Below are 57671 nucleotides of genomic sequence, written 5' to 3' on the forward strand. Positions count from 1 at the left end.
TTTGACTGATTACGCTACGCTAATTAACATCGGTTTAGAAAAGGGTAAAATAGAATCAGGTGCAGAAACTTTATTATTGCAATGGCGGAAAGATCCGGCTAATTGGAAGGGAGTTTAATCTTTTGAATTAAATCCAAGTCTTACAGCTGGTCACGTCCCTTCATCTGAACTGTCAAACAGAAAAATTAAAAATATAGTATGAAAAAACTCTTCCTTTTAGCCCTGATCCTTGTTGGATTTTGTGCTGCAACTTTCGCTCAAAACCGCAAGCCGGAATGGGCCACTATCAAAACCCCTAACCTTAGATGTTGGGAGTGTAAAAAAAGATTAGAAGACTATATGGCCCGCGAAATCGCACAGACCGAAAGCGGCATTATAAAAACACAAATCAATTTATTAAGCGGTACGACGCGTGTGCAATACTGGCCTGACCGGGTTAATCTCAATTATATTCAGACAGCTTTTGCAAACGCAGGCTTTGATGCAGACGATATTAAAGCAGAACCTGACAGTTATAAAAAACTTCCTCCTGCTTGTAAAAGAGTAGAAGAAGGTGGCGGACCTCAAAAAGGAAAGCCTTGCCATATGCAACCTATGTAACGCTAAAAAGCAATTAGCAAGATCTCACCCGGCCATAACAATAGCCGGGTTTTTTATTGAAGGCTAAAAATTTTTAAGATCTACGGATACTTTACCAGCACTTTTTTCGTTCGATAAATACTTTAGGGTAAATCGTGCCAACAATGAAAAAGTATTTAATGAATTTCGAATACGCAGGATTTTTGTTTTCAGCAAAAGTCTTTGTGAAACGTGAAAATAGAAAGATGCTTATTTCTACTCAAATCGTAGATAACCAATTGACGTATTTACTAGGGCAGGGGAGGTTACTGTTTTTGGAAGACAGAAACGGATTTCAGTTGTTACTTTGTAACCGCGACAGAACCTTCGAAATATTAAAGTGGGAAATAGCGCGGGAGTACGTTGATCAAATTGAGCGGGTGGAGGAAGAAGCTTTTAGTCTGTCTTAGCTTTTGGGGTATTTAATCTTCAAACCTTACAGGCCCGAATCGCTTAACTCCTTCTACTTTGCCAGGTAACACTTATATCTGCAACACGCTCAAACCTATAAACTCGCACCCGTAACCGCCAACATTGGAAACAGTCTTTTCTTTTCTTCATCGTTAGGTTGCGCGCCATACTCGCAAATTTCAAAAGCCTCGGCATTCTGTATTGTTCCGGCTTTATCTTTTCCATACCATTTTTCAAGAGACTGTCTTACTGATGGTATAATCTCTACCGCTCTTCTCTTGGCGAGCCAATCTTCCCTTTCTTGTTTTTTTGCAGGCACTTGGTCAAGAAAATGTCCTATCCATGGAAGCCACTCATACATCTGCGATTCGTGCGCATCCATTGCATGAATTTTTTGAAGATATACAGGAGTTATATCTATCGCAATATCAGGTCTGAAAGGATTAGGCTTTTGAAAGCGGTCCTGGAAGTAAAGAAAGACTGGGTTCTTTTTTAATGCCGGTGTTCCCGGTGCTACATTTGGTACTGCCACCATATACGCTGCGTCCTGCACAAGCACTCCCGTGTATCTATGGTCAGGATGATAGTCGTTTGGGCGCGGAGCAATCACTATATCTGCGTTCCATTCCCTTATCTTCTTTATAATCTGCAGCCGTACTGCCAGCGTTGGCAATAATTCGCCATCATGATTGTTAAGTACATCGTAGGTAACTCCAAATCGTTTACCTGCTTCCTGTGCTTCTGCAAACCTGCGGGTTGCTAGTGGTACGCCTTTCATTGTTTGGTGACCAGCATCTCCGTTTGTTACAGAAACAAATTTTACTGCGTATCCCATTTTTGCAAAAAGAATCGCCGTACCTCCTCCGCCCATGTCGCAGTCATCGGGGTGCGCACCAATCATAATAATTCTTAGTTTGCTTTTATCCTGTCCAAAAACATTGTAGACATTACAAATTAATAGAAGGCAAAGAGACACATATTGAGTGAAGGTTCTCATAAACAAGCTTTTGATGAAGATAAAAAATAAAAGATAGAAAAAAGGCCTTAAACAATCTCGCTTAAAGTCCATAAGAAGGCGCAGAACAATTTCGATTGCAGGAAAGCCTCTTTGGTTAGCAAGAAAAAGTGATAATAAGATAAGTCAGCCAGTCCTACCAAACATGATTAGGCCCTTTCAAAACATCTGCGATTTGTTTTCCTTTTAAAATCTTGTAAATTCAAACTAAAGTTTTTATTTTAAAAACATGATGAAGATTTTTTTAATGTTTGCAGCTAGATTGAAATACGGAGCAATATGGGTTCTTTTTACTTTAGCATTTGTTGGAGCTCGTGCGCAGATATCAGAAGCAAAAAACGACAGTGTTTTAGTAGCAATTGCACCAGCATACGACCAGGTTGGTAAGTTTCATCGTTTTTGGTTGGGAGAGAGCTACAGAAAATTATGGGCAGTGCCAGTAAAAATGCGGGTCTTTCATCTGTCGAAAGAAAAAGGAGGACTTACCATACTACAAAGAGGTGGGGGATTGCAAACTAAATCTCTGCGGCTTAAAGATCCGCGGGGAAGACAATGGGTACTTCGAACCATTCAAAAATATCCTGAAAGAGGTTTGCCCGAGAAACTAAGAAAAACAGTTGCTAAAGATATTTTGCAGGACCAGGTAGTTACAGGACATCCTTATTCGGCTTTAACGGTGCCGCCTTTTGCCAGCGCACTTGGTATACCTCATTCAAACCCTGAGATTATTTACGTAGCCGATGATCCGGGTTTGGGAGAGTATCGTGCCGATTTTGCTAACTCCGTATTGCTGTTTGAGGAAAGGGAAGCGGTAGATACCATCAGGTCTGATAATTCTGAACGCGCCCAACAGGAACTGCAAGACGATAACGATACAAGAGTTGATCAAAAATTAGTTCTGAGGGCAAGACTACTAGATATCTTAATGGGTGACTGGGACAGGCATGAAGATCAATGGAGATGGGAGAGAATAAAAGATAAAAATGGCCTTCTATATACACCCGTTCCTCGGGATCGCGATAAGGTTTATTACAATACCTCGGGTGTACTTCCGTGGTTTTTGAGTCATCAATGGTTGAAGTCGAATTTGCAGGGATTTAAAAAGGAGATCAGGGATATTGGCGGATATAATTACAACAACCGGTACTTTGATCGGTACTTTTTAAATAGTCTAAATGAAGAAGATTGGAAAGAACAGATCAAATATGTTCAAAGTAAGATCACCGACAGCCTAATAAAAAAATCAATCAGGTTACTACCCGATACCGTGTATGCGCTTTCAGGTGAAAAAATTGTAGAGACATTAATTGCCCGAAGAAACCTGCTTGAGAAAGAGGCGCTGAAATATTATAAGTTCTTATCTAAGTATGTTGATATTCCGACTTCTGATAAGCATGAAATTTTCGAATTAGAGAACAAAAGTAATGGCGAGCTTGGTGTAACGATTTACAAAACAAAGAAGGATGGAGCAAAGGAAAAAGTGATTTTTGAAAGAACCTTCAGTCCAGACGTAACGAAAGAAGTGAGGCTGTATGGTTTTGCCGGAAGGAATACTTTCGCAGTGAAAGGAACAGGTAAATCTCCAATAAAAGTAAGGTTGCTGGGAGGAGCAGATAAAGACAGCTTTTACGTGAGTAACGAGGTTCGAAACAAAAACAAGGTATTTGTCTATGATGGCATAAACAGTGAGAATGTGTTGCCAAATAGCCGTGATGCTAAAATTCGTATTTCAGCCGACACCTCTATATACAATTTCGATAAACGAGCTTTTAAGTATGATCAGTTTGGCCCTATCGTCTCCGCTATGTACAACCTTGACCAGGGAGTGCAACTTAGAGCAGGAATAATTTATGAGAAACACGGGTTTAGGAAAGATCCTTTTGCTGCGCGTCATGAACTATTTGCCAATTATTCTACTGGTCGCAAGGCCTTTATGTTTAGTTACTTTGGAGATATTAGGAGGGTTTTTGGTAAAACAGATTTATTGATTAATGTGTTGTCCAGGGGGCCGCACAACATTAGTAATTTTTATGGAGTTGGTAATGAAACACAATTTATAAAGACTGGTAATAAGGGAATTGCTTTTTATCGCAATCAATACGATTATATAAATGCCGACATAAGATTGAAACAAAACATACAACGTCATCTTAGGGTAAGTGTGGGAGTGGCGGGACAGTTTTATAATAGCAATCAGTTAAAAAATGAAAATCGTTTTTTAGAGACTTACAGCGCTACCCATCCTAACGAAAACGTTTTTAGTAAGCGCTACTATGCCGGACTTGTTGGCGGCGCTACGCTTGATACAAGAAACCGTTATATACTTCCTTTTAAAGGCGTCTACTGGTCGTCAGAAATAAGAGGAATGCAGGAGATAAAAGGGGATAAAAAAACTTATGGACGCGTTACTACTGACCTCAGCTTTTATATGCCTGTTTTAAGAGATTCTAATTTGGTAATTGTTAATCGACTGGCGGCGGGCTCAACAGTGGGCCAGCCTGCTTTCTTTCAACAGATGCAGCTAGGAGGTATACAAAATTTAAGAGGCTATCATTTTAACCGGTTTACAGGTCATTCAATGTTTTATCATAGTATACAGGCGCAGTTAAAGTTGTTTGACTTTACGTCTTACCTCGCGCCCGGAAGCGTTGGTCTTATTGGCTTCAACGACGTGGGAAGGGTATGGGCTCGTGGAGAGAAATCTAATAAATGGCATGACGGCTACGGCGGAGGATTGTATGTTGTACCGGCAGATCTTGTCTTGATACAAGTAGTAGTCGGGCATTCCATTGAAGGAACGCAACCGTACGTAACTGTCGGTATTAACTTTTAAGAAAAAAGTGCTATTTAAGTTTGATACTACCTAAGAAAAGTCGCAATAGAATTTGGGGTACAAGTGAGTGACACAACACTGTTGAAGTGAAATAATAAGTACGTTAACTTCTGGTTACATTACAATTTGTAGGGAAGAATTAAATTTGGGTGGGAGGAAGTAAATGCAATGAAAATTTATAAACAAAAGTCAAGACCGTGGATCACTGAACAACACTTTCAGTTTAATCCTTCTTTCGGGCCGTATGTTCGTTTTCTACAAAAGAAAATGGATCATTCACAGGATATCAGGGTTAAATTCTATCGATATCTCATAAAAAAATTTAACCAAACGCCTGAGCTCATCGTCCCTTTTACAGATGTAAAGATGTTGGAGCAACACGAGGAACTTATCCAACTGCTGGTAATGTCTTTGGTGCCGCTTTCTTCAAGTGTGGAGAGCCATCCTTTTGCACTTGCTTTTTTACAACCTAGTTGTTTGTTTCATTATTCAGACACCTTCAAAACAACCTTCATTGACGAACACATCGAGTTCAACACACAGGAGGATGAAGAAAGCAACCTGAGATATTTTGTGAGGCTAATATTGGAACGTTGCTACAATATTAAAACCGATGATAACCATAAGATAATTAAACAGGTTAAAAATAAAGAGGGGGATATCATCAAGCATCTCCAGATGACAGTCGAAAGTAGTTTCATTGAGGTGCATGTTAATGGAACCTTACCTCCCTATAATCCTAAGTGGGTCAAGATTATTAACTCTACCGGCAATGATTTTTTCGCTGCGTTCAAAAAGTTTCCTTCCGAGAAATTCACGGTTGAAGGTTTTTGCATGATATCGATTGAAGATGTAAGTAAAGAAATGGCAATTGCTGAGCTAAAAAATGCCATTATAAATATGCCGATGGTTTCTATTGACGAAACGGTGAACCAGGTAGAAATGGCCATAGGTGAACTGGTAAACGACTCGATGATCAGGATAGGTATTACGCCATTTTTTAAGTTAAACGGACGAATTGTTTATGATAGTTTCCTGATAACAAAAGGTGTGGGTATTTCGTCGATAGAACGGAGCATAAAAAAAGGAATCGACATAAATGAGACATATTCGAGGCTATCGGAAAATCCGGAACCTTATATATTTTCTAATATAGATAAGGACTTTGTCATAAGCAGGGCTTCGATAAATGACCTCGGCAAGCAGCAAATTAAAAATTATCTCGTGCTGCCTATTTTCACGAAGAAGGACGGACTGCTCGGTTTGTTTGAGTTAGAAAAGGAAAACATTTCTACAAAGGTCATCGACATTTTGCAACCTGCTGTTCCGCTAATACGAGATCTCTTGTACTATATGATTGAGACTTTGGACAATAATATCAATAGAATTGTAAAAGAGAAATATACTCCTTTGCAACCTTCTGTTGAGTGGAAGTTTCATGAGGCCGCATGGAATACCTTACGCAATCATGGAGATAACAAAAAAGAAGATGTTGTTGAAGATATTGTCTTCCCTGAAGTTCATCCTCTATATGGCGCTATCGATATCCGCGACTCTTCTGTTGAAAGAAATATTGCTTTAAAAAACGATTATGTAAACCAGTTGGAAGCTACCGTTCAATTGCTTGACAAAACATCGAAAGACATTTCTTTACCACTGCTGGATAGCATCAAATTTAAGTGTGAGCGTTTTATTGATTCGATTGATGATTTTATTACTACCGAAAACGAAATAGAAATCATTGAGTTTTTTGAGAATGAAGTGTTCGTCTTCTTTCGATACCTGTCGGAGCGAAACCTCGGTTATGAGAAAGAGATCGCAAACTATTTTGCAAAAACTGATAAACGTCATGGTGTTTTTAACTCCAACCTGAATGCTTATGAAATTAGTATTGAAAAAATCAATAAAAGTATAGTTGAGTACCTCGAGGAGGAAGTAAAGAAACAACAAGCGATTTATAATTTTTATTTTGAAAAGTATCGCACCGACGGAGTTGAATACAACATTTATATAGGTAAGTCGATTGTTTCAACAAAAACTTTTGATCCTATTTACTTGAAGAATTTGAAGCTGTGGCAGCTTACTACCATGGCGCATATTGCAAAGCTGAATTACGAGATGCAGGATACCTTGCCACTTTCACTTTTAACTACTCAATTAATTTTGGTTCAAACGCATCCTATAGACATTTGTTTCCGAAAAGACGAACGTCGTTTTGATGTAGAAGGTTCGAGCAATATCAGGTATGAAGTTCTTAAGAAGAGAATAGACAAATCGCGCATAAAGGGAAGTTCGGAGCGGCTTACTCAACCACATACAATTGCAATTATTTACTCAAACTCTTCTGAGGTAACTGTGTATTTGCAGCACATAAATTATTTACAAAGCAAAAAGCTGCTAACGGAAAAAGTAGAAAAATTTGAGTTGGAAGATTTGCAAGGAGTTAGCGGACTCAAAGCGCTACGTGTAGGTGTGAAATATGATTAGTTTTTATTGAATTAGTAGTAAAAATAAAAGCCCCAAAAGAATTGAACTTTGGGGCTGGTTGTTTAAAGCGAATTTGAATTTCGGCTCTTACCGTAGATTGAATGTTTTTGAATAGTATTTTCAGGACGGAAGAATATTATTATTCAACCTGAAAAAGTTGCTTGGGTCGTACTTGCGCTTAATCTGCCTCAATTTTTCGTAATTAACTCCATAAGCATTTTTGACCCTTTCGTTGTCATCACTGTCGAGGTGGTTAACATATACTCCTTTGCTAAAAGGCTCAATCTCCTTCCAAAAACTCCGAGTCCAGTTGATGTTTATCTCATCTTCTTCAGCTTCAATCCATTGGCTTATAATGTCTACATCCCATTGATCACCTCGGTGAACAAAAGCAGTTTCTTCTGCAGGAGTTATTGCTGCGGCACCTCTCATATGAAAAAATAGTACTGGTGAATAAGGTGAAGGGCGTTTCGCTACATTCCTGATAAAAATGTCGATAAGCTCATCAGAGATTTCTGTGAAATAACCCGATTTCCAATATCTCCTCATGCCAGTTGGTGTCGCAGAGTCAAAAAGGGATTGCAATTGAGTATAAGGAATCTCACTAACAAGGTCAACTATAGGAGTTCCAAACGAACGGAGCCTGGCGAGTTGTTCTTCACCTTCTTCCAATGGCCCTAACCATGTAGGTAAAATAAAGCATACAGGAAGACCATCGGGTGTAACCAGAAAACCGGTATAAGTAATGATCTCGCTTGATGTGTGACGGATATTATCCCGGTAGTATTGCAGCATTTCTTTCGCCTGGTCCATGGGGTATAATATCAAACCCGCGAGAATATTCGGACCAACAGAATGCAAACTAAACTCAAACACAGTGACAATACCGAAGTTGCCACCGCCGCCGCGAATCGCCCAAAACAAATCGGCATTATTGTCTTTATCCACTTTTAAGAGTTCACCTGAAGCAATTACAATTTCCGCTGACAAAAGATTATCGCAACTTAGGCCGTGCTTACCCATTAGGTATCCCATGCCTCCACCCAATGTTAGCCCCGCTATGCCCGTATCTGACACGGTACCACCAGTTGTTGCCAGGCCATATACCTGGGTTGCTTTATCAAGCTCCTGCCACAAAACTCCTCCCTGTGCCCGTATTTTTTTATTTTGCGAATCTACCTCGATTTCCTTCATTGCCGACAGGTCGATCATTAGTCCTCCATTGCAAACCGCGTTTCCTGCAACATTATGTCCGCCACATTTTACCGATACAAGCATGCCTTGTTTACCTGCAAATTCCACGGCAAGTTTTACGTCATCACTATTTTTACATTCGACAATTATAGCTGGTTTTCTGTCTATCATACCGTTCCATATAGTACGGGCCATATCGTATTCAACATCTCCTTCAATAAAAATTTTCCCTGCTATAAAAGGCTGTAATTCTTTTCCGACAACTTCTGCAGAGGTGCCTGCAAGAGCAACATTTTCAAAGCTCATAAAAGATTGTTTTAGGTTGAATAAATGATTATTTCCAAAATGCTTTGAGCAATATTTGTTGTAACTCTTAATTGAACTGGGGCATCTGGCTATCCTCCATGTATTTTCTTACTTGCAGTCCCATGTTTTGTTCCATAAAGCTTATCCACGTTTCATCGGTTATATCCACTGAACTTATCCAGTCTTCATCTGATGCAGACCCTCTCCAAGACAATAAAGGACTGGCATCAGGACCGGCCGGATTTCTAAAACTCTTTGTTTTACCAGCTACTATATCATTAATGACATCGGCAACGACTGATGGAGGAACGTGATTTTCGAGAGACGCCGCAAACAAAGACATAAATCTTTTTAGGTTAGGATAAAGCATCTTTTCCGGGTAAGCATTTGCTTTTCTGAAAATTGGGGTCTCGATAACTCCCGGTTCAACAACAGCGACTTTTACATTGAATGGTTTGGTTTCCTGGGCCAATGATTCGCTAAAAGCTTCCACTGCAGCTTTTGATGCGCAGTAGGCACCATGAAAATTGGAATACACTTTACCGGCAACTGAGGTTACATTTATGATAGTGCCACTTCTGCGTTCCCGCATTTTGCGCAAGACGGCTTTGATACAGCGCACTGTTCCAAAGTAATTTGTCTCCATGTCTTTTCTTATGATTTCCATAGATAGTTCTTCGACTGACCCAAAAGACCCCACTCCAGCGTTATTAATTAGCACATCAATCACGCCTTCATCAGATATCACCTTATTAACCGCAGTTTGAACAGATTCGTCATCTAAAACGTCTAATGGCAATATTCTGATTGGTAGTTTTTCTCCATCCGCAAGCTCCTGTATTTGCGGACAGTTTGCTGGTGTGCGCATTGTAGCGTATACAATGTTTCCGTTTCGAGCGAGTGTTTCGGCTGTTGCGAAACCAATGCCCGTACTACATCCCGTAATTAAAATGACTGCCATTGTTATAGATTTTAAATGAATAAGATGATTAACCGCAGCTCTAAAGGATGTATTTCGAGGGTAAGCTTACAATAGGTGGAGAGTAACAGGAATTAAGATAATTTAAATAAATGAAGTTTCATAACGACGAGCTTCTTTTGCTTGCGTCGCCTGTACTTTAAAACTTCACTTAAATTTTGATAGACTATTGTAAGCGCATGATTCTAATTTTAGGCGTAGACAAAAACTTTTTTATAGAAATTCTAGATTCTTCTCATGACTAAATGTATCCTGACAACTCTTTTGATTTCATTACTATTAGGAAAAGGTTCAATAATGGCTCAAAGTATAAGGCCTAGTGTAAAACGAATCCTTTTTCTTGGTAACAGTATTACATGGGCGGGCAACTACGTGAATGATGTGGAAGCTTACCTGAGGCTACAATTTCCCGGCAGGCAACTGGAGTTTATGAATGTTGGATTGCCAAGCGAAACAGTGTCTGGGTTGTCGGAGCCGGGACATGCTGGAGGTGCTTTCCCGAGGCCTGATCTTCATGAAAGACTTGCTCGCGTACTTGAACAGACAAAACCCGACCTGGTGTTTGCTTGTTATGGAATGAACGACGGTATCTCTATGCCATTTGATAAGGGCCGCTTTGAAAAGTTTAAGGACGGTATCAACTGGCTACATGATGAGATAGAGAAAACAGGGGCGAAAATTATTCATCTTACTCCGCCTGTTTATGATGAAGTGAGGGGTAAAAGTATCGGGTACGCTGCCGTGCTTGACCGATACTCTGATTGGCTACTTTCGATGAAGCAACAAAAAAAGTGGGAGGTTATCGACATTCATTACCCGATGAAAAAGTACCTGGTGGCACATCGACAAGTGGATAGACAATTCGGTTTAGACGGCTTTGCATTAGCACCGGATGGGGTACATCCGGGTGAAACAGGGCATTGGATCATGGCGAGAGCAATCTTGTTGTTCCTGGGATATAAGGAGGTCGCTCGTTCGCCTAGCGTAATTGAAAGTTTAAAACGCATCGAAAATGCATCGCAATATTTAAAACTGGTAGCGGAACGCCAAAACCTGATGCGTGATGCATGGCTTTCAGCAACGAAACATAAACGACCTGGCTTACCCGTTGGGCTGCCGCTAAACGAAGCGCTAACGAAATCAAACGAGTTACAAGTAAGGATAGATTCAACGGTTCGTGCAAGTGTAGGAGCTTTGAAAGGTGTACGAGGCACAAGTGCTCAATAACTTCCTTCTTGTCGGTTTAATTTAGCGTGGGGTCTTACAAATAAAGGCTGAAGCCGATTGAAAATAAACTGCACAAGGGTGTGACACAACCAAAGATGAAGCGAGAAAATTTGCTGGCAGCCAAAGAAAATAAAGCCATCCTTCGCCTTGACCATTGTATTTTTACCTCATAGAAAACAACTTAGAAAATCAAGTAAAATTTAAAAGAAAAGAATCATTCTCTTATGGAAAAAATCGAAAGCGCTAACTATGTTCAAAAGCTTTTCCTCTTTGTACTAACCATCTTTACAACGGGATTCGTTATTGCGCAGCAAAAGGCTCCTGCTTATCCCCTGATTACTCATGATCCCTATTTTAGTATTTGGTCAGTTACCGATACACTCAATGCTTCTGCTACCAGGCATTGGACTGGTACAGAACATTCTCTGCTTGGAATGCTGAAAGTGGATGGAAAAATTTATCGTTTTCTTGGTAGGGAAGACAAACCGTACAACAACTTAATTGCTACCACTGACATAGCTGACTACACAGTTAAATACACCGAGACTATCTCTGATAGTAGCTGGATGAATGTTACCTATGACGACGCTTCGTGGAAGACGGGCGCTGCCCCTTTTGGCAATAGCAACGCGGCGCAAACGAAATGGCGCAGCAAAGATTTATGGATTCGCAGAACTTTCTCTATAAATGATTTGAAGCTTAACAAGCTGTTTTTGAAAATCAATCATGATGATAATACAGAGGTGTATTTGAACGGCGATAAAATTTATAACAAGCGCGGGTGGCTGAATAAGTTTCAGTATTTCCCAATTGATGACAACGTGAAATCGAAGTTGAAAAAAGAGAATAATGTATTGGCAATTCATGTGGCGAACACAGCAGGAGGACAATGGCTGGACGCAGGTATTGTAGAAGAGCCGGAGTCGAAATCAAGTGACCTGGTACAGGAGGCTGTCCAGAAAAGTGTAGCGCTGAATGCAACTCAAACTATCTATGAATTTGTTTGTGGTAAAGCCAACCTTACCGTTACGTTTACTTCGCCTTTGTTGATGAGTAACCTTGATCTCCTATCAAGACCTATTTCTTACATTTCATACAAAGTCAAGTCGAACGATGCGAAGCCGCATGATGTAAAATTGTTTTTTAGCGCATCTACAGATATTGCCACAAATCTTCAAAACCAGGAAGTCGTTGCTCAAAACGTAAGTACCAATACTTTGTCTGTTTTAAAAGCAGGCACAGTTGAGCAACCTGTTCTTGCAAAAAAAGGCGATGATTTAAGGATCGATTGGGGATACATGTACGTTGCCACTCCTAAGACGGCAAAAGCAATCCAGTACACGTCTTCGGCTATTGCTGCCCTAAATCAACTCATTGCCAACACAACTGACGTTCCTAATACTGAGCTAACGGGCAAACACTTGTCTCTAAATACCATTATCCCTTTTGGAAAAGTTACTGCTGTCCCTAAAGAGCAATTTGTGATGTTGGGTTACGACGACATCTATTCGGTACAATATTTCAAACAGAATTTAAGACCGTGGTGGAACCGTGATTCATCAAAAAACATCATGGGCGAACTGCAGGCAGCTGCAACCGATTATAATAAGATCATAACCGCGTGCACTACGTTTAATAAGAAAATGTATAGCGATGCTGTGGCTGCAGGTGGCGACACTTATGCCCGGCTTTGTGAAATTGCTTACCGGCAGGCTATTGCCGCGCATAAACTGGTGAGAAGCCAGGACGGAGAGTTGTTGTTCTTATCAAAAGAGAACTACAGCAACGGATGCATCAATACTGTTGACGTTACTTATCCGTCTGCGCCTTTGTTTCTGTTATACAATCCTGAATTGTTGAAAGGAATGTTGAACGGAATTTTTTACTACACCGAAAGTGGACAGTATGACAAGCCGTATGCAGCCCATGACCTGGGAACTTACCCGCTGGCGAATGGTGTGGTATATGGCGAACCTATGCCGGTTGAAGAAGGTGGTAACATGCTTATACTAACTACGGCAATTGCTAAGGCAGAGGGAAATGCAGACTATGCGAAGAAACATTGGGCAACTTTAACGAGATGGGCCAATTATCTTTTAGAGGCTGGCTTCGATCCTGCTAACCAACTTTGTACCGACGACTTTGCAGGTCACCTTGCAAGGAACACCAACCTTTCAGTGAAAGCGATTGTAGGCATTGCGGGCTATGCAAACCTTGCGAAACAACTGGGCTATAATGATATTGCGAAAACGATTGGGGATAGTGCAAAATACATGGCGAGAAGATGGACCGAGTTAGCCGATGCGGGCGACCATTACAAGCTGACCTTCGATAGTGCTTTTAGCTGGAGCCAGAAGTATAATCTTGTTTGGGACAAAGTGTTGAACCTGGGAGTATTTCCCTCGGATGTGTACAACAAGGAAGTAAAGTATTACCTCACAAAGCAGAACAATTACGGCTTGCCTCTAGACAGCAGGAAAACTTATACAAAGTCCGATTGGATCGTATGGACAGCTACTCTCGCAAACAATCAGAACGATTTCAATTCTTTTATAAATCCTGTTTACCAATACGCTATAAAGACTGATACCCGGGTGCCTCTAAGCGACTGGCACGAAACAACAAACGGCCGGATGGTTGGTTTCCAGGCGCGGAGCGTGGTGGGAGGATTTTTTATAAAAATGTTGGATAGGAAATGGCAGAATAAATAGAGAGGTAAGTAAGTCGCCAAATAAAAACGATTACAATTTTCTGGAAGCCGCCTTAAAAAAAGGGCGGCTTTTTGTTTGTACCTGCCGCGTGTTTCTCCAGAAATAAGATAACCTTCGTTAAATTAGGCTCAACTACTTATATAAGGCTTAGAAGCGAGGTATGAATGTTTTAAAGAGTGATTTTCTCAAACTTAAAACTTAGTGGAGTGTCTTTTAAACTTAATCTGCTAAAGGCTTCTTTGGCTAACGGCACTTCCACTCTTTTAAAGATGACTTCTGTAGATTCCTTTTTTGTGTAGGGTTGATTTACTTTATCAAGACCAAATTTGAAGCCTGTTACTTCTTCAACAAAGTCTATACGAACCTGGTAGGGCTCGCCGGTTTTGAAGTTTTGAAAAAAGTCATTAACGGGAATTTCTCGCGCTACAGTAAAGCCTTTGATGTCCTGCTTTTTATCCACTACAAAATTGTATTTACGCAGAATGTTTTCCTGGCTCATGATGAAAGCAACCGTTGTGAGGAGATTAGCACGGTTTCTATAGACAACAATTTTAAAGAAATGACAAGGAATCTGTAGCGGCTTTCCATCAATCAGATCAATGTAAAATGGATCGCTCGTTAATAGTATCGGACCTGCAAATACAGTCACCTTTCTGCCATCCTCGCCCTCTTGCTTGGTAAACCCCTTTACAATATAATCCTCCAAACTTTTCCAGGCACCCCTGTTAAGTGTATGATGTTGGGGAAGGCAATTCGAAAATTTCATCGTTTCTTCCGCAGCCTTTTTTACTGTTGCCGTATCGCCCCATTGCGGATCCTGGAATTTGGCGATATGGCCTTTATCGAAGTCGTTGGCTGATTTGCCTTTAAAAAACTCGTACAACTCGTCACCAACCTGGCACTCTTCGTCGATGTTTGTGTCTTTCGCAAAAGTTACCCGTTCTTTAATTTGTGCATTCCACTGTGTGCCATCAATATTGGTGGCTGCGTAAAATGCGAACTTCCGGCTCTTGTTCATTACAATACTAAAATGAGTGTACTGCAGTTCGAACTCTTTTGGGTTGCTTTTTAATGGAGTTCTTAATTTTTTTTGTTGAATTGTTAGAGTTGGTAAACGAAGGTTAATGCCGGAAAGAAAATCTGTTTGATAACCATTCATAAGTGGAGGAGTTGTAACGCGTTCATTAACAATGTAAAAAATTAAAAGCAGAAGAAATAGCTTTTGGGAAAATCATTTAAAGTGCCGGCTCAACACATTTAATGTTCTACAAAAGGAACAAAGCTTTTTTAGCCATTTTTGGCTAGATGCAATAAAAGAAATAAGCGAAACAGTGGAGGCAAGGAAATAAAAAATACAAGCGCCTAACCTTATAAATTCCACCAGTAGGTCCACTTCAGTACCATCGCACGATTTCTCACAGAGAAAGGAGCAGGCAGGTAGTTATCGGTATAAACAAAGAAGATGTCAGAGGCAGGTTTGTATCTCCACTGAAAGCGTGTATTAAGGTTGATGTTGTTTTGTTGATTGTTGTACTGAACAAATGTTGTGAAGAATAATTTATTCGTCATCGTTACATCTACCCTTGGACCCACTAACCAGAAAGTATGTTGATTCCACGGCTTGGGTAAATCAATATTATTGTAGCTGGTGCTTAACGCAAGGCTTACGTACGGTTGAAACCTGTAACCTATATCTGCAGTAAGATTTAATCTTGTACCCTTTGCATAATACCCGCCATACCTGCTTGAAAACGCGTAGGTGAAAACACTTTGCGGCTTCGAGACAAAGCTTGTACCCCATGCATTCCATCGGTGTGTACTTCCACGAGCGAGGGTGTCTTTGGTAAAATTTGTAGGGTCAAAGGCCTGTAACAATTCTACATAGTCGTAAGATAGAAAAGTGGAAAACGTGCTTTGCTTTCTTGTAGTGAACGAATAATTGATGAAAGCCTCGTCATCTGTTTTTTTCAATGAAGTATTGAAGTACGAAAGATAAACGAGCTGTGGACCGTGACTTAAAATCTTACCGCCCTTTGGGAAGAAGAAATAACCTGCTGATGGGTTGATCTTCACGTAGCCTCGCCTCGGCACATAACCAACCTCAGGATTGTAATTTTTTCCTACATACTCATGCTGCCATGAGACCAGCATCTTTCTGCCCGAGTATTGTATGTTTCCGGCTTGCACAAAGTCACCACCTGAAGTGCCGGGTGTGAAAGATTTTAGAACCAGGGCTTTACCGGTGATCTTGTTATCAGATGATGCGAGGTTATATTCTAAACCAATATTGCGGTTGTAGTTCGAATAGGTAGGCTTTGTAGGATCTGCACCGGGGTGATAATTAACAGACTCCTTATTGATGAAAATAACACCAATATTAGATCTTGAAAAAACGCGTCGTTGCACAGAAGCTACAGTAAAATTTTGAGCAGGCAACCCTGTGTTATCTACTCCGCCCGTTTGCATATTCATCGCGCCAATTCTCCAGTTCTTATCAGGCTTGCCGCTTATGCGGGCACCGAAACGAATAGGCACGCCTAACCCAATTCTTCGGGAGAAAAACGGGCGAATACTTGCATAACCAAAGTTGGCAAAAAGATCGCCGTTTTCTAAAAAGAACTGCCGTCTTTCGGGAAAGAATAGTTCGAAGCGATCGAGGTTAGTAACCTGCCTGTCTACTTCTACTTGTGAAAAGTCAGGGTTAACAGTAAGGTCCAAATTCAGTGACGAAGTCAAAGCGATCTTTGCATCAACACCAACATCTTTGCGATAGGTTGAAGGAGAATTATTATCATGATTTTTTGTAGTGGCACCAAGCGCATAAGGGATTAGTGAGATGTTAGACCCGGCAGAAGGCGGTGGTTGGTCCCAAGCCAGAATGCCGGAATAGGCGAGGGAAGCAGTTGGAAATTGTCTCGGAACGGGAGCCCATGAACTTTTTTCCGACGTCTTTAAATCAAGCCTGCTAAAATTAATTCCCCACTTGCTGATGTCTTTTTTATACCGGATACTCTTGAAGGGGATAGCCAGCTCAAGAACCCATTTGTCTTTATAGTTTTTAACCGCAGACTTCCATTTATTATCCCAGTTTAAATCGACGGCGCTGCCGCCATACATCATCCCATCCCACTGCGCACCCGCTGCGTTAGTACCGAAAGCGAACCCGTTTGTCTGGTCATCAAAAGGGTCCATAAACATGAGAAAATTATCGTTCTTACCAAAGTTCCAATCATTCCTCAACGACTCTACATAGTTTGGTCCTGCAACTCCCTGGAAACATTCGGCCAGCAGGTACAAATTGTGTTCATCGTAGGCCATCCGTACCTGTGTAAGTGTTTTAGCAAAACTGGTGTCCATTGGTTGCACCATAAAAAAGTCCTTCGCGACCGCCGCATCCTGCCATGCCCGGTCATCAATCACTCCGTCAATTTTTATGGCCGAAGTAGCCTTTCGTATATCGTATTGGTAAGAGCTGTTTTTTTTCTGCCCGCTCGTGGTTGCATAAATAGTGGAGAGAAAAAGTATTACAAAAGCAGTTTTAATATTGGGCCAGGCATAGCAGTTTTTCAAAGCAAGCATATTTGATGCAAAGTACTTATTAAGTGTATTACAGGATTTAGAATGCAAAAAGTTTTTGGTGCCCTTGCGTCGAATGTTTTTGCAACATCGTTGTGTCACTCACTTGTACTAATTGTTTTTTACTCAACCTGATAGACTATATCAAGTTCCATCAATCAACAAATTGTAGAGCTACAATATGTTGCAAAAGTAGTAGTCGCTTATTAACTTTAAAACGGTCGAAATCACTTCTTATAACAATAACTGCTTACGCAAATGCTAACTGCAAACGGAACAGACAAAATGCCGAAGAAATTTTCGAGGTTGGTAAGCCTCGTTGAAAAGCAATATCAATCTATTACACCCGGAACTGGTAACATACCTTTTGGCCTAAGGATGAATGGAAGCCTGCACACGTTTGGAGACAAAGCGCCAGCCTTTACAATAAAATTAAACGATGAACAGGCAGTGGCCGCCCTTAGCACTTTGGATCAAAACACCATCGCAGAAGCTTACCTCGAAGGTAAGATAGACCTGGAAGGTGACATCATGAGAGTGCTGGCACTACGCGAGCTTTTTAATGATAAAAGAGGAATGCAATTTCTCTGGCGCTTTGTTCAGCCGATGCTCTTTGGCCAGGTTAAAAGTGACAAAAAATGGATCTCGAACCATTACGATACTGAAGAAGATTTCTTTCTTCTTTTTCTTGATAAACGACATCGGGCATATTCACAGGCAGTTTTCTTAAAGGACGAAGAGCAGCTGGAAGATGCAGTAACCCGGAAGCTTGACTTTGCTTTGGAAGCAGTAAATGCTAAACCCGGAGACAGGATACTTGACATCGGAAGCGGGTGGGGAGCTTTCGTAGAATATGCAGGCAAAAAGGGAATTAAGGTCACGTCGCTCACCATCTCGAAACGGTCCAAAGTGTATGTGCAGAAAATAATAGATCAACACAACTTGCCGTGCGAGGTTTTGCTGGAGCATTTTCTTGAACACAACCCCGGTGAACAATACGACGCCATTGTAAATTGTGGCGTTACAGAACATTTGCCTGATTATGCTTCATCGCTAAAACACTATCAAAAACTATTAAAGCCCGGAGGCCGCCTGTATTTAGATGCAAGTGCCGATAGGGTAAAACACGGGCAGGGAACGTTTATGTCAAAATATGTTTTTGAAGGAAACGCTTCACTACTTTGCCTGCACGAATATCTTTGTGAAGTTGCCAAGAGCAATTTTGAAGTTACAGGCGTATGGAACGATCGCCATAACTATTACCTCACCACAAAAGCATGGGCAGAAAGGTTAGACAGCCATCGCGAAGAAATCGAACGTCGATGGGGAAAGAAGCTCTATCGAATTTTCCAGCTTTATTTATGGGGCAGTGCCGAAGGCTTTCACTCTGGAATGATTGATGCGTACCGGGTTGTTCTTACCTTAATTTAAGTTGCAAAGCATGTAGTTTGAAATGAATTCTTTGTGGCTAATCATCTTTCTTGCGTTGCTACTACTTAGCCTTCAGACTGTATTTTTTCATCACCTTTTTACTGTTGAAATACTGGTTCAACTCTTCCTCGCTAAGGTCGTTTGTAATTTCTATTGGCACATCTATCAGCTGCATCTGGCTTTGCTTTAATTCTTCTTTAATTTTCGCTGACTTCTGCGCAAGGTTTGGATCTTTTTCTCCCACTAATGCGTTGTCTTGCAAAATGTATTCAAGCCGTTTGATCGAAGATCGCAGCAACGTTGCCTGGTTTTGCTCAGCAGGTCTGTTAGGTGCCGTAGCTTCTTTTATCGGTGACAGAACCACTCCAATGCTCGGCATAATAAGACCGGTGCGTTTTGTTTGATCATCTTTAGAGGTAGCCAAAACAGTTCCGGTAAGAGCGGCAGATGCGGCAGTAAGGTCGAAACCTGTTCGCGTACCCTTTGTTTTTTTGATTGTTTTATCCAATTGTAAAAATGTGAATTTCAACTTAAGAATGTATGAGTTCATATCGTGCACCAACATGTGGTACTGTTCTAATGCCAGTGGGTAGTTCAGTCCATTTTTCACAATGATCTTTAGTTGTGCTGTATCCTTCAGCTTAAACTTTGTCGTACCAATAAATGATACAATTACGGATTTTATTTTGCCTGTGTCAGTTTCTTTTACAAAATCATATGACGGTCCCCACTTAAATTCATCGTTGCAGTTGAAGATGGGATTAAATTCCCCTATAGGTATACTAGTTTGAGTAAGTATACTTTCAATAGGAAAATTTCCTGTCTCGCATAAGACTTTAAAACGAAGGGTATCGCCTTCATCTATCCAGATTGTTCCACTTACTGTCGGTTTTAATTTCGAAGGGATAATATCGGTATTATAAAAGACGATGGTAAAAGTAGAGTCTATTCTTTCCTTCGGATTTAAGAGGTTCTGAACGCCAAGTGTCAGCTTGTAGTTAAAATCGTATTTAAGCCTTCCGGAAAGGAAATAAGACTTATCGGCTTTGAAATATAAAATGCCGTTGTCCTTATTAATACGAACTCCGATAGGTGCGTTTCTTAAGAACCAGAAGTAGTTCGAGGGAGTTTTATTAATCTGGAACTGGTAACTCAATGTAGAGTCTACATGAATAGAAAATACAGGGTTTAAGTTGATGATGCGCAGAGAAGTATCCGGAGTTGCCAGTTCCAATGAATCTAAATTGCCGAATCGAGTAGTATCTGTTTGCCCAGAGGAAGAAAACCACGTAAATAAAAACAATAAACTAAAGCAGAAGTTTTTCATATTAACCTAATAAAAGCTGCAATGTTAAACAATAAAACAGCATCGCAACCAGCAAATCAAAATGGAAAACATGATGGGCAAAAAATTGTAAAAGGGATATAAAAGGTTTAAACTAACGCAGCCATTCATGGGCCTTTCGGACCGTCTATCTATTTTGGAACGATTTTTTAACCAGATGAGAATAAACTAAAGAGAACTAAAAATCGTTAATAGATAAAACCGATAAACTTAAGTATGGATACAACATTCAAAAATACAAAGACAAAAAAGGCATTGATTATAGAAGATGAAAGCGATATGTGTTTGCTTCTAAATATTATGCTGAGTGCAGATGAAGTTGAACTTGATCATGTAAAGAATCTTTCCTCGGCGCGGGAATATCTTAAAAGTGAAAATCCTTCCGTGGTTATACTTGATAATAAATTACCCGATGGTTTTGGAGTTGATTTTATCAGCTTTATTAAAAATAATTATCCGGCTATAAAGATTATTATGATTTCCGGGTATGATCCATCGGCAGAAGATGTTGCTCTTGACAATGGTGCTGATGTATTTCTACAAAAACCTTTTACAAAAGATCAATTGTATAAATCAATGATGGGCTTAATGAACTAAGCATCGAAGAGCGAGCTTTTTATTAAGTCCTAAATTTTGAAGAGCCCAACTGTTTTTAGCAGTTGGGCTCTTATATTTTATTTAAAACTTGCGATTACCGACTTGCGACTAGAGTCTATCCCCTTACAAATTTCGCATCTCTACTTGCGACTTATAACTTAAAACTTACGACTTACCACCACACTTACGAGCTGCAACTCAACATCGAACATCCCGCTTTTTGAGTTGCCCATTCTGGTCGTTTGGCAAAAAACTCATCAAAACGTTTAGAGTAAGGATCTTTCATTGCTTCCTGAAGTTTGACAAATAAGGTGTCATCTCCTCCTTCTAATTGTTCGATGGATTGGTGAAGCAAATAGTTTCTTAGTATAAAACGCGGGTTGTTTTTCCTCATTCTTTCAAGAGCCTCGTTCTGGGTTATGGTATTGGTTTTAATCCTTTCGACGTAAGTTTTCATAGTTGACATAAACTCATCCATTTCGTTTTGCTTTAACTCTTTATAGAAGCTTTCTTTGAAATGACCTAAATAGTCGTCGTTATCAGGATTCTCGAAAAGATCGATTAGCAATTGAAAAAAGATGGTCATATCAGGTTTGACTGTTTTTAGCATCTTTTCAAAATCCTGGATAAAAGTTGTGTCTGCCGGTCTTACTTCATCGAGCCCCATTTTATTCGCCATTATTTGGAAATACTTATTCCAGTAAAAACTATCATAGCTTTCAAGGGCTTCACGTAGTTTTTCTTCATCTTCAATCAGCGGAGCAATTGCTCCTGCGAGACATGCAAGGTTCCACTTTGCCACTGCTGCCTGTTTCCCAAAAGCATATCTTCTTCCCGGCAGGTCGGTAGTGTTAGGTGTAAAGTTTGGATCGTAATCATCCACAAAAGAATAAGGACCGTAGTCGATCGTAAGGCCAAGAATTGACATGTTATCTGTATTCATTACTCCATGCACAAACCCGACACGCAGCCATTCAACAATCATTGCCGCGGTTCTTTCGACAACTTCTTTATACCAAGTCATCACCCTGTCTTCACCTTGTATGTGTGGAAAATGACGATCAATCGTCCAGTCAACAAGTTTTGTAAGGTTGTCTACTTCTTGCCGGGCGGTTAAGATTTCGTAATTGCCAAAACGTAAAAAAGTTGGAGCAACCCGCATTACAATTGCGCCCGGTTCGTACTCTGCATTTCCATCATAAAACATATCACGCATTACCCTTTCGCCGGTAGATACAAGGCTTAACGCTCTTGTTGTAGGTACGCCCAGGTAATACATTGCCTCGCTCATCAGGTATTCTCGAACTGACGACCTCAGAACTGCTCTTCCGTCAGCCCTTCTACTATAAGGAGTAAGGCCAGGGCCCTTCAGTTGAAGCTCCCATGTCTTACCTGATGAAATTTGTCGCTCGCCTAAAGTAATAGCACGACCGTCACCTAACTGGCCGGCCCAATTACCAAATTGATGGCCGGCATAACAGGCGGCATAAGGTTGCATTGAAGGCGTTACAAGATTGCCTCCCAGGATATCTATGTCATGTTGATCAACTGGTCTTTCTATCTCCAGCTCTTTCGCCAAATCATCGCTCCACGCAAGAAGGGTTACTTTTTTAACCGGAGTAGGTTCGGCTTTACCATAGAACTTCCCCGGCGTTTGCCTGGGCCGTTTATCACCACTCTGATCTCCTTCAAAATTGTTTACAAATTCGTTCTTGAATTGTATTTCGCTTAAGTTCTGCATACGCTCGTTTTTAATTTCTATTGGCCATGGTCAATACCCGTTTAGTGCCTCAGAGGAAAAAGAGCCAAAAACTAAGCCATGGTAATCTATGTTTGAAATGGCAGCAAGCTTGTTATTTAAGGAAGGAGAATAAAAGGCAAAAAGTACAAGTGAGTGACACAACGATGCTGAATGGAACCAAAATGCCCAAAAACTAAAATACCGGGAAAGAAAAAAAGCAGCTGAAAAGATTGAAACTGCTTCTGGTTAGCCTGCTTGTTTTACGTTCTTTATCTCTGATCCATCTCTGATCTCATCCGTAGCGGTTTTGATGATTTGATCGCCTTCTTTCAGATCGCCATAAACTTCTACTTTGTCGTTTGCTTCGCGACCTTTTTTTACATCAACCCACTCGGCTTTTTGATTAGCAACCCGAACCACAAAAATCTTTTCAGCCGAAGAAACAAGCGCAGTTTTGGGTATTACAAACGTGCTGTCTTTTGCAGGGAGAGGAATATTTACCTCGGCGTACATGCCGGGTAAAAGACTTTTATCATTGTTCTCGACATCCATTTCGAGCCGTTCAGACCTGAGCTTATCGTCAAGTGCACCCGCCATACGTTTTACTTTGGCCGTAAACTTTCTTGACGGTAGCGATTTAACTGTGAAGGTTACTACATCCTGTTGGTTAAGAAGCCCGGTATAAATTTCGGGAACCGAGATAACCAACCTCAATTTTCTTTGTTGCTGCAAAACAAATAGCGGCATTTCAGAACCTTTACCGGATGGGCCCACATAGGCGCCGGGATTAACGTTACGCGCTGAAATAACACCTCCAAAAGGTGCCCTGATATCGAGGTAGCCACGAGTAGCGGCAACGGCACGAATAGCAGCTTGCGCCCCTTCCAAACGGGCCTTTTCGGAATTGACGCGGGCAAGTGCCTGGTCAAGATCGTTGGGGGAAATGGTGCCGGGGGTTTTACTTGTTTCCAACAGCCTGTTGTATGTTGCCTTGCTCGAAATATAAATTGCCTGCAGCGATTTTAGATTAGATTGAGCCTCTGACATCCGCGAATTAATTTCAGGTGCTTCCATGCTAACCAGCAATTGTCCTTGTTTTACCTCTGAACCAACATCTACATAAATCTTTTTTACAAAGCTGTTTTCTTTTGCGTAAATCTCCACTTGCTGAAATGGTATAAGTTCACCAGGTACTTGAATCGATGATGAGAGCTTGCCTTTTTGGGCGGCAACTACTTCAATAGCAGCGGCTGCAACTTCTTTTTTCTCCTCAATAGTTGTTTCCGTTTTCTCTTCTGAGGATTTACATGAAGGCATGGCAGCCACTAGCAAAGTGGCTATCAGAACAGGAAGGATATGATAAAAATTATTTCTATTGATGTGGGGCATATAAGGTAGGAATATAATGAATACTTTCTTTGTCTTCAGGATCTAACGAAACCGATTTGGTCGAAGCTTTTCCCTGAACCCAGGTGAATACAAGTGGCAGAATTATAATGGTTACAATAGTTGATGCGATCAATCCGCCAATAACTGCCCGGCCTAAGGGTGAAGCCTGGTCGCCACCTTCGCCTAAACCCAATGCCATCGGAACCATTCCAACGACCATCGCTACGCTGGTCATCAATATTGGTCGCAGCCGCAGTGCGGCAGCCTCTCTCGCTGACTCTATTGCATTGCCATTGTGCATCCGTAATTGTTCGGCATTCGTGATTAACAGGACTGAATTGGAGATAGAAACACCTACCGACATAATCATACCCATATACGATTGCAGGTTTAGCGTTGAGTTGGTCAGCAGCAGCAGTATCAACGATCCGCCAATAACGGCGGGCACGGTTGACAATACTACCAACGATACTTTAAAGGATTGGAAGTTGGCCGCCAACATCAGAAAGATAACAATGATGGCAACGATCAGTCCGTTTTGCAACCTGTCTAATGTTTCTGTCAGGGTTTGACTTAATCCTTTGGTTTCGATGGTCAGTCCCCTGGGAAGTTCACCTAAAGATTTGATAGCTTTCTCCACATCTGCAGTGGCGGTACCCAGGTCTTTGTCGTTTAAATTGGCTGTCACTGATAACAAAGGAAGTGAACCGAGTAAATCATTTTCGCCATAAGTTGTATCGGGAGTTATGGTAGCTACGTCGCGCAATACAGGGCGTGGAGAATTGCTTAAGACAGGTATTTCTCCAACATCATTTATACTTGACATTTTAAACTCCGGAACCTGCACCTGCACTGAAATTCCCTGGCTGGCCTTCTCATCGAGCCAGACATTCTTCTCTGTATAACGAGACGAGGAAGTGGAAGCCGTGAGCGAACGCGAGATATCAGAAACGCTTACTCCCAATTGTGACGCCCTGATACGATCGATGTTGATATTGATGGCAGGATACTTTGTTGACTGCGCGATTTGTGCGTCTCTCAAGTAGGGGATCCTTTTAAGCTTTTCAAGCACTTTATTCGCAAACTCCTCATTGAGCTTTTTATTTTTCCCTATCACGCGGACTTCAACAGGGGTAGGCGATCCCTGGCTGAGGATCTTATCAGTTAGTTCGATTGGTTCGAATGACACGGCCACATTGGGCAGATCCTGTTTCATCTTATTTCTGAACTTTTCTTTCAGCTCATCGAGGTTCACTTTGTAGTCTTCTGCAAGGTTTACCTGCAGCACACCTTCCTGCGAACCACTCATGAAAAGGTAGATCGGGCTCGTAGAAAACTGGCCCGGGTGGGCCCCAACAAATGCAGAAGTGACGGAAATATTTTTCTTGCCAATAAGGTCCTCAAGCAGATGCAAGGTCTTTATCATATTAAGTTCGGTGCGCTCCAACCGCGTTCCATCAGATTGTCTCAATCGTACCTGGAACTGCCGTCCATTTACTTTAGGTAAGACATCCCGACCTATGGAAAATAATAAAAATCCAGCTAGACCTATAGCCAGTACGACGTAGGTTATTACAATGGGTTTATGCAGGGGTAATATCCTGTTTAGGAAAATGAGAAATTGGTCTCTAAATCGATCAAACCTTGTGACTTTTTTATTTGAGCCATGATTCTCGATGAGTAGTTTTTTCTGGTCCCATGTATTTCTTTCAGACTCTACAGATAAATGAGATGCTACAAATTCTTCCTCATCCGTCAAGTTCCGTTGTGCTCCTGATTTGTCTGTAACCTTATGAGGTTTCTGATGCGGCTTCATTATCCAGTTCGCCATAATCGGGACAAAGGTTTGCGAAAGCAGGTAGGAGGCAATCATTGAAAAGCCAATCGCCATTGCCAGCGGTAGAAACAGGGCTCCTGGAATTCCTTTCATTGTAAATGCTGGCGCAAACACCGCAAGAATACAAAACAGGATAAGGAGTTTGGGGAAAGCAATCTCTTTACACGCGTCCCAAATAGCAAGCGCTTTGGGTTTGCCCATGTCGAAATGCTGATGAATATTTTCAATAGTGACCGTCGACTCATCAACTAAAATACCTATCGCTAAAGACAAACCACTTAGCGTCATAATGTTGATGGTCTGGTGAAACAGGTATAGGAATAAGATTCCGGTGATGATAGAAGTAGGAATGGTAAGAATAACAATTAATGCCCCGCGTTTGTCACCCAAAAACAGCAGCACCATCACGCCTGTTAAAATCGCTCCGATGGCACCCTCGGTGATCAAACTCTTTACTGAGTTAATTACATACACAGACTGATCGAACTCGTAAGAAAGCTTTACATCATCTGGCAACACATTTTGAAAACGGGGAATAGCCTTTTTTAGGTTTTGCACGACTTCCCATGTAGAAGCGTCAGCAGATTTCGTAATAGGCATGTAGATAGACCTTCTGCCGTTTACCAAAGCATAGCTCACTGTAATATCAGCTCCGTCTTCAACCGTTGCTACGTCATGTAAAAACAAATTCTGCACGCCCCCTTTGAACAGTGGAATGTCTTCAAAGTCTTTTACTTTTTTGATAGAAGTGTTGCTTGGCGTCATATAATTATAGTCGCCAATTCTCACGTTGCCTGAAGGAGTCGCCTGGTTGTTTTCCCTGATTGCCTGAACGATTTGGTCCGGAGTAAGATTATGAGCCCTCAGCAATTCAGGGTCAACTTTTATTACCACCGTTCTTACGTTACCGCCAAACGGTGCAGGGGAAATCAAACCAGGAATTGAAGTGAATGAAGACCGGACGTACACGTTCGCCATGTCCAGTAATTCATTGTTATTTCGTATCGGGCTGCTTAATACAAGTTGACCGACGGGTAGGGTAGATGCATCGAAACGGATGATAAACGGCGGCTGACTCCCGGGCGGAAAAATGGCTTGCGCCCTATTAGTGAAAGTGGAAACTTCCGCGGCAGCCTGTGCCATGTTCGTGCCTTCATAAAAAGTTAGCTTCATCAGGGTAAGCCCCTGTATATTCTTAGTTTCAATGCTTTTTACCCCGGAAACGTATAACAGCAAATTCACGTATCCCTTACCGAAATAACTTTCCATCTGGTTAGGAGTAAAGCCACCATAAGGATGTGAAATGTAGATTACAGGCAGGTTAAGATCAGGGAAAATGTCTATTTTAATATTGCGGACCGCATTGATACCAAAGAAGAATACTCCAGCTACGATTACCAGTATTGTAATAGGTTTTCTAAGCGCACTTTTAATTAATCCCATTTGTGTAAAGCCTCAGTGATCTTTTGAATGAAAAGTATTAAAATTCGTTGATAAAGATTCTAAAGTCTCCGCTTGCAGCTGCCCTAAACAACAAGGCTTGCCACACATTGTTAAAGGCAATGTCACGATCCGTCTCTGCCCGATTTAGAGAATATAAAGCTTGCGTAACATCAATAATATTTGACAGACCGTTTTTGTACAACACACTCTTCTGCAGAAAAGCTGCAGAAGCTGCATTCACTTCTATTGGTGCTTCGCGATAGTTTTCAAGAGCGTTTTGTATTTTTTGTGCTGCGAGAGTCATCTGGTTCTTCAGGCGCTGGTCCACTTCCTGGTATTCGTTTTTTAAACTCTCTGTAGTATACTTCTGTGCCAGTAACTGCTGCGCTACCCGCGAAAAGTTTGTCAGGTTCCAGGTGACGCCGACACCAAGCAAGTAGTTTGCGCGGGTTGGTCTTACCCCTTGAAAATAATCTCTTGTAAAGGCATCTTTATTAGTAGCGTTATAGTTGTAATTAAAACCAGAACCCCGGCCCTGGATGATACCAAACGTTGAAAAGGTAGGATACTTAAAGGTGTTGAAATATTTGACGCGTGCATTGCTTAAGTCAACACGGCTTAAATAATATTTCAACAGGGGGTGCTCTTCTTCCTTGAATTGACTTGCTGTATCTATCGAAGCAGGGATACGCGTAAGAAAAACAGTATCTAGTAAGAAGTCTTGCGTAGAGGTGCCAATTAAAGTGGCCAGTTCGTTAGCTTGTTCTTGCTCGTTGTCTTTTGCTCTAAGCAGTAATATTTTTGCATTTGAGACTTCAGCAATGGCGAGAGAAGAATCTACCCCAGGGTTTAAGCCATTTTTTGCGCGTGCAATAACTACGGTTGTTAGTGACTGAGCTCTTTCCAAATTTTTCTGTTGCGATAACGTCAGCCTTTGTGCTGCAAGGAGATTTAGATAAGCTGCAGAAACTCTTATTTCATGTTGAAAAAATTCTTGTTGAAAATCAGCTTCGTCTTGCGCCACTGCTGCCTTTGCCACATTTACCTTCTCGCGTGCTTTGCCAAACGAAAAAAAGTCCCAGTTGATGTTGGTCAAATACAGCGCTCCGAAGGCGGAGTTCCAGCTTTGCCGCTCTTGGGCAGGACCAGCGGGCGAGGCAGCCAATCCTCTCAATCCGTACAACACCCCGTTTTGACCATTTATAGTACCATAATCCTGTTGCGCTGAAAGGTTTAAATCCGGCAGGTTTTCTTTCCTCGCCTGTTCAACCGCTGCCAATGATGCTTTTACGTAGTTTGATTTTGCTTTTAATGTACCGTAGTTTTTGGTTGCAATATTTATAGCATCTTTTAAAGACAATCTTTGCTGGCTGTGAACTTTGAAGCTGAGGAGAGCTGTTAATGCAAGTAACAAATAACGAATTCGAATACTTCTTGCCATGAAATAAAATAAAGCATGAGTGAAGACCACAAATTTACAGGCTGGGTGACAACGAGAAAAATGATTTATTAACCAGCCTAATAAAACACTGGTAGTCTTCTTTTACTAATATGGCCAACACCCAAAAGAAAAAAAGGACCACTTAAGCTAGCGGTCTCGCAGCACAACGAGTCGCAAACCAACAACAGTTCTTGCATAGGGACATCAGCCGGTTGGGTTCCAAGCGAAGCGAAGGAATTCAAAAACATGCGAAGCAGTTTTTGAAACAAGCGGGTGGAGTCCCGTTGCAAGAACGAAGCCCAGCGGCTTGAGCGCCGAACATGTATTAAAGCTGGTTTTAAAAAATATTGAAGGGACTGTTCACAACAGTTATATCTACTCACCTTTTACCTTCGCAGAATGGATTATTTTAAGAGCCTTTCCGCATTATTACAAATCGAGAAGGAAGAAGACCGCAGATCATACAAGGAACTGACAGAAAAAATGCCGGTAGCAGAGCGAAGGGCAAACGGAATGACGTGGTACCCGGTGGCAATAAAAGATACAGAGATTGGACGCGGGGATTACCTCACGGTAGAAGTAGAGCGTACTACTCACCAAGACATTATTCACCAGCTTCGTTTCGGAATGTCAGCCGCTCTTTTTTCAAATCACGATGCAAAAAATGATAGGGTAGAAGGTACCATTACTTATATCAGTGCAAACAAACTCAAGATCTCTTTACGCACTGACGAGTTGCCCGAATGGTCCCGGAACGGAAAGCTGGGCATCGATGCTGTTTTCGACCAGAATAGTTACGACGAGATGGAGTATGCGCTCAAAATAGCGCCAGTGGTGGCAGAAAGAAAAGATGAAGGAAATCTTATAAAAATACTTACCGGGGAAAAGAAGCCTACTTCTCAAACCCTAAGCGCGCCTTTTGTCAGCACTAAGTTGAATGCTACACAAAACGCCGCTGTAATAAAAATTTTAGAGGCCAACGAACTTGCTATCGTTCATGGTCCGCCGGGTACAGGTAAAACTACCACGTTAGTACAGGCTATTAAGGCCCTAATTGATCAAGACAACAAGCAGGTTTTAGTGGTTGCACCTAGCAATGCAGCAGTCGATCTGCTTAGCGAAAAACTGTCTGATGAAGGAATGAACGTCGTGCGGGTAGGAAATCCTGCCCGGGTAAATGAACGCATGATGTCGCTTACGCTGGACAACAAAATGTCGGCACATACCAGCATTAAGGAAATCAAGCGCCTTAAAAAACAGGCGCGTGAGTTTAGAGATATGGCGCACAAATACAAGCGCAGCTTTGGATATGCAGAAAGGGAGCAACGGAAAGCCTTGTTCAACGAAGTCCGCAATATTAATAAAGAAGTAGAGCGACTCGAGCAGTATATGATAGATGATGTTATCTCTAAAGCAGAAGTTATTACGGCCACTATGGTTGGAGCAAATTATTATACCGTTCGCCAGTTAAGATACCAGACGGTCGTGATAGACGAAGCGGGGCAGGCCTTGGAACCGGCTTGTTGGATACCCATTTTGAAAGCTCAAAAAGTCGTGATGGCAGGAGACCATTGCCAGCTACCACCAACGATTAAGTCAGATGAAGCGGCAAGAAAGGGGCTGAATATTACATTGATGGAAAAGTCTGTAGACCTTCATCCGGAAGCCGTTGTACTACTAGAGGCGCAATACCGGATGCATGAAACCATTATGGGTTTTTCATCCCGTGAGTTTTATGGAGACAGGCTGAAGGCCCATCCATCAGTTGCCAACCACGTGTTGTTTCCCGGTAATCAACCGCTTGCATTTATTGATACTGCCGGTTGTGGTTTCGAGGAAAAGCTGCAGGGCACAAGCATTAGCAATCCGGAGGAAGCAAGCTTTCTGCTAAAACACCTTAATTCGTTGGTCGGCCAGTTGAAAACAATTTATAACGAAATTGATTTTCCTTCAATAGGAGTCATCTCCCCGTACAAGCACCAGGTAGAAGTGCTGAAGGAGTTGTTGCTTTCTTCAACTAAACTCCTTCAAATTGGCTCGGCACTCACCGTTAATACCATCGACAGCTTCCAGGGACAGGAGCGTGACATAATTTATATCAGCATGACGCGGAGTAATTCAGAGAGTGTCATTGGCTTTCTTTCAGATATCAGGCGGATGAATGTTGCCATGACTCGTGCACGAAAGAAACTGGTAGTCGTTGGCGATAGTGCAACTCTTTCACAACTTGATTTCTATACTGACTTTATTACATACGCGCAGGAAAAAAACTGTTACCAAAGTGCCTGGGAGTTTATGGATTAGATCAAGCAGATGCTTTTTGTTTGAGTATTTTTTGCCCTCTTTTGCTAAAACGACTAAATTGGTTCCATATGAAAAAAGTAATAATAGCGTTTGCTTTAATTGCGCTGACGAATGGCTTGCATGCACAAGGTCCAAACGAAGCGAACTACGACGAAGCAAAAGTTCCAAAATATGTCTTACCTGAAGTATTGAGAACTACTTCTAATATCGAAGTTAAAAACAAGACAACATGGGAGAGTGTAAGACGCCCTGAACTGATTAAGCTTTTCGAGGATAACATCTATGGGCAGATGCCTAAGAAATATAGCAACATCAAGTATACTGTTTCTAATAGAGACGCTAATGCAATGAATGGCAAGGCCGAACTCAAGCAGGTACTAATCGAGGTCTTCAACAACAATACATCGGTTAAGATCAACCTGGTTTTATTTGTTCCAAATGCTGCGAAAAAACCCGTCCCCGTATTTCTATTAATCAACAACCGGGGAAAGGAGAATACCGATCCTACAAGAGCTACAAAAAGCGAGTTCTGGCCCGCGGAGATGTTAATCGATAGCGGTTACGCTATCGCAGCCATTCATGTCACCGATCTTGCTCCCGACGACAAAGAGAAATATGTAAATGGCGTGCTACAATTATATCCAGACCAGTTAACTGCAGATAATGGAATGAAAGCGATTGGCGCATGGGCATGGGGAGCAAGCCGGGTAATGGACTATTTCGAAACTGATAAAGAGATCGATGCAACAAAGGTGGCGGTTGTAGGACACTCACGTGGTGGTAAAGCCTCTCTGTTTGCTGCCGCTGAGGACCAGAGGTTTGCTATGTGCATTACAAACTGCTCCGGCAATACGGGTGCGGCCTTAGCACGCAGACAGTTTGGCGAAAGAATCAACCGGATCAATGCTTCTTTTCCTCATTGGTTCAATACCAATTATAAAAAATATAATAACAATGAGAACGCGTTGCCTGTCGATCAGCATATGCTTATTGCACTTGTTGCTCCGCGTCCTCTCTACGCCACAAATGCTTCCAAAGATTTATGGGCCGATCCAACCGGCACTTTTTTGTCTTTAAAAAATGCCGAAAAGGTGTATGCCTTGTACGGGAAAAAGTCTAATCTTCCTGCCACGCCTCCCGGTATCAATCAACCCATTATTCAATCTCCATTGGCTTATCACAACAGGGAAGGTGATCATAATCTTACAGCATACGACTGGAGCAACTTCATCAGGTTTGCAAACTTTCATTACAAAAAAGGAAAATAAAGGAAAGGTTTTGGGGACCAGACAGTAAAGCTTCCTCTGGCTTTTGTTGCGTCGCACACTTGTACAGAATCAACTTATGCAGCAATTCCTCCGTCTAAACCATTAGCCATTATCAAACTGCTTTAGCCCCAAACTGCAGGAGCTTTACTTCAACAGACTTTATTACTTCTTTAAATCTGTCAAATACTTATTGTTCGTAATTTGCCAATTATTATCAATAACAGCGATTGCATGAAAAATACTATTCCCCTCTTTTGCCCTGCTAGAACGATGACTAGTTTTACTTCTACCTATTGCCAGTAAGTATTCAGCGAAAAAATAAGTGGCAAAACCAGGGATGAGTTTACTTTAATCTTTACAAATTATTCTGACTGCTAAAAGAACTAAAGTCGAAGGGGTTGGTTTAGTAACATTCTAACAGCTTATTATAGTAGACGGTAAACGGACTTAATACAGAAATTCTTTTAATTTTTACAACCATATGAGGCAAATTGAACAACTTTCTTTAGAACTTCTCAACAAAACAAAACAGGTTTATTTAATCAGGAATGTTCTGTACTTTCTCCCTGCACTTGTGTTAATTGCCGGGTTTACGCTTTTAGCAAAAAACCACCAAAATCATTCAAAGAACGCTTTGGTAATAGACGGACCAAAAAAGCCTACTTCATCCCCTGTTTTATCTCCTGAGGAAGGCATCAAGAAAATGCATGTCGAAGACGGTTTCATGGTAAAGTTAGTCGCTTCAGAACCTCTGACTACGGCACCCGTAGCTTTGAACTTTGATGAAAAAGGCCGCATTTGGGTAGTGGAAATGGAAGATTATATGCCAGATACTATAGGTACAGGCGAAGATCAACCGCTTGGTAAAGTCGCCATCCTAAGCGATAAGAACGGCGATGGTGTAATGGACGATCGAAAAGTTGTTATTGACTCTCTTGTCTTGCCACGGGCCATTTGTTTAATTGAGAACGGAATCCTCGTAGCTGAACCTCCTTACCTATGGTATTATGATTTAAAAGACGACAAGGCCATAAACAAAACGCTGGTCGATGCAAAGTATGCTGACGGCGGTAACGTAGAGCACCAACCCAACGGGTTATTTCGCGCTCTTGACAACTGGATCTACAGCGCCAAATCTGCTAAAAGGTATAGAAAGAAAGGCAGCAAGTGGTTGGTCGAAAAGACTCACTTTCGTGGTCAGTGGGGCATTACCCAAGACGACCAGGGAAGGTTGTTTTATAACACCAATTCGGAAAACTTGTTGGGCGATTACTTCAGTCCCGGCCTTGGTGCTACCAACGAACACCAACGTGCAGTATCAGGATATGTAAAGAAAATAGTAGCAGACAACCGCGTTTATCCGGTAAGACCAACTCCTGGAGTGAACCGCGGGTACCTGGAAGGAGTGCTTGATGACAGCCTTCGCCTAGTAAATTTCACGGCGGCTTGTGGTCCTGTTATTTATAACGCCGATTTGTTCGACAAAGAATATTACGGTAACGCCTTTGTTGCAGAACCGTCAGCAAACCTCATCAAACGAAATCTTTTACAGGAAGATGGTTACAGGATAGACGGGCGCGAAGCGTATGTAAAAAAGGAATTCCTTGCCAGTGAAGACGAGCGGTTCAGACCCGTAAGTTTATACGTTGGTCCTGATGGAGCAATGTATGTTGTAGACCTGTATCGGGGAATTATTCAGCACAAAACTTATTTGACTCCTTATCTTAAAAATGAGATTAAGGAAAGAAATCTTACGCAGCCCCTGTCTTGTGGTAGGATTTACAAAGTTGTTCCTGTAAATAAGAGTGGAGAGGCGGTCAAATTTTCAAAAGATGCGAACCAGTTAGTATCGCTGCTACAAAGCCCCAACGGTTGGGTACGAAACAAAGCACAACAGTTATTATTGGATGGTAAATACAAGACGGTAGCTCCTGCTTTGCGTAAAAACCTTGTTGCTGGCAACAACCCCTTAGCCCTCACTCATTCTATGTGGACGTTGGAAGGGCTTGGCCTTTTGCAACCTTCAGATGTGTTGCCGCTGCTTAAACAAACTGATCCAAAAATTCGCACGCAGGCTTTGACTGTTTTACCATCTGTTTTAAATAAAACGAATTATGTACAGTTTATGCCCGTCCTGCAAAAGATGATCAACCAGGATGATTCATTGGCTGCTCCATACATTGCTTTTCTTGCACACCACATTCAGCCATTGAGCGCCTCGGCCTCAAAGCAATTGTTATTAACGTTATCGAAAAAGTATGCTTCAAACCAATACGTCGCTGATGCAATCATTAGCAACCTACAGGATAAGGAAACTGCTTTTTACCAGGAGGCACTTCGGGTTAATCCTGATTCAAGTCTTGCTATTTTTAAGCAACTAAAAAGAGTTATGACAGACGTTGCGTGGTCGAAAAACAATAGCAACGCAGTTGATATTGCGAAACTGTATCCTAAAGGCGCTGCTTTATTTGGAACCATTTGTCAAACTTGTCATGGTAAAGATGGTAACGGCGTGCCGTCACTTGCACCACCTTTAAATAATTCGGAGTGGGTCACCGGGGACAAGAATAAATTGCTTTCGATTATATTGTACGGATTAACGGGTCCTGTAAAAGTAGCCGGTAAAGTGTACAAAGCACCTGAGATTAACGGCGATATGCCGAGCATTGGAGCAAGTAAGGAGTTTACTGATGCAGATATTGCGCAAGTTGCAAATTTTATCAGAAGCTCTTGGCTTAATAAGGCTACCGACAAGGTTACCGCGGCCGACGTAACTAATACCCGCAAACGATTTAAGAACAGGGAGAAAACTTTCACGATGGAGGAACTAGCTAAACTTCCTTAAAAGCTAGTTGAATAATATTTTTTATAGGGCCGCGCTTAAAAGTGCGGCCTTTCTTTTTGCCAGCTTTGCCTACCCTTTGATCCCTATAAATTCAAAAATTCCTTTTTATACTCAAGTGGCGTTTTGGACATGATCTCTTTAAACTGGTTGTTGAAATTTGAGAGGGTATTGAAGCCGCAGTCGTAGCAAATGTTGGAGATAGAAAGGTTCGTTTCCACCAACATTTTACACGCGTGTTTAATTCTTATCTCAGAAAGAAACCTGGAAAAGGGCTTGTTGTTGATCGCTGAAAAATAGCGGCTAAAAGAAGTCGGAGTCATGGGAAGTAACAAGGCAACATCTTCGAGAGTTACTTTTGTCCGGTAATTCTTTAGCACATATTCGTACACTAGATTTATCCTGTCGGTCTCCGACTTTTTTAATGGATTTTGATAGGTCACGGGCGATATATAATGATAATCTTTACAACCTGCCAACTGCGTAAGAATTTGTAGCAGTTGAATGATACTTTCAACTCCCTGCAGATGCAGTAGTTCCTTCATCAGCTGAACCACCCTTTCTTTCTTGTCCCCGTAGAATTCCAGCCCTTGGATCGATTTTGCAAACAGTTTCTTCAGCTGTATAAATTCGTCTTTTGCCAGTATGTCTTCGCCTAAAAAATGTTCGTTCAAATAGATTACTATACCTCTTGTCTGTAAAGTACTGCTTCGCTCAAAATACGCCTCTTCACTTCGCCAAAGATGCGGTAAGTGGGGACCTGTAAAAACCAATTCTCCCGCATTGAACAACTTTATACTGTCTCCAATGAAACGGGTTCCGGTTCCCTCGCCAACGTAGAAGAGTTGGTACTCTGAGTGAGAATGCCACGTAGGATCAAAATGTTTCTCAGCCAGTTCTTTGATAACAAAAATCTTTGTGTCAGGAATCGCTGACTTATGTAAAGCAAACTTCATGTTTTCTCTAATTCTTCTGTTTTTATTATTTATAGGAAAAGATACAGTCAGAATTTGACATAATGCGCGCATCTTTTATTAAACAATCTGACGATATTCGCTCTATTATTCTAACGAACTACAATTGTCATGAGCCCCAAAAAAAATCTCCTTCTTGTCATTTGCTGTATTATATCTATTTGTTTTATAGCAGCCACCAATAAAGCTGCTGATCCTGCCAGGCGCCTTGAGATCTTGTTTTTAGGGCATAAAAGCAAGCACCATGATTCTCAGAAATTGGCAGACATTTTAAACAAAGAATATTTTAAAGATGGCATCAACATTACTTATGCGAACGATCCAAATGAACTGAATGAAGTTAACCTGAAGAACTTCGATGGTCTGGTGTTGTACGCCAATTATGACGAAATAACAAAAGACCAGGAAAAAGCTTTGTTGGGTTTTGTGAAAGGTGGAAAGGGCTTCATTCCTCTTCATTGTGCCTCGTACTGCTTTAGAAATTCTCCCGAAGTGGTTGAGATGATTGGCGGTCAGTTTTCGACTCACAAAGTCGACTCTTTTCCTGCCGTCATTACAAAACCTGAACACGCCGTAATGAAAGGTATCAATGCTTTTTACACAAAAGATGAAACTTACGTACATACTAAAATCAGTAAAAACATCGAGGTCTTATCTGAGAGGGTTGAGGGCGAGCATCACGAACCATATACTTGGGTAAGATCTTTTGGCGACGGAAGAGTTTTTTACACTGCTTACGGTCATGATGATATAACTTTTAATAATCCTGGCTTCCTTAATTTGGTAAAGAACGGGATAATGTGGGCGGTAGGTGATAAAGCAAAGGCAAGCCTTGCTGCTTATCAAATTGCAAAGCCAACTTATACCGACGCGGTCATTCCTAATTACGAAAATCGGAATCCAGCCCCAAAGCTTCAGGCGCCTTTAAGTCCTGCGGAGTCAATGTCTTTAATGCAGGTTCCGCCGGGTTTCGAACTTCAATTGTTTGCTGCAGAGCCTGATGTGATCAACCCGATTTTTATGAATTGGGATGAGAAGGGAAGGTTGTGGGTTATAGAGACAGTGGATTATCCAAACGAAGTGAAAGAAGGTGATATAGGTGACGACCGCATAAAAATATTAGAAGATACGAATGGTGATGGCAAGGCTGACAAGTCCACGATATTTGCCGATAAATTAAACATTCCAACCAGCTTTGCATTTGCAAATGGTGGTATTATTGTCAGCAGCGCACCAAGCTTCCTGTTTTTGAAAGATACAGATGGCGATGGAAAGGCAGATGTAAGGACACCCATATTAACAGGTTGGGGTAAAGACGATACGCACGCCCAGGCTTCCAACCTGAGATATGGTTTAGATAACAAAATTTGGGGTGTTGTAGGCTACTCAGGCTTTAATGGTAAGGTAGGAGACACCGCAATGAAATTCAGTTCCGGCGTATATCGGTTTACACCTGATGGTAAAAAATTGGAGTACCTGTCAACGACGAGTAACAATACCTGGGGGCTGGGCTTCTCGGAAGATTTCGATGTGTTTATTTCAACAGCAAACAATACCCATTCTGGCTTTTATGGCATAGATAAGAAATACCTGGCAATGGGTAAGATAGATGAATCCGGAGTTGAGAAGTTGGATGCGCATTATGAGATGCACGTGGCAACAAAAAATCTAAGACAGGTAGATGTGCAGGGAGGTTTTACAGCTGCAGCAGGCCACAGTCTTTATACGGCGAGAAACTTTCCTAAAGAATATTGGAACAGGATTGCTTTTGTAAACGAGCCTACGGGACGCGTAATTCATAAGGCAATCATGAAGCAAAGTGGGGCTGGTTTTAAAGAAGACGGCGACGGATGGAACTTGTTGACAAGTGCCGACGAATGGGCCGGACCGATACAGGCAGAAGTAGGTCCTGATGGTGCGGTGTGGGTAGTTGATTGGTATGATTTCATTATTCAACACAACCCAACTCCTTCTCCCGACCGTGGCGGTTACCAGGCTAAAAACGGTAAAGGCAATGCTTACATAAATCCACTAAGAGATCATGAAAGAGGTCGTATTTATCGTATTGTAAATAAGAGTAACAGCCAACTCAATACTTTCAGTTTAAACAAAAGTGACTCTAAAAGTCTCATAGCTGCACTTTCAAACAACAACATGTTTTGGCGCACAACTGCTCAACGTCTGTTGGTTGAAAATGGAGATAAGAGCGTGCTACCGGCTTTATATAAATTAGTTAGAAATGAAAAAGCAGATGAAATAGGCATAAACCCTTCAGCCATTCACGCATTGTGGACTATGCATGGTTTAAAGGCTTTCGACGGTACAAACAAAGAAGCGCTTGATGTAGCTGTAAAAGCACTGTCTCATCCTGTTGCTGGTGTTCGACGCGCCGCTATACAAGTATTACCAAAAACACCAGCTACGTTAATGGCTCTGCAAAAAGCACGTGTTTTAGATGATGCAGACGGAAGAGTAAAGTTAGCCGCCGTGTTAGCGCTGGCAGATATGAAGCCTTCTGCTGATGTCGGTGCTGCGCTTGTAGATGTTGCCTTGAAGCCCGAAAATGAAAAAGACAATTGGTTAAAGTGGGCAATTACTGCTGCAGCTGCAAATAATCAAACTTACTTCGCGGCAGCTTTCAACAAAAAGGGAGCTGTTGCTACCACAACGAATATTGGCGAAGCATCTCTTGCTCAACGGCTGGCCATGTTGAACCGCATCACGTCTATCCCGTTGTTTGCACGTAGACCCGCAGGCTCTCCTCCTTTGGAAGCGCCGGATGTGACAAACAAGGAAATAAATATTTCGGGTGACTTACAAAAAAATGGACCTTTCCCTTACCAGGGTTTAATCGTAGCACACGGTAATCTTTTAAATGGTTACGGCGTGTTTTTAAAGGAGAATAAATTGTATTTCCAGGTTAACCAGGATAGTAAATCGTACTCTATTAATAGTGAGCCTTTACCTCCAGTCGGCAAATTTAATTTCAGGGTAACATTGCTTAAAGATGGAGCAATGGGAATTGCCATTAACAATAAACAAGTAGCAAATACACTTGCTTCAGGCTTGTTTACTACACCTCTTCAAACTGGTCTTAGGGTTGGTGTGGAAGATAAACTAGGCAGCGATAAAGTAGCAGAATATCCGGACACCTTTAGAATTCGTGGGGCGCTAACCGCTGCCAGGCTTGAGGTTTTCAGTCCCGGTTCTCCGAAAAGCGTTGCATCAACCGGAAAGCAAACAGCTTCGAAAGTTATCGTTATTAATGTGGTTAAGGATGTAATGAAATTTGATAAAACCCTGATCACTGCTAAAGCGGGCTCGGTCGTTCAAATCGTTTTCAAAAATCCTGACCACATGCAACACAACTGGGTGTTGATTAAACCTAAAACGACTGAAAAAGTAGGCGCTGCAGCTGACAAATTAGCGATGGATCCAAATGGTACAAAACTAAATTACGTTCCAAGGATACCAGAGGTATTACAAGCTACGCCATTGATAAATCCTGGATCAGAGTTCACCATCACCTTCACTGTTCCTGATGCTGCCGGAGACTATCCGTTCGTGTGTACTTTCCCCGGGCATTGGAGAATTATGAAAGGAGTTATGCGGGTAACGAAATAATTAGTTATAGAGTCTTTCGGAGTGTAACGTGTCGATTTGTAGTTGCAGTACAAGAGTGCGACGCAACAATGTTACATGGAAATCCAGAGGCTGGTATCATACATGTGCGTTCGGGAATAAAGTTTATCAAAAACAAAAAACATTATGGCATTACAGGTAAAATACGGGGTAACGACGTGGCTATGGACTTCTCCTTTTTCCACCGAAACTATTCATCCCGTCTTTTCTAAAATAAAAGGGATGGGCTTCGACGCAGTTGAAATTGCGGTCGAATATCCTGAGCTCATCGATGCCGAAGCGGTAAAGCAGGCTTTGAGCGAGTACAATTTGATCCCTGTCGTTTGTGCCGCTTTTGGCCCATCACGCGATCTTACGAGCGAGGATCCTGCTATCCACCAAAACTGTTTCAACTATATCAATGCGTGCTTCGATTTGTGCAATCATTTGGGAAGCTCTTTCCTCGCAGGCCCAATGTATTCTGCCGTGGGCAAGGCAAGAATGATACCCGAAACCCAGAGAAAACAGGAGTGGGAGCTGGCGGTAAAAAACCTCCATAAAGTATGTGAGATGGCGGGGGAGCGAAATCTGCAGATAGCATTAGAGCCGCTGAATCGTTTTGAGTCTGACCTTGTAAATACTGCGGCCGATGTCATTCGGCTTGTCAACGACATTGCTCATCCTGCCGCTAAAATAATGCTCGACGGATTTCACATGAACATTGAAGAACGTGATGTCGAACAAGCTATTATTAGTACCGGTGATAACCTGATCCATTTCCAGGTTTCAGAAAATTATAGGGGTACACCTGGAACCGGGCAGACGCGCTGGGATGCGTACCGAAAAGGATTAGAAGCGATTAATTATAAGGGGGTAGTTTCCATAGAAAGTTTTACGCCTGAAAATAAAGAACTCGCCGGCGCAGTATGCTTCTGGCACCCCATGGCCGAAAGCCAGGACAAGTTTGCTTCCGAAGGTTTGCACTTTTTGAAGGGGTTATTTGCTTAAGTCAATATTATTTGTGCAAGCTAGCAACCGCTATTATACATCGTTGCGTCGCACACTTGTACGATAGCTTACCATTCATCCTGAGCCTGGCTTATAGCTAATCTTACACTCAATACTTTGTGCCTTTTTGATACCGAAAACATAAAACCAAAAATAATAGTATGGAAAATAACAAGTTCAATGTAGCCATTGTGGGCCTCGGCTTTGGGGCAGAATTTATTCCCATTTACCAGCGTCATCCTTATGCTAACATGTACGCCATTTGTCAAAGAAATATGGAGAAACTGAACGAAGTCGGCGATGCATTTGGCATTGAGAAAAGATACAGTGACTATAACGATTTGTTGAACGATCCTAACGTTGACATTATTCATATCAACACGCCTATTCAGAGCCACGCCGAACAATCCATTGCTGCACTAAGAGCGGGTAAGCATGTAGCATGTACGGTACCAATGGCAACAACTGTAGAAGAATGCAGGCAGATAGTTGAAGCCGTGAAAGAAACGGGGCTAACCTACATGATGATGGAAACGGTGGTGTACAGCCGTGAATTTTTGTTTGTAAAAGAAATGTATGAAAAAGGTGAAATGGGTAAACTTCAATTCCTTCGCGCATCTCATCAACAGGAAATGGCGGGGTGGCCGGGCTATTGGGAAGGATTACCTCCCATGCACTATGCGACCCATTGTGTCGGACCTGTTGTGGCCCTTGCAAAAGCCGATGCAGAACACGTTTCTTGCTATGGTTCGGGAAGAATTGATGAGAATTTAATTAGTAAGTACGGCTCACCTTTCGCCATCGAAAGTTGCCATATTAAATTTAAAGACTCAGACCTTGCTGCAGAAGTTACCCGTTCATTATTTAATACTGCCCGCCAATACCGCGAGAGCTTTGATGTGTACGGATCTAAAAAATCTTTCGAATGGACTCTTGTTGAACACGAAGAGTCTGTTATACATACAGGTGAAACTCCCGAGAAAGTGAAGATCCCAGACTATGCACACTTGCTACCTGAAGAGATACAATCTTTTACAACAGGAGGAGTATACGATGCCGACAGCAAGCAGCATTTGTCTTTTATTCAAGGTTCTGGCCATGGCGGATCTCATCCTCACCTTGTAAACGAATTTCTTTCCGCTCTTCATGACAAACGAGAGCCTTTTCCAAACGCAAGACAATCAGCCAATATTACTTGTGTAGGTATTCTTGCACACGAGTCTGCCATGCAGGGAGGTAAGCAGCTTTTCTTGCCAGAATTTACATTGAGCAACACGTAATCTTGCGGTCACAGTAACGAGATAAACGGAAATGAAATCGTCTATAAATATAAGAGGCGGATACACCCATAGTGTGCCTGCCTCTTGTTTGGCGATTTTACTTTAAATTGTCGTTGAAACGTTTCCGCCACTACTAACTCAACCATCCAACATGCAACTTGCTTCCAATGAAATTACTTCCAATGTCGCAGTTAAAGGTTCTGGAAATCTCTTCGGAATTTCCTTAATAGCAGCTCTCGCCGGTTTTATTTTTGGCTTTGACACGGTAGTGATATCTGGTGCCAATCTTCCTATAAAAGAGCTTTGGCATACTTCCCCCTGGTTTCATGGATTTTTTATTATGTCCATGGCTTTATGGGGAACGGTAGTAGGAGCATTGTTCGGCGGCATTCCTACAGAAAAGTTCGGACGAAAAAAGGTGCTGTTATGGATTGGAGTACTGTTTAGTGTTTCGGCGATAGGTTCTGCGTTGGCTCCCGGCCCGTATTCTTTTTCATTCTTTCGATTTATCGGTGGTCTTGGTATCGGTGTGTCTTCAGTTGCCGCTCCGACATACATATCAGAAATTTCAACACCGGCTACAAGAGGTCGCTTGGGCGCGATGTACCAGTTTAATATCGTTTTCGGAATATTGATCGCTTTTCTTTCAAATTATTTTTTTGCAGGCGTTGGAGGAGAAGATTCTTGGAGGTGGATGCTAGGGGTAATGGCAGTTCCTTCATTAATCTATACCGTCATGGTAATAAGTATTCCTGAAAGTCCACGCTGGTTGATTGCTAAGAAAAATGACCTCGTAGCCGCGGCGACCGTATTAGCAAGATTAGGAGTTTCGAATGTTGAGGAGGTTATCTCATCCGTAACTGATAGTATCAAACACGAAACTTCTACGGGACATTCGTCAGGTTTTTTTAGCTCTAAATACCGTGCAATTGTTTGGCTCGCCTTTATGGTTGCTTTCTTTAACCAGGTCTCGGGCATAAATTTTATTCTTTATTATGCTCCTGAAATTCTTGAAAGAGCTGGCCTTGCTGCAAAGGAGTCTTTATTAAACTCTATAGCCATCGGTGGAACCAATCTTATTTTTACGTTTGTCGGTTTATATCTAATAGACAAAGCAGGTCGAAAAACATTGCTAACGATAGGCTCATTTGGATATATCCTAAGTCTCTCAATGGTTGCCTGGGCATTTTATTCACATGCAAGTCCTACTTTTTTATTGGTGTTTCTCTTGCTATTTGTTGCATCGCATGCTGTTGGACAAGGTGCCGTCATTTGGGTTTTTATATCAGAAATTTTTCCTAACAAGGTTAGAGCAACGGGACAGTCATTTGGAGCGAGCGTGCATTGGGTCTTTGCGGCAATCATCACCCTGATTAGTCCAGTTTTTCTGGACTCGGAGAATGGAATTTTTAAAGACAACCCGTGGCCAATATTTGCCTTCTTTGCACTAATGATGATTTTGCAACTGATTTGGGTATTTACAAAAGTTCCTGAAACCAAAGGTGTTTCTCTAGAGCAGCTCGAAAGGAAATTAGTAAAGGATGAATAGTTATAAAACGAATACTCCTACAAAACAAAAAACCCTTCCTTTTACAGAAGGGTTTTTTGTTTCCAAGAATTTGCCCCCAATTTCTCGTGTAACAAAGGTGTTGTTATTATTAGAACAACCCAATCACATATTCATGTGATATTTTGAACACGAGCCCTATGGGTAAAAATACGTCTACACATTGCTCTGCCTTATTCTGATAAAATTTGAAATCCATTGGAAGGCTACAAAGCCTACAAGAAAAAGTATCGAGAAGATATTCAGTGGGTCGGATGTAATAAAGGCCTGTATAATTCCTAGAACACCCAAAAGAAACATAACGGCCGAATAAATGACAAGCTTGTTTTTATTCGCCGATTCCGAGAACATAGAGCCGAGAGGAACCATCATTGCAAAACCAAATGCAGCAACCAGCAACCAGTTGGGGTTGGAGAGGGTTAGGTAGAGAATTACACCGATCAAACAAACCGCTAAACTTACACCTACGAAATCTGAACTCAGCCTTTCCCGTTTATCTAACAGGTATTTGCCGTACGGATTGAACCGAAGAAATAAATTACTTATGGGAGTAATTACCCACGTTGAAAACGCAAACAGCGCAATCAGGATCATGAAAGGAATAAGGATCGGTTGAAGACCTTCATACCTTTTAGCAAGTACATTTAATAGCCTTGTTGTAAGATAGAAACCAATAATAGCGGCCCATTGATTTTTCTTGGCCAGGTTACCCATAAAGAAAGCATACTTTAAAAAAAGACGATAAAACAAGTACTTAGCTTTCAACGCCTGCGCCATGCCTGATTGTGCATGCTGAAGGTTTGGATCATTTTTAAGTGCTTCCCTGAAATGTTCTAAAGCCTTTTTATGGTCGCCTTTTTCAAGCAGGCCCCACCCATAATTTGAGTGCGTATAAGCATTGTTTGGATCCTGGGCTAGTGCACCTTCAATAGTGCTAAAGGAGTCTTCCTTCCTATTTAATTTCAGCAATGCAGTGCTTCTGATGTTAAGCCCCAAAATATTTTCCGGGTCACGCTCAAGGGCTTCATCTGCCAGTTCTAAAGATTTTGCGTATTGTTTTCTGGTAAGCTTTATAGAAGCCCAAAGTGCAAAGTAGTCTGCTTCGTTAGGGTCGAGGCCTACCGCTGTTTGCAGATTGGCTTCTGCTTCGTTATAATTGTTCTTGCGGATCGCAACACTTGCCTTAACATAAAACAAATAAGCAGAGTCGGGGCTAAGGCCGATGGCACTATCGATCAACTCTTCCGCCTCTTTTAAGTCTTCCAGCTGCAGCTTAACCTGAGACAGCATTGCCAGTACAAACACGTTGTTAGGATCCTGGCTAAGAATGTTTCTTAGTAAAGTTCCCGCCTCGTCGTACCTGTTTTGCTGCAGCAGTATTTGTGCCCTTTGAATTAGGTTGTCAGCCATTACTATTTTTTAATTTTCATATGCGTTAAGATGTCGTCGTATAGCCCGGAGTCATTTGCAAATAAGGCAAAGTTTTTTGCCGTGGCGAACCATTCCGTTGTACTTGCCTTATGCTTTTTTATCGCATTTAGGATATCCTTTGTCGAAAGGGGTTTCGGAATGCCATCGTTGAAAGATGCTTCGAGCTTTTCCTCAATAGCAATATCAATAATAGCCTCGATGTCGGCCCCAGAATAATTTTCTATTTTAGAAGCGAGGCCTTTATAATCTATTGCTTCAATTGGCTTATTCTTTAGTTTTAGTTTCAAAATAGACTCCCGCGCTTCTGCATCTGGAGGGGGAATGAAAATGATTCGATCAAACCTGCCTGGTCTTCTAAATGCAGAGTCGAGATGCCAGGGAGTATTTGTAGCGCCAAGGATAAGAACACCATCGTTGTCGCCATCTATACCGTCCAACTCCTGCAGAAACTGGTTGATCAAATGTCTGCCGCTTGATTGTTTCATGTCGCTCCTGCTGGCTCCAAGGGCATCTATCTCGTCGAAGAATAATACACATGGTGTATTCTGCCTTGCAATCTCGAAAATGTTGTGTAGGTTCTTTTCACTATTTCCCACCCACATGTCGAGGATATCGCTAAGGCCCACACTAATAAAACGAGCATTTACCTGTCCTGCTGTTGCCTTAGCAATGTAAGTTTTGCCGCAGCCCGGAGGGCCATACAAAAGAATTCCTCCGCCGGTTTTTTTCCCGTAAGCTTTATATAGTTCCGGGTGCTGAAGTGGTCGAATAATTTTTAGCTCGATCTCTTTTTTGATTCCATTCATTCCACCGACATCATCAAAATTAATATCGGCTTTTTGAATGAAAGGTGACTCGAATTCTTCATCATCTTCATCTTCATCATCTTCCATCATTGATGCGTTCAAACGTAGTTCTTTGTCAAGTTCATCATCCCGGAAGGAAGGATTTATTGCAAGTGCCCGCTTATAAATTTCTGTTGCCTTAGAGATAGCATGTTCTTTTAAAAGTGCCTTGGCATGAAGGATAAGTACATCGAAATCGCCAGAACCGGTATGAATAAGTTCTTCCAGTATAACGTTGCACTGGGAATATTGCGCCTTAAGGAAGAACAATTTAGCCAGTCCTATTTTCGATTGATTAGTGTCAGCCATCGCCATTATTTCTTTATACTCTTTTTCAGCTTCATCAAGTTGAGAAGCTTTTAATAAAGTATCAGCAAGATGTTGTTTTAGCGGAATATTTCCGGGTGAAAATTTCAGCGCTTCTCTCAAGCTGTTTATTGTATTGTCATCCATATTTAGTAGGATTGATTTTCGTTTGAATTGGTTGTAGCATTTAAAAGCGCAATATTAGGGCTTTAAAACAGGTTACGTTTTATTTAACTAACAAAAAAGTTATTTGCAAGAGGACCGCGGCGGGGGTCAATTTAAGCTTTGCGCATTTCAACAATCCCTTATTTTTGCAGCTATGACACAAGAACAAATTAAGGAAATGAGAGACCGGGTTTTGGTCTTAAGGAGGTTTCTTTGACGTCGATAATAGACAGGCCAAAATAGATCACGACAAGCAACTTTCACTTTCTCCCGGCTTTTGGGATGATAACGCCCGTGCTACAGGGATTTTAAAAGAAATAAAACTAAGCGAGTTCTGGACAAAGCTTTACCATGCCGTAGAAACGGCAGTAGAGGATTTTGCCGTGCTCTTTGAATTTTGGAAGGCTGGCGAGGCAAGTGAGGAAGAAGCTAAAGAAGCTTATACACAAGCAATCGCGGCTATAGAAGAAGCAGAATTTAAAAGCACACTGAACGAGCCGGAAGATGAATTGACTGCCATCATGCAAATCAACCCTGGGGCTGGTGGTACCGAAAGCCAGGACTGGGCAGAAATGCTGATGAGGATGTATCGAATGTACGGCCAAAAGCAGGGCTGGAACGTGACAGAGCTTGACTTGCAGGAGGGTGATGGAGCCGGCATTAAAAGTGCTACCCTTCAATTTGAAGGAGCTTTTGCCTATGGCTTTCTGAAAGCCGAAAGTGGAGTACATCGCCTTGTGAGAATTTCTCCGTTTGATAGTAATGCGCGCCGACATACGTCTTTTGCAAGCGTTTATGTTTACCCTCTTATTGATGACACCATTGAGATTGAAGTCAACCCCAGTGATGTAGAATGGGCTTTTTTTAGAAGTGGGGGCGCAGGCGGACAAAACGTAAATAAGGTTGAAACTGCAGTACGTTTGACGCACAAACCTTCAGGCATTATAGTGGAATGCCAGCAGGCGCGTACGCAAGGCGAAAACCGTGAGAAGGCAATGAAGATGCTGAAGAGCCGGTTGCATGAAGAAGAAATGCGCAAGCGTGAAGCGATAAAAAATGCCAGCAACGCCAGTAAGAAAAAGATAGAGTGGGGTAGCCAGATCCGCTCCTATGTTTTCCATCCTTACAAAATGATTAAGGACCACAGAACCGATTACGAAGTAGGTAATGTTGGCCCCGTGATGGATGGTGACTTAGATGGATTTATTAAAGCTTACCTAATGATGCAAAAGGAAGAAGAAGCGGCAACGTAACTCCTAATCCCAGGGACTTGAAGTACTTATAAAATTTGTAAAATAAACTTTCCTACAACATATAAGTTTATAACTCCGGCCTAAAGTTATTATACTCTTGCAAGTCCCCCTTCGGGGGATTTAGGGAGTTCTGGTTTTATTCTTTTCAACCAAGTACTCCAGCCACAACGTCTTATTATATGCAGGACAGTAGAAGTAGTAGTTTATATAGCTCCAGTGAAGAAAGATTTGTTTAAAGGGAGTTGGGTATGAAAAGGCTGGTCTCGCCTGGAAGAAAAGGTACTTTTGCTGGTTGCTTTTCTCAAATTCTTCTATTGAATTCAAATCAAGTGCCGGAGCGTCGGTTTGTAGTCTAAGCAAAGACGTCCTTAAAATAATTTGATCCATAATGTTCGTACTTTGCTCTAATTCTTTCCTGATATCTGCTATCAGTTGTGGCTTGTAAACTTCAAGTTGAGGTATTTTAAAGGCACCCATCAGGCGACACAAATGATACAATAAAACTGGCGTCTTTACATAATATGGTGAGATATAAACCGGTCTCTTTTTATAGTACCTGTTTTTAACCATCTCCGTTATATAATCAATTGTAGCTGTGTCTTGGCTAACCCACCGCAAACCTTTCTCGAGCATAAAATACATAATATTACATTGAACAGAGAAGTCGAAATCGGGCGTCATTTTTAAGCCCATCCATGTGCTGTAAGCAGGTAGGTCTCTGTACCTCCTGAAAGTAGAAATTATCCTTCTGCGGCTTAGGTTGCTCACGCCAACCATCCTTTTCTTGGCAATCGCGTTTACACTGTCGTTATTGTCTGAAGTCATTAAGATCATTACCGTATCATCGGCATCTTCGCCCTGTCCAAAAACGACCTTTAAATATTTAAAGTAATAGGTGTGCGGCATGATAGGCGCATATGTTGGCCAGAAGTTATAAAACGGGTAACCGAACCTGTTCCTAAAATTTGGATAAGTTGAAGAGGCCTTCAAAACAATGTTCTTCGCAACGGCTTTAGTTTGATCATTGAGATGGGGAAGCATGTTTTTAAAGGCAAATGCGGTAATAGCCGTAAAAAAAATATTATTATCGGGTTGAAGATTATGAGGAACTCCGCCACATTCTCTCGTGCCGTAAAACATTCCCGCATAAAATTCACCATCATCTTGTTTTACCTGCATCGCAGCGATATTCCTGACTAAAGCGTCGATGAGGGTTGAGTCATTATTGGCAAAAGCGTAAAATGAAAAAGATGAAAAGAGTATGACGAAAAGTGTTTTTCTCATATTGAATTTATTGTCACAAAAAGTCTCAAACTAGCAATCTATATAATTTACAAAAAGGCTTAGGTAAGCTTTGGAAGTTTATAAGAATAATACAGCCACCTCATCATGTTTTTCGGTTTTTCCATATCGCACACCAATTGCTTTCGGGTGAGTGTTGCATAGTTTAGTGGTTTACCTAACTGCTGCTCTAACTGAATCATTTTGTCAATTACAACCATGCTCCTGCTGATGATAAGATGCATGGCGACAGCAAATTCTTCCTTCTTATGTTGTTTATAAGGAAGAGCATAAATGAGCCTGTTACATTCTTTAACTCTGTCCAGAAAAATCTCCTTCAGCTTCTTATAATCAGTACATCTATCCGGAAGGGTAGTGATGCCATCGCGAAGGTCTTTGGCCATATCGAAAAGGTCGTTGCCAAATTGCATTAAACTTCCCACATAAAACAAAACTTGCCACATTTCCTTGCTAGCGGGCTTCGCCATAATTTGGTGATAGATGATCACAGAATAGCCTCCTTTGGCATAGGTTATTCGTGTAAGTTCTTTATCGTCTATTGCGGGATCAGTTTGTTTAATAGTCTCAAGTTGTACTTCAAATACGTCTTTTGCAGCGTCCAGGTATTCGTTTCGATGCGGCACATCTGTAAGCATAAAAGATTGTATCTCCCTGGCAATATGTGCTGAAAAAGTTTTAGCATCGTAGCTTTCAGGCCGATAGGTAATTGCATTGATTGCTGCTACATCAAGCTTGTCTATATCAAATAAGTCATCTCCAACCGGCGTTAAAATTCCAAATAAGGTTGCTCTTTTTCTTTCAGCCTCTGTATAGTTTTCATGATATAAATTCTTATAGCTCGAGCAGAGAATAGTAGGAATAAACAAGCCATAATACTGACGTATTTTCTTCAATTGCTCATCCTCAAATTTGCCTGAATACTTTCTTTCTAATTCGCCGAGATAAGGGTTTAGAAAAGTACGAATGTAATCCTGTTGCTTTTTCAATTCTTTCCTGAACCTGGTAATGGTTTTTATATATGAGAGGATTATCATTAACGCATTGTGTTTCTGGAAGGTGGTAAAGATATTGGATTCGCACCATTCAAGATGGTGAGCACCGGATGCAAGTAACGCCGTTTATTATTCACCTTACTGATCACTTACCTCTTCGCTCCCTGGTGATCGCGCCTACAGCTACACTTTAGCAGGTAAGCTTTTTGCTGCAAGATTTGTAAAACGCTTATGAGAAGTAAAGCTCACATCAAAAGTCATCCAATACATCCCATATTGGTTTGTTTTCCGCTTGCATTTTATATAGGCACTTTATTGTTCGACTCTCTACGTATTATTAAAGATGACATTGCTTTCGGATTGACCGGACAGTACCTCCATTCAGCCGGAATAATTGCGGCTCTGTGCGCTGCAATTCCCGGTATCATTGATTACACCTATACGGTTCCCCCTAAAAGTTCCGCTAAGAAACGCGCAGCAACACATGGCTTTGTAAATACTTCAGTGCTCCTGATTTTTTGCATTGCTTTATACTGCAAGCATATTGATAATTTTCCACCTTACATCGTTCTGGCCATGGAGTTTATTGGAGTCGTACTAACTGGTTATGCCGGTTGGCTTGGAGGAACATTGGTTCACCGAAACCAAATTGGAATTGATGTGAGATACGCAGGAGCGGGCAAATGGCAAGAACAATATTTCGAAGAATCTACAGGTCGGTTAGAAGTGTGTGCGAGTGACGAACTGCAGGTTGACCAGATGAAACTGATCCATGCCAAAGACAAGCGAATTGTAGTTGCCCGGACGGGACACGGTTTTGTTGCTTTCGACGATCGCTGTTCTCACAAGGGTGGATCTCTTGCGGGTGGCGCCATGATTTGCGGTACCGTTCAATGTCCATGGCACGGGACACAATTTGACGTAAAGACGGGCGAGGTTAAAGCAGGGCCCGCAACAGAAAAAATTAAAACATACGAGGTTACCGAAGGCCAGGGGAAAGTGTACCTGGTTTTGTAAAACTGAAAATGATAGACCGTTCATCTGCTTCAGCAATTATTACCTCAAATAATTGTTTCCAAAATTTCTTTGTGAAGATGCTTTCGCAAGGCACTGCGGTTTTAATTAAAGTCGAGCCAAGGTCGATTCTTCTTCAATAGCTAAAGGCTGCCTTCTTAGACAGCCTTTAATAACAACCTAAATCTTCTTTCAAAAACTTTCTCCCACCCGCTCACTTCGCTGAGGCTAATGTAGCCGGAGCAATTGGTGCCGGAACAATATTATTTATTGGCTTGGTCGATTTCAGAAAACTAAAAATAGCTTTCAAATCATCATCAGAAGCCTTGGAGAAATTAGGCCAGGGCATTGGAGGAAGTAGTGGCCTTGTGTTATCCATTCCTTTATATTTTCCTTCACGCAGGGCTTTTATAAACTGCAATTCTGACCACGTACCGATTCCGCTATTGTCTGATGTTAAGTTGGCGGCATATGAAACGCCCCATGGACCAACAAAAGCTGTGAGAGTTGGGTTGAACAACATCCACGACTTAAGGTCACTCTGCCTGAAGTTTGCTAATGGCATATTTGCAGGGTGACCCGAGAGCCTTCTATCCATATCAGGCTCGGGACCATTGGGACCAAACTTCTTTGGTGAATGACAGTCATCACAGCCCATGATGGTAACAAGATATTGCCCTCGCTTTATCATGCTGTCCTTTGAAATGCTGTTACTGACGGGAACCGTTTTTGTGTCGTTTTGGCTATTGCATGAAATAATGGTTATCACACTTACGAAAAGCATAAGAGCGAAAAGGAAGACTGTTAACTTTTTCATGGTAATTAGTTTTTGGTTAATCCTGGTTGCACCTATGGTGACATTTTTTAGTGCAATACAAAAGAATAAATTAATAGAGCTTATTGCAATCACACAACTATGTGATTATAAGGAGCTGTCGAACAGGCGGTTGAAACAAGATTTTTTAAGACTAAGTTCCTTTTTGTTGATTCGAAAATAAAGCTTCAAAAAGTTGAATAGTACCGAGGAGGTAAAAGTGAGTGACACAACGATGTTCAATAAAGAAGAAATGTTTGTCCATAAGAAAACAGAAACAAAATTTGTTGCGTGGAAACAACTTATACTTCAGTCTTAAAGCTAAAGGCTTAGCAACACTTGGATAGAGATTTTGTAGAAAGGACCTTTACAGCAGTTATTTTAAATATTGGAAAGATATTGAACTAGTTGTTCAAGCTACTTTTTACATTCGTTTTCTTACTAGCATTATAATCGTTTTTTGCTTATTTTGCTTGATACTACTTAAACAATTACTACTTATATGATCAAGCTACAAGTTATCGGGAACCTCGGAAAGGATGGCGTTGTTAATAACGTGAATGGTAAAAATGTTATCAATTTCAGCGTGGCGCACACTGAAAAATTTAAAGATGCACAGGGCGTTCAGAAAGATAAAACGATTTGGGTTGAGTGTGCCTACTGGACTGATCGCACAGGGATTGCCCCTTATTTAAAGAAGGGAACACAGGTGTATGCTGAGGGGCAGCCTGATATTCGTAATTATACAACCAAAGATGGTACGCAAGGCACTTCGTTGAGTTTGCGCGTTAGTTCTGTTCAGCTATTAGGAGGCAGAAACGATAACCAGGGCGGCGACGGATCGGGAGGAAACTCTTACCAAAACCAGCAGCCTTCTTATAGTCAGCCTTCATACAATCAGTCGTCGCCGGCTACTGCATCTGCAAACGAAATTACAGAACCGATGGACGATCTTCCGTTCTAGAAGCTACTACTAAATAACCCGATTTTGAAGAGGATGGCGCTTTATTGAGCCATCCTCTTTTAATTTGCACTACGTTAATAGTTATTCATGAAAAAAACGCTCTTGGTTTTTGGTGCTTTGTCGTTAATTGTTTTGGTGGGATTTGGTCAGAGGGTAGTAGATTTTGTTAATCCTTTTATTGGCACCGGTGGACATGGTCATACCTATCCTGCCGCCACTCTGCCTTTTGGTATGGTTCAGGTTGGACCTGACAACGGATCACAAGGGTGGGATTGGAGCAGTGGCTATCATTATTCAGATACTGTCATTGCCGGTTTTAGTCATACACATTTGAGTGGTACCGGCGTTGGTGATCTTTGCGACATTTCAGTTTTGCCAATGGTAGGTACACCTGATACGGGAAGAGTAACAAGTAATTTTTCACATAAAGAAGAAAGAGCAAGCCCTGGTTTTTACGGAGTTAAACTGCGGAAGTTTAACGTGTACGCAGAGATGACCGCATCGCTCCGTGCTGCCATGCATCGTTATGCTTTCCCTGCCTCAACCAATGCTTCTATAAGATTTGATTTAGGTTTTGGCATCAATACTGATAGAACAACTGAAAGCTATTGGCGAAAGGTTGACGACAGCACTTTTGTGGGTTATAGGTTTTCTACAGGCTGGGCCAGAATTCAAAAAGTATATTTTGCCGTAAGGTTAAGTAAACCTGTAAAAAGCACGACAGTGTTTGTTGATAAAAAGCGACAGGAGACAACTGAAGCCACGGGAAAAGATATTATTGCCTTTTTAAATTTTGATACAAAATCGGGTGAAGCTATCACGATGAAAGTGGGGATCAGCTACGCAGATGTGGAAGGTGCGGTAGAAAGTATGAATGAAATACGCACCTGGGATTTTAACCTGGCAAAAAGAGGTGCTTCTGATTTATGGGAAAGAGAGCTCAGAAAGGTGCAGATTAACACGGATGATAAAAAGGTTAAGCAAATCTTTTATACTGCTTTGTACCACACATATCTTGCTCCGACCATATTTAGCGATCGTTTCGGAAATTACAAAGGCGTAAAAGGCGAGGTGTACAATGGGAAAATGGTTCTTACTACCAACTCCCTTTGGGATACATTTCGTGCAGAAAACCCATTGCTTACCATTACACAAACTGAGATGGTTCCCTCCATCGTAAACAGCTTTCTCGCGTTTTACGACCAGTACGGCTACTTGCCTGTGTGGGATTTACATTTTAATGAAACCAACACGATGACGGGCTACCACGCAGTGCCGGTGGTAGCAGATGCGATACTAAAGAACATTCGTGGATTTGATTATGAGCGGGCTTATAAAGCAATGCGGAAAAGCGTGATGCAAAACATCAGGGGAACAGAGATGTACCGGAATTTTGGATTTATACCTGCAGATAAAATGGGGCAAAGTGTTACAATGACTGCGGAGTATGCATTTGATGACTGGTGTATGTTGCAAGTAGCTAAAAAATTAAAGAAGTACACCGATACAGCTTCCTTAGCTAAAAGGGCGACCTACTGGAAAAATGTTTTCGATCCCGGATCAGGTTTCTTAAGGGCGAAAAATATGGATGGTAATTTTGTCAAACCTTTCGACCCCTCCGCGGGTGGTGGTCCTTATACTGAAGGCAATGCATGGCAGCACAGCTTTTTTGTGCCTCACGACCTCAACGGTCTTAAAAATAGTTACTCAACACCTGATGGACTTGAAAACAAACTGGATTCTCTGTTCACAGTTTCAAGCAGACAGACAGGCGAGACGCCTCCCGATGTGTCCGGATTACTAGGGCAGTATGCTCACGGAAACGAACCGAGCCATCACATTGCCTACATCTATGCCTACCTGCAAAAGCAATGGAAGTCGGCAGAGAAAGTAAGGGAAATTATGAGCAGGTTTTATGATAACAAGCCCGACGGTTTGTCGGGCAACGAAGATTGCGGGCAGATGAGTGCCTGGTACGTTTTTAGCGCTTTGGGCTTTTACCCGGTAAATCCTGTAAGTGGTGAATACGTTTTTGGTAGCCCGCTGGTAGACCAGGCGGTTATCGTATTGCCTTCAGGGAGTACTTTTCAGATTAAGGTGTTAGATAACAGCAAGGAGAATATCTACATTCAATCCATTACCTTAAACGGAAAGCCTTACACTAAAAGTTTTATAAATCACCATGACATACTGGTAGGGGGGATATTGACTATAAGAATGGGGTCGAGGCCAAACAAACTATTTGGATCGCAATTAGCAGACTTACCAAGAAGCATGTCTCTTGAAAAATAAGGTCTTCTGTTGATTGTTTTGGTTGTCCGGCAACATAACTTCTTTCAACATCGTTGTGTCACTCACTTCTACTTGTAGAACCTTATTCTGCTGCAGTGACGAGAATAACTCAAGCTAAAAAAGGAGAAGTAAAGCAGCTTATACTTTCAATAAAATTTCGATAGTTTTTAAAAATTCCCGAAATATCTTATGAGCCAAACATTTGACTACGAAAATTTATTCGACTTCGTTCTGCATGTTTTTTTGCAAATGGGTTGCAGTGAAGAGCATGCACACCTGGCCACGGAGGTTTTATTATCGGCAGATTTGCGTGGCGTCGATAGTCATGGAGTAGCTCGCTTAGGTGGATACATAAGGCTGTGGGAGGCAGGAAGAATAAATGCTACACCAACAATAAAAATAATCTATGAAACCCCCTCAACAGCAGTAGTTGACGGCGATGCAGGATTAGGATTAGTCGTAGCACCATTTGCAATGCAAGTCGCGATCGAAAAGGCGGAGAAAGCAGGAACGGGCTGGGTAAGCGTAAAAAACAGTAATCATTTTGGTATTGCAGGTTATCATGCAATGATGGCCCTTCCTCGGCAAATGATCGGGATGGCTATGACCAACGCAAGCGCCCTTGTTGCGCCAACTTTTTCTGTTGAAAGAATGCTTGGTACAAACCCGATTGCTGTCGCTATTCCCGCTAATAATGAACCCGCATTTGTCGCTGACTTTGCCACTACCACTGCATCAAATGGCAAGCTTGAGATTTTGCAGAGAAAGAACCAGGAAGCGCCGGAGGGTTGGGTGCAAGATGCGGAAGGTCATACAACTACAGATGCTAATGCCTTAAAATCCGGCGGAGCAATGCTGCCGCTTGGTGGCGACCGCGAGCACGGAAGCCATAAAGGCTACGCCCTTGGAAGTATTGTAGATATATTTTCTGCGGTTTTAAGCGGCGCCAGTTATGGTCCTTGGGCGCCCCCTTTTCCTGCATATGTACCCATGCCGGAGAATCTGCCCGGCGAGGGACTGGGACATTTTCTTGGCGCAATGCGGGTTGACGCATTTCGGCCGGCAGCAGATTTTACCGAAAACATGGATAACTGGATAAAAAGGTTTAAAGCTGCGAAACCTGCAGCCGGGCAGGAAAGAGTTTTAATACCTGGAGATCCCGAACGCGAGATGGAAGCCATAAGAAGAAAAGAAGGGATACCGCTGTTTGAATCCGTCGTGTCTGACTTGAAAGGAGTGGGCGATAAGATGGGAGTATTATTCCGGGGCTAGTTTAAACAACAAGTGAGATAGCATTTTTAGAATGAATGTTTTGGATGCTAAAATGTTCAAAAGGATAAAAGCTATCAATTGAACGGTTTCTCCTAATCCTTTTTTTACCTTCATTGTCTTACCTTTGGCCAACTTTTTTTAGGTACTGATTCAACCTGTTTTTCGTGTTAATCATTGGCTTACAGTTGAAGTGAGTGACACAACGATGTTTAATAGAATTACGAATGTCAGGACAAAATAAAAACACATAATATCAACTAGAATGGCAGATGTTTTTGCGAAGCTTGTAAAGGATGGAGGGCCGCTCGGCCAGCATATGGATAGGGCGCATGGCTACTTCGCCTTTCCTAAACTGGAAGGCGAACTTGGGCCAAGAATGACTTTTAGAGGAAAGGAAATGATTGTGTGGAGTTTGAATAATTATCTTGGTTTAGTCAATCATCCAGAGGTTAGAAGAGTAGATGCAGAGGCGGCCGCCATGTATGGAATGGGAAACCCCATGGGGGCAAGAATGATGAGTGGAAATACTGCGAAACACGACGAGTTGGAGAAAGTGATTAGTGCATTCGTAGGGCGGGAAGACACTATGCTTTTAAACTTCGGTTACCAGGGGATAATGAGCTGCATTGATGCACTTGTAAACCGCAGAGATGTGATTGTGTACGATGCCCAGGCACATGCTTGTATTGTTGACGGTGTGAGGTTACATGTAGGGCAGAGGTATGCGTTTAAACACAATGATATTGCTGATTGCGAAAAACAATTACAACGTGCAACAGAAGTTGCCAACAGAAACGGGGGAGGCATTTTACTGATCACTGAAGGTGTTTTCGGCATGGATGGCGAGCAGGGGAGATTGAAGGAAATCGTTGAACTGAAAAATAAATACGAGTTCAGGATATTGATTGATGATGCTCACGGTTTTGGATACATGGGCCCAAATGGTGCAGGTGCAGATTCCGCACAAGGCTGTACAGATGAAGTAGATTTATACTTTTCGACTTTTGTAAAAAGTATGGGTAGCATTGGTGCGTTTATCAGTGGACCTAAAGATGTGCTTAAGTATTTACGTTATAACACAAGAAGCCAGATTTTCGCTAAAAGTCTTCCGTTGCTAATTGTTGAAGGTATGCTTCACAGGATGGAGATGGTGAAGACAATGCCGGAACTCCGTGAGAAGCTTTGGTATAATGTAGGCCGACTACAGGAAGGTTTAAAGGCAAGAGGTTTTGATATAGGAAACACTAACTCGCCGGTTACTCCGATTTACATGAAAGGCGAACTGCCTGAAGCTACATCGATGGTGATGGACCTTCGCGAGAATTACCATATTTTCTGCTCGATTGTGGTGTACCCTGTTATTCCAAAAGGTGAAATTATCTACAGGATTATTCCTACGGCTGCCCATAGCGAGGAAGACATCGACCTTACTTTAAAAGCGTTTGAGGAAACGAAAAAGAAACTAGACTCGGGAGCTTATAAAGCAGAGAAAATTCCTGACATGGCTGAGGCGATTTAGCCCGTAGTCGGATGAGGATAGTGCGATGGTTAAAGGATAAGATACTTTAAAACACAA

At 41.8% G+C, this 57671-nt stretch carries 38 protein-coding genes (1 of these 38 running past the window's edge); 22 read left to right on the forward strand and 16 right to left on the reverse strand.

Annotated elements, in window-relative coordinates:
* From pyrE to SAE01_RS02940, 3 genes are all read left to right on the forward strand, one after another.
* Nucleotides 1-118, forward strand: partial view of an orotate phosphoribosyltransferase gene (pyrE, locus tag SAE01_RS02930; RefSeq protein WP_147202065.1) — the 3' portion only. The gene continues 515 nt to the left of window position 1, outside the view; the window shows 118 of its 633 coding nt (coding positions 516-633); its start codon lies beyond the left edge, outside the window; its stop codon occupies nucleotides 116-118.
* A gap of 80 nt (nucleotides 119-198) precedes the next feature.
* On the forward strand, nucleotides 199-600 hold the full coding sequence (locus SAE01_RS02935) for a copper chaperone (protein ID WP_147202067.1): 402 nt from the start codon (nucleotides 199-201) through the stop codon (nucleotides 598-600).
* Between the two features lie 143 nt (nucleotides 601-743).
* Entirely contained in the window at nucleotides 744-1028 is a 285-nt protein-coding gene (locus SAE01_RS02940) for a hypothetical protein (RefSeq protein WP_147202069.1), read from the forward strand.
* A 95-nt stretch (nucleotides 1029-1123) separates the two neighbouring features.
* Here the strand turns inward: SAE01_RS02940 and SAE01_RS02945 are convergent, their stop codons facing one another.
* The gene (locus SAE01_RS02945; protein ID WP_147202071.1) at nucleotides 1124-2026 is read right to left on the reverse strand and encodes a PIG-L deacetylase family protein; all 903 of its coding nucleotides are present in this window, start codon (nucleotides 2024-2026) and stop codon (nucleotides 1124-1126) included.
* A 247-nt stretch (nucleotides 2027-2273) separates the two neighbouring features.
* Here SAE01_RS02945 and SAE01_RS02950 point away from each other — a divergent pair, with 247 nt between their 5' ends.
* Together SAE01_RS02950 and SAE01_RS02955 are read left to right on the forward strand one after the other, a co-directional pair.
* Nucleotides 2274-4877, forward strand: coding sequence for a BamA/TamA family outer membrane protein (locus SAE01_RS02950; RefSeq protein WP_218029054.1), 2604 nt, complete (start codon nucleotides 2274-2276; stop codon nucleotides 4875-4877).
* Nucleotides 4878-5045: 168 nt separating this feature from the next.
* Nucleotides 5046-7364: a hypothetical protein gene (locus SAE01_RS02955; protein ID WP_147202073.1), complete on the forward strand. Its 2319-nt coding sequence runs from the start codon at nucleotides 5046-5048 to the stop codon at nucleotides 7362-7364.
* A gap of 120 nt (nucleotides 7365-7484) precedes the next feature.
* Here SAE01_RS02955 and SAE01_RS02960 read toward each other — a convergent pair whose 3' ends face one another.
* The gene (locus SAE01_RS02960; protein ID WP_147202074.1) at nucleotides 7485-8864 is read right to left on the reverse strand and encodes an FAD-binding oxidoreductase; all 1380 of its coding nucleotides are present in this window, start codon (nucleotides 8862-8864) and stop codon (nucleotides 7485-7487) included.
* A 67-nt stretch (nucleotides 8865-8931) separates the two neighbouring features.
* Nucleotides 8932-9825 (reverse strand): SDR family oxidoreductase, encoded by an 894-nt coding sequence (locus tag SAE01_RS02965; protein WP_147202076.1) that lies wholly within the window; start codon nucleotides 9823-9825, stop codon nucleotides 8932-8934.
* A 315-nt stretch (nucleotides 9826-10140) separates the two neighbouring features.
* Here SAE01_RS02965 and SAE01_RS02970 point away from each other — a divergent pair, with 315 nt between their 5' ends.
* Nucleotides 10141-11070 (forward strand): SGNH/GDSL hydrolase family protein, encoded by a 930-nt coding sequence (locus tag SAE01_RS02970; protein WP_246113145.1) that lies wholly within the window; start codon nucleotides 10141-10143, stop codon nucleotides 11068-11070.
* A 224-nt stretch (nucleotides 11071-11294) separates the two neighbouring features.
* Nucleotides 11295-13781, forward strand: coding sequence for a glutaminase family protein (locus SAE01_RS02975; protein ID WP_147202080.1), 2487 nt, complete (start codon nucleotides 11295-11297; stop codon nucleotides 13779-13781).
* Between the two features lie 169 nt (nucleotides 13782-13950).
* Here the strand turns inward: SAE01_RS02975 and SAE01_RS02980 are convergent, their stop codons facing one another.
* Together SAE01_RS02980 and SAE01_RS02985 are read right to left on the reverse strand one after the other, a co-directional pair.
* The gene (locus tag SAE01_RS02980; protein WP_147202082.1) at nucleotides 13951-14940 is read right to left on the reverse strand and encodes a DNA/RNA non-specific endonuclease; all 990 of its coding nucleotides are present in this window, start codon (nucleotides 14938-14940) and stop codon (nucleotides 13951-13953) included.
* Nucleotides 14941-15149: 209 nt separating this feature from the next.
* The gene (locus SAE01_RS02985) at nucleotides 15150-17351 is read right to left on the reverse strand and encodes a DUF5916 domain-containing protein (RefSeq protein WP_246113146.1); all 2202 of its coding nucleotides are present in this window, start codon (nucleotides 17349-17351) and stop codon (nucleotides 15150-15152) included.
* Between the two features lie 264 nt (nucleotides 17352-17615).
* On the opposite strand from SAE01_RS02985, the gene SAE01_RS02990 reads away from it, so the two are divergent.
* Complete coding sequence (locus SAE01_RS02990) at nucleotides 17616-18788, forward strand: class I SAM-dependent methyltransferase (protein ID WP_147202086.1); 1173 nt, start codon at nucleotides 17616-17618, stop codon at nucleotides 18786-18788.
* A gap of 61 nt (nucleotides 18789-18849) precedes the next feature.
* On the opposite strand, the gene SAE01_RS02995 is transcribed toward SAE01_RS02990, so the two are convergent.
* Nucleotides 18850-20115 (reverse strand): hypothetical protein, encoded by a 1266-nt coding sequence (locus SAE01_RS02995; protein ID WP_174834598.1) that lies wholly within the window; start codon nucleotides 20113-20115, stop codon nucleotides 18850-18852.
* Nucleotides 20116-20349: 234 nt separating this feature from the next.
* Here SAE01_RS02995 and SAE01_RS03000 point away from each other — a divergent pair, with 234 nt between their 5' ends.
* A complete protein-coding gene (locus SAE01_RS03000; RefSeq protein WP_147202088.1) occupies nucleotides 20350-20730 on the forward strand; it encodes a response regulator in 381 nt (126 codons plus the stop codon).
* 184 nt (nucleotides 20731-20914) lie between these two features.
* Here the strand turns inward: SAE01_RS03000 and SAE01_RS03005 are convergent, their stop codons facing one another.
* From SAE01_RS03005 to SAE01_RS03020, 4 genes are all read right to left on the reverse strand, one after another.
* Nucleotides 20915-22471, reverse strand: a complete 1557-nt coding sequence (locus tag SAE01_RS03005) for a protein adenylyltransferase SelO (protein WP_147202090.1) — start codon at nucleotides 22469-22471, stop codon at nucleotides 20915-20917.
* Nucleotides 22472-22717: 246 nt separating this feature from the next.
* Nucleotides 22718-23860 (reverse strand): efflux RND transporter periplasmic adaptor subunit, encoded by a 1143-nt coding sequence (locus SAE01_RS03010; RefSeq protein WP_147202092.1) that lies wholly within the window; start codon nucleotides 23858-23860, stop codon nucleotides 22718-22720.
* Nucleotides 23844-27140, reverse strand: coding sequence for an efflux RND transporter permease subunit (locus tag SAE01_RS03015; RefSeq protein WP_147202094.1), 3297 nt, complete (start codon nucleotides 27138-27140; stop codon nucleotides 23844-23846). Before SAE01_RS03015 ends, SAE01_RS03010 begins: the two co-directional genes overlap by 17 nt.
* Nucleotides 27141-27177: 37 nt before the next feature.
* Nucleotides 27178-28581 (reverse strand): TolC family protein, encoded by a 1404-nt coding sequence (locus tag SAE01_RS03020; RefSeq protein ID WP_147202096.1) that lies wholly within the window; start codon nucleotides 28579-28581, stop codon nucleotides 27178-27180.
* 399 nt (nucleotides 28582-28980) lie between these two features.
* On the opposite strand from SAE01_RS03020, the gene SAE01_RS03025 reads away from it, so the two are divergent.
* From SAE01_RS03025 to SAE01_RS03035, 3 genes are all read left to right on the forward strand, one after another.
* Nucleotides 28981-30885 carry an AAA domain-containing protein gene (locus tag SAE01_RS03025; RefSeq protein ID WP_147202098.1) on the forward strand — a complete coding sequence of 635 codons (1905 nt, stop codon included), beginning with the start codon at nucleotides 28981-28983 and terminating at the stop codon, nucleotides 30883-30885.
* A 68-nt stretch (nucleotides 30886-30953) separates the two neighbouring features.
* On the forward strand, nucleotides 30954-32153 hold the full coding sequence (locus SAE01_RS03030) for a glucuronyl esterase domain-containing protein (RefSeq protein WP_147202100.1): 1200 nt from the start codon (nucleotides 30954-30956) through the stop codon (nucleotides 32151-32153).
* Nucleotides 32154-32634: 481 nt separating this feature from the next.
* Nucleotides 32635-34998, forward strand: coding sequence for a DUF7133 domain-containing protein (locus SAE01_RS03035; protein ID WP_246113147.1), 2364 nt, complete (start codon nucleotides 32635-32637; stop codon nucleotides 34996-34998).
* 83 nt (nucleotides 34999-35081) lie between these two features.
* Here SAE01_RS03035 and SAE01_RS03040 read toward each other — a convergent pair whose 3' ends face one another.
* A complete protein-coding gene (locus SAE01_RS03040; protein WP_147202102.1) occupies nucleotides 35082-35951 on the reverse strand; it encodes an AraC family transcriptional regulator in 870 nt (289 codons plus the stop codon).
* Nucleotides 35952-36080: 129 nt separating this feature from the next.
* Here SAE01_RS03040 and SAE01_RS03045 point away from each other — a divergent pair, with 129 nt between their 5' ends.
* From SAE01_RS03045 to SAE01_RS03060, 4 genes are all read left to right on the forward strand, one after another.
* Complete coding sequence (locus tag SAE01_RS03045; protein ID WP_147202104.1) at nucleotides 36081-39593, forward strand: PVC-type heme-binding CxxCH protein; 3513 nt, start codon at nucleotides 36081-36083, stop codon at nucleotides 39591-39593.
* 144 nt (nucleotides 39594-39737) lie between these two features.
* Nucleotides 39738-40598, forward strand: a complete 861-nt coding sequence (locus SAE01_RS03050) for a sugar phosphate isomerase/epimerase family protein (RefSeq protein WP_147202105.1) — start codon at nucleotides 39738-39740, stop codon at nucleotides 40596-40598.
* A 161-nt stretch (nucleotides 40599-40759) separates the two neighbouring features.
* A complete protein-coding gene (locus SAE01_RS03055) occupies nucleotides 40760-41878 on the forward strand; it encodes a Gfo/Idh/MocA family protein (RefSeq protein ID WP_147202107.1) in 1119 nt (372 codons plus the stop codon).
* Between the two features lie 151 nt (nucleotides 41879-42029).
* The gene (locus SAE01_RS03060; protein WP_147202108.1) at nucleotides 42030-43427 is read left to right on the forward strand and encodes a sugar porter family MFS transporter; all 1398 of its coding nucleotides are present in this window, start codon (nucleotides 42030-42032) and stop codon (nucleotides 43425-43427) included.
* Between the two features lie 174 nt (nucleotides 43428-43601).
* Here the strand turns inward: SAE01_RS03060 and SAE01_RS03065 are convergent, their stop codons facing one another.
* Both SAE01_RS03065 and SAE01_RS03070 read right to left on the reverse strand, forming a co-directional pair.
* Nucleotides 43602-44855: a tetratricopeptide repeat protein gene (locus SAE01_RS03065; protein ID WP_147202110.1), complete on the reverse strand. Its 1254-nt coding sequence runs from the start codon at nucleotides 44853-44855 to the stop codon at nucleotides 43602-43604.
* 2 nt (nucleotides 44856-44857) lie between these two features.
* Complete coding sequence (locus SAE01_RS03070) at nucleotides 44858-46174, reverse strand: AAA family ATPase (RefSeq protein WP_147202112.1); 1317 nt, start codon at nucleotides 46172-46174, stop codon at nucleotides 44858-44860.
* Between the two features lie 172 nt (nucleotides 46175-46346).
* Between SAE01_RS03070 and prfB the strand changes: the two genes are divergently transcribed.
* Nucleotides 46347-47445 (forward strand): peptide chain release factor 2 gene (gene prfB, locus SAE01_RS03075; RefSeq protein ID WP_218029055.1). Its coding sequence is split into 2 segments (ribosomal slippage): nucleotides 46347-46394 and nucleotides 46396-47445, totalling 1098 coding nucleotides; the frame shifts between segments, so codons are not numbered across the junction.
* A gap of 120 nt (nucleotides 47446-47565) precedes the next feature.
* On the opposite strand, the gene SAE01_RS03080 is transcribed toward prfB, so the two are convergent.
* On the reverse strand, nucleotides 47566-48729 hold the full coding sequence (locus SAE01_RS03080; protein ID WP_147202116.1) for a hypothetical protein: 1164 nt from the start codon (nucleotides 48727-48729) through the stop codon (nucleotides 47566-47568).
* Between the two features lie 59 nt (nucleotides 48730-48788).
* Nucleotides 48789-49781, reverse strand: coding sequence for a hypothetical protein (locus SAE01_RS03085; RefSeq protein ID WP_147202118.1), 993 nt, complete (start codon nucleotides 49779-49781; stop codon nucleotides 48789-48791).
* 189 nt (nucleotides 49782-49970) lie between these two features.
* Between SAE01_RS03085 and SAE01_RS03090 the strand changes: the two genes are divergently transcribed.
* Nucleotides 49971-50756, forward strand: coding sequence for a Rieske (2Fe-2S) protein (locus SAE01_RS03090; protein WP_147202120.1), 786 nt, complete (start codon nucleotides 49971-49973; stop codon nucleotides 50754-50756).
* Nucleotides 50757-50967: 211 nt separating this feature from the next.
* Here SAE01_RS03090 and SAE01_RS03095 read toward each other — a convergent pair whose 3' ends face one another.
* Nucleotides 50968-51570 carry a cytochrome c family protein gene (locus tag SAE01_RS03095; protein ID WP_147202122.1) on the reverse strand — a complete coding sequence of 201 codons (603 nt, stop codon included), beginning with the start codon at nucleotides 51568-51570 and terminating at the stop codon, nucleotides 50968-50970.
* Nucleotides 51571-52069: 499 nt separating this feature from the next.
* Between SAE01_RS03095 and SAE01_RS03100 the strand changes: the two genes are divergently transcribed.
* The 4 genes from SAE01_RS03100 to SAE01_RS03115 all read left to right on the forward strand — a co-directional run bounded on the left by SAE01_RS03100 (nucleotide 52070) and on the right by SAE01_RS03115 (nucleotide 57614).
* A complete protein-coding gene (locus SAE01_RS03100) occupies nucleotides 52070-52531 on the forward strand; it encodes a single-stranded DNA-binding protein (protein ID WP_147202124.1) in 462 nt (153 codons plus the stop codon).
* Nucleotides 52532-52618: 87 nt separating this feature from the next.
* Nucleotides 52619-54823, forward strand: a complete 2205-nt coding sequence (locus SAE01_RS03105) for a GH92 family glycosyl hydrolase (RefSeq protein ID WP_147202125.1) — start codon at nucleotides 52619-52621, stop codon at nucleotides 54821-54823.
* Between the two features lie 189 nt (nucleotides 54824-55012).
* A complete protein-coding gene (locus SAE01_RS03110; RefSeq protein ID WP_147202127.1) occupies nucleotides 55013-56095 on the forward strand; it encodes an Ldh family oxidoreductase in 1083 nt (360 codons plus the stop codon).
* A 262-nt stretch (nucleotides 56096-56357) separates the two neighbouring features.
* Nucleotides 56358-57614, forward strand: a complete 1257-nt coding sequence (locus SAE01_RS03115; protein WP_147202128.1) for an aminotransferase class I/II-fold pyridoxal phosphate-dependent enzyme — start codon at nucleotides 56358-56360, stop codon at nucleotides 57612-57614.
* Nucleotides 57615-57671: the final 57 nt, after the last annotated feature.

This window comes from Segetibacter aerophilus (assembly GCF_007991655.1).
Lineage (GTDB): Bacteria > Bacteroidota > Bacteroidia > Chitinophagales > Chitinophagaceae > Segetibacter > Segetibacter aerophilus.

What these genes read in the sequence shown, in the direction of transcription:
- SAE01_RS03045 (WP_147202104.1), top strand. Translation starts at nt 36,081, where the DNA reads ATGAGCCCCAAAAAAAATCTCCTTCTTGTCATTTGCTGTATTATATCT.
- SAE01_RS02980 (WP_147202082.1), bottom strand. Translation starts at nt 14,940, where the DNA reads ATGAATGGTTATCAAACAGATTTTCTTTCCGGCATTAACCTTCGTTTA.
- SAE01_RS03080 (WP_147202116.1), bottom strand. Translation starts at nt 48,729, where the DNA reads ATGAGAAAAACACTTTTCGTCATACTCTTTTCATCTTTTTCATTTTAC.
- SAE01_RS03095 (WP_147202122.1), bottom strand. Translation starts at nt 51,570, where the DNA reads ATGAAAAAGTTAACAGTCTTCCTTTTCGCTCTTATGCTTTTCGTAAGT.
- SAE01_RS03005 (WP_147202090.1), bottom strand. Translation starts at nt 22,471, where the DNA reads ATGCAGAACTTAAGCGAAATACAATTCAAGAACGAATTTGTAAACAAT.
- SAE01_RS02970 (WP_246113145.1), top strand. Translation starts at nt 10,141, where the DNA reads ATGGCTCAAAGTATAAGGCCTAGTGTAAAACGAATCCTTTTTCTTGGT.
- SAE01_RS03030 (WP_147202100.1), top strand. Translation starts at nt 30,954, where the DNA reads ATGAAAAAAGTAATAATAGCGTTTGCTTTAATTGCGCTGACGAATGGC.
- SAE01_RS02955 (WP_147202073.1), top strand. Translation starts at nt 5,046, where the DNA reads ATGAAAATTTATAAACAAAAGTCAAGACCGTGGATCACTGAACAACAC.
- SAE01_RS02960 (WP_147202074.1), bottom strand. Translation starts at nt 8,864, where the DNA reads ATGAGCTTTGAAAATGTTGCTCTTGCAGGCACCTCTGCAGAAGTTGTC.
- SAE01_RS03055 (WP_147202107.1), top strand. Translation starts at nt 40,760, where the DNA reads ATGGAAAATAACAAGTTCAATGTAGCCATTGTGGGCCTCGGCTTTGGG.
- SAE01_RS03035 (WP_246113147.1), top strand. Translation starts at nt 32,635, where the DNA reads ATGAGGCAAATTGAACAACTTTCTTTAGAACTTCTCAACAAAACAAAA.
- SAE01_RS03015 (WP_147202094.1), bottom strand. Translation starts at nt 27,140, where the DNA reads ATGGGATTAATTAAAAGTGCGCTTAGAAAACCTATTACAATACTGGTA.
- SAE01_RS03085 (WP_147202118.1), bottom strand. Translation starts at nt 49,781, where the DNA reads ATGATAATCCTCTCATATATAAAAACCATTACCAGGTTCAGGAAAGAA.
- SAE01_RS02995 (WP_174834598.1), bottom strand. Translation starts at nt 20,115, where the DNA reads ATGAAAAACTTCTGCTTTAGTTTATTGTTTTTATTTACGTGGTTTTCT.
- SAE01_RS03105 (WP_147202125.1), top strand. Translation starts at nt 52,619, where the DNA reads ATGAAAAAAACGCTCTTGGTTTTTGGTGCTTTGTCGTTAATTGTTTTG.
- SAE01_RS03025 (WP_147202098.1), top strand. Translation starts at nt 28,981, where the DNA reads ATGGATTATTTTAAGAGCCTTTCCGCATTATTACAAATCGAGAAGGAA.
- SAE01_RS02975 (WP_147202080.1), top strand. Translation starts at nt 11,295, where the DNA reads ATGGAAAAAATCGAAAGCGCTAACTATGTTCAAAAGCTTTTCCTCTTT.
- SAE01_RS02940 (WP_147202069.1), top strand. Translation starts at nt 744, where the DNA reads ATGAAAAAGTATTTAATGAATTTCGAATACGCAGGATTTTTGTTTTCA.
- SAE01_RS03110 (WP_147202127.1), top strand. Translation starts at nt 55,013, where the DNA reads ATGAGCCAAACATTTGACTACGAAAATTTATTCGACTTCGTTCTGCAT.
- SAE01_RS02965 (WP_147202076.1), bottom strand. Translation starts at nt 9,825, where the DNA reads ATGGCAGTCATTTTAATTACGGGATGTAGTACGGGCATTGGTTTCGCA.
- SAE01_RS03100 (WP_147202124.1), top strand. Translation starts at nt 52,070, where the DNA reads ATGATCAAGCTACAAGTTATCGGGAACCTCGGAAAGGATGGCGTTGTT.
- SAE01_RS03115 (WP_147202128.1), top strand. Translation starts at nt 56,358, where the DNA reads ATGGCAGATGTTTTTGCGAAGCTTGTAAAGGATGGAGGGCCGCTCGGC.
- SAE01_RS03090 (WP_147202120.1), top strand. Translation starts at nt 49,971, where the DNA reads ATGAGAAGTAAAGCTCACATCAAAAGTCATCCAATACATCCCATATTG.
- SAE01_RS02935 (WP_147202067.1), top strand. Translation starts at nt 199, where the DNA reads ATGAAAAAACTCTTCCTTTTAGCCCTGATCCTTGTTGGATTTTGTGCT.
- SAE01_RS03000 (WP_147202088.1), top strand. Translation starts at nt 20,350, where the DNA reads ATGGATACAACATTCAAAAATACAAAGACAAAAAAGGCATTGATTATA.
- SAE01_RS03040 (WP_147202102.1), bottom strand. Translation starts at nt 35,951, where the DNA reads ATGAAGTTTGCTTTACATAAGTCAGCGATTCCTGACACAAAGATTTTT.
- SAE01_RS03070 (WP_147202112.1), bottom strand. Translation starts at nt 46,174, where the DNA reads ATGGATGACAATACAATAAACAGCTTGAGAGAAGCGCTGAAATTTTCA.
- SAE01_RS02945 (WP_147202071.1), bottom strand. Translation starts at nt 2,026, where the DNA reads ATGAGAACCTTCACTCAATATGTGTCTCTTTGCCTTCTATTAATTTGT.
- SAE01_RS03010 (WP_147202092.1), bottom strand. Translation starts at nt 23,860, where the DNA reads ATGCCCCACATCAATAGAAATAATTTTTATCATATCCTTCCTGTTCTG.
- SAE01_RS03060 (WP_147202108.1), top strand. Translation starts at nt 42,030, where the DNA reads ATGCAACTTGCTTCCAATGAAATTACTTCCAATGTCGCAGTTAAAGGT.
- SAE01_RS03065 (WP_147202110.1), bottom strand. Translation starts at nt 44,855, where the DNA reads ATGGCTGACAACCTAATTCAAAGGGCACAAATACTGCTGCAGCAAAAC.
- SAE01_RS03020 (WP_147202096.1), bottom strand. Translation starts at nt 28,581, where the DNA reads ATGGCAAGAAGTATTCGAATTCGTTATTTGTTACTTGCATTAACAGCT.
- SAE01_RS03050 (WP_147202105.1), top strand. Translation starts at nt 39,738, where the DNA reads ATGGCATTACAGGTAAAATACGGGGTAACGACGTGGCTATGGACTTCT.
- SAE01_RS02950 (WP_218029054.1), top strand. Translation starts at nt 2,274, where the DNA reads ATGATGAAGATTTTTTTAATGTTTGCAGCTAGATTGAAATACGGAGCA.
- SAE01_RS02990 (WP_147202086.1), top strand. Translation starts at nt 17,616, where the DNA reads ATGCTAACTGCAAACGGAACAGACAAAATGCCGAAGAAATTTTCGAGG.